Here is a 57,671-nt window from a genome sequence, read left to right on the forward strand (position 1 = left end):
GTATTTCGTAAAAGTGAATACAGAAAAGGGTAGTGCTAATGCGAAGTTTGTGAAAGAATAGTTTCGACAAGCTCAGCTTTGACATTCATATAAATAATAAAAACTCCCGATTCAATTGAATCGGGAGTTTTTTCTTTAAATCGTGTATTGATGTTTAAGTATTTATCATACTTTTACTTCTTTAAATTCTTACAAATGAAAAAACTTTACTTTTTATTCTTTTTGAGTATAGGTGTTTTGGGTAATGCGCAGATTGTTAATATACCTGATGCTAATTTTAAAACGAGATTATTAGCAGCAAGTTCAAGTAATACAATAGCAAAAAACTTGTCGGGATCATATTTTAAAATAGATTCAAATTCTGATGGAATTATCCAAGTTTCAGAGGCAGAACAAGTAAGTTATATTTACTTAAATCAATATAATGGTGCAGGAATTTATTCATTAGTTGGTATTAATGAATTTCCAAATTTAACCTATTTTAGTTGTTCTGATGCGAATTTATATGAATTGGATATTCATGGATTACAATATTTAGAAGTTATTAATGTTATTTATTCTGGAATAGATATTGTTACACTTTATGATTTACCAACATTAAAAACTCTCAGCGTATGGTATAATAATCTAACTGAACTTGATCTTTCTAATTTAAGTAGCTTACTTTCACTTAATTGCTATCAAAACAGTATTACTAGCTTAGACATATCAATGCTTACCAACTTAAATACATTAACTTGTAATAATAACCAATTAGTTAGTCTTAATATGAAGAATGGTAGAAATCAGACTATACAAAATGGGATGCTACAGGGTTATTCTGGATATCCTACATTAAGATTTATTTGCGTTGACGAGTCGGAATTAAGTTATGTTGAAAATATAGTTTCAAATATTGAAGGTAGTGAATTGGTTGTAGTTAATGATTATTGTACTTTTGTTCCTGGTGGTGAATATTTTACAGTTAATGGAAATATAAAATTTGATTCAAACAACAATGGTTGTGATGTTTCAGACATCAATTATCCAAGCTTAAATTTTTCAATTTCTGATGGTACAAATTCAGGTTCATTAATTTCAAATGCATCAGGTAATTATTCAATTCCAGTTCAAGCTGGAAATCATACCATTACTCCAAACTTTGAAAACCCATCGTATTTCAATGTTTCACCAACTAGCTTTTCGATAGATTTTCCAACACAAATAAGCCCTTTTACGCAAGATTTTTGTGTAACAGCTAATGGATTTAAACATGATGTTGAAGTTGTGCTGATTCCAACAGTTCCAGCTCGTCCAGGTTTTGATGCTACTTATAAACTGGTTTATCGTAACAAAGGAAATCAAGTGGAGAATGGAAGTATATCCTTAACTTTTGATGATACAAGATTGGATTATGTTGCTGCAAATCCAGTTTATAATAGTTTTGCGGTAAATAATTTTACTTGGAATTATACCAATTTACAACCTTTTGAATCGAGAGAAATTACTTTGACATTAAATGTAAATTCTCCAATGGAAGTACCAGCAGTTAACAATGGAGACCAATTAGATTTTCTTGCTCAAATTACACCTTTCACAAACGATGAAATGCAATATGATAATATTTCTGCTTTAAAACAAATTGTAGTTGGTTCTTACGATCCAAATGATAAAACTTGTATACAAGGAGAAACAATTGAACCAAGTCAAGTAGGTAATTATATGCATTACATTATCCGTTTTGAAAACACAGGAACTTTCCCTGCAGAAAATATTGTGGTGAAAGACATGATTGATTTGACTAAGTTTGATATTACAACTTTAGTTCCTTTAAAAAGTAGCCATGATTTTTTTACCAGAATTAATGGTAACAAAGTTGAATTCATTTTTGAAAATATCAATTTAGATTTTAATGATGCTACGAACGATGGTTATGTAGTATTCAAAATTAAAACATTACCAACTTTGGTTTTAGGTGATACTTTTACAAACGATGCAAATATCTATTTCGATTATAATTTTCCAATTACTACTAATACGTACACAACAACAGTAGCCGCTTTAAGTAATCAATATTTTGATTTTGGAACTTATTTTACGTTATATCCAAATCCAGCAAAAGATGTTTTGAATATGCAAGCGAAACAAGATGTAGCAATCAATTCTGTTGAAATTTATAATCAATTAGGACAAATTGTAATGGCAACAACCAATGCAATCAATTCAGTTGATGTTGCTAATTTAGCTTCTGGAACCTATTTCGTAAAAGTGAATACAGAAAAGGGTAGTGCTAATGCGAAGTTTGTGAAAGAATAGTTTCGACAAGCTCAGCTTTGACATTCATATAAATAATAAAAACTCCCGATTCAATTGAATCGGGAGTTTTTCTTTAAATTGTGTATTGATGTTTAAGTATTTATCTTACTTTTACTTCTTCAAATTCTTACAAATGAAAAAACTTTACTTTTTATTCTTTTTAACGATTGGTTTATTAGCTAATGCGCAGATTATTAATTTTCCTGACATTTATTTTAAAGCAAAATTATTACAAGCAAGCACAACTAATAATATTGCTTCAAGTCAAGAACCAGTATATGATTTAATATCAGAAACTTGGTCAGTTTCTTCTTATAATAAAATTGATACAAATAATAATGGAGAGATTGAAGTGAGTGAAGCACAATCAATAAAATGGTTAGATATTTCTTTATATTCAATTGATGATATGTCAGGTATTGAATATTTTACAAATCTAATTTATTTGAATTGTTCTGGTAATCAAGTGTCAAGTTTAAATGTTTCAAATTTGACTAATTTAAAAGTATTAAATTGTGGTTCAAATCGATTAATGAATTTAAATATTTCTGGCTTATTTGACTTACAAAATCTAGATTGTAAATATAATAGGTTAACAAGTTTAAACTTTACAGGTTTTAATAATTTGAAAATGCTGAATTGTATTGATAACCAACTAACTTTTTTAAATATTTCAGATTTAGTTAATTTAAAAATTTTAAAATGTTATGATAATCAAATTTCAACTTTAAATGTTTCAAATTCAACAAACTTGTTAGAACTTTATTGTGGTAACAATCAAATGAATAGTTTGAATATTTCTGGATTAATCTTTTTAGTAAAATTAGATTGTTATAATAATTTATTGCCAAGTCTTGATGTTTCAGGATTAATTAATTTGCAGGATTTAAATTGTAGTTTTAATCCATTATCAAGTTTGAATATTTCGAATTTACATGATTTGGAAACACTAAATTGTAGTAATAATGAGTTAACTAATTTAAATGTTTCTGATTTACCTAATTTACAATTTTTACATTGTGGAAGTAATCAATTATCTAGTTTAGATGTTTCAGAGTTGACTAGCTTGCAAACATTAAATTGTAGTTATAATGAATTATTTAATTTAAATGTTACAGGATTAAACAACTTACAATTTTTTGATTGTAATTCTAATATGTTAACAACTCTAAATTTATCAGGATTAAATAATTTACAGACATTAAATTGTGAAATAAATGAATTAATTAGCTTAGATACGTCAGACTTGTCAAATTTGCAGACTTTAATTTGTGACGGTAATCAAATAACAAATTTGTTTATAAAAAATAATAATACTACTTGGGCTCAATTATATTGCCTTAATAATCCAAATTTAGAATACATTTGTATAGATGAAGAGGATTTAAGTTTTTTACAACAAATGATTGATTCAGCAGGATTAACAAATCAAATTCAATTGAATAGTTATTGTTCATTTACGCCAAATGGAATTTTTTACGAGGTTTCAGGAACTACAAAATTTGATTCAAACAACAATAGTTGCGATGTTTCAGATATTAATTATTCTAACTTAAATTTTTCAATTACCGATGGAACCAATACAGGTTCTTTAATTGCAAACCAAACAGGTAATTTTTATATTCCAGTATCAGCAGGAAATCATACCATAACTCCAAACCTTGAGAATCCAAGCTATTTTAATATTTTTCCAACTAGTTTTACAGTAAATTTCCCAACACAAACAAGTCCATTTATGCAAGATTTTTGTGTTACTGCAAATGGAGTAAAATCTGATGTGGAAGTTGTTTTAGTTCTAACTACACCAGCTCGTCCAGGTTTTGATGCTAATTATAAATTGGTTTATCGCAACAAAGGAAATCAAGTTGAAAACGGTTCAGTAAGTTTAACATTTGATGATGCAAGATTAGATTTTGTTTCGTCTAATCCTGTTTATAATAGTTCTGTTACGAATAGTTTTACTTGGAATTATAGTAATTTACAACCTTTCGAAACCAGAGAGATTGGAATTGTTTTCAATGTAAACTCTCCAATGGAAACACCAGCGGTTAACAATGGAGACATTTTGAATTATACAGCTACAATTACAACTGCAAACACTGATGAAACACCATTAGATAACACGTTTATATTAGACCAAACTGTTGTTGGCTCATACGATCCAAATGATAAAACGTGTTTAGAAGGAACAACTATTGAGCCAAGTGAAGTTGGTAACTACGTACATTATGTAATTCGTTTTGAAAATACAGGAACATATCCTGCAGAAAATATTGTGGTTAAAGATATGATTGATTTGGATAAATTTGATATTGCAACTTTAGTTCCATTGAAAAGTAGTCATGATTTTTTCACACGTATAAGTGGAAACAAAGTAGAATTCATTTTTGAAAACATCAATTTAGATTTCAATGATGCTACGAATGATGGTTATGTAGTGTTTAAAATTAAAACGAAACCAACTTTAGTTTTAGGTGATACTTTTACTAATAACGCTAATATCTATTTCGATTATAATTTCCCAATTACAACGAATACGTACATAACAACTGTTGCTGCTTTAAGTACGCAAGATTTTGATTTTGGAACTTATTTTACCTTATATCCAAATCCAGCAAAAGATGTTTTAAATATTCAAGACAAACAAGGCTTAACAATAAATTCCATTGAAGTTTATAATCAATTAGGGCAAATTGTAATGGCGGTAACCAATGCTTTAAATGCAGTTGATGTTGCTAATTTAGCTTCAGGAACGTATTTCGTAAAAATAAATACGGAAAAGGGTAGTACTAATGCGAAGTTTGTGAAGGAATAGCTTCGACGCTCAGCTTGACATATGAATAAATAAAAACACCCGATTCAATTGAATCGGGTGTTTTTATGATTAAACCTGTCAGGTTTTAAATAATATATTTATAAGTAAGCCTATTGTAACCTTTTTTATTATTTTTGCTTCATTAATTTCTTACAAATGAAAAAACTATACTTTTTATTTTTTTTTACGATTGGTTTTTTAGGTAATGCGCAGATTATTAATTTTCCTGATATTGAATTTAAAAACAAACTTCTTAGTGCTAATCCTACAGTTTCTATTGCTAAGGATGTAAATTCAAACAATATTAAAATTGATTCAAATAATAATAATGAAATAGAAGTTTCTGAAGCTTTAGCTGTATATTATCTTGATGTTAATAATATTGGATTAAATCCAACTATAAATTATTATATTACTGATTTGACTGGATTAGAAAATTTTTCAAATCTTGTTAGTTTTATATGTACTTTTAATGAAATTAATAATTTTAATTTTCCATCTCTTTCAAATTTAAAAGTTCTTGAAATTACCAGAAATCCAATTTTAAATCTTAATTTAATACCTCATAATAAATTGGAAAGATTTATTTGTATAGCTATAGGTACACATCAAATTTTAGATTTGTCTCATTGTCCTTTCCTAACTTCATTTTCGTGTTCAGGAAGCAATATTTCAATTGTTAATTTAAAAAATGGAATAATTGAAAATTCACCTTTATTCAACACAAATTTGCAATATTTATGTTTAGATGAAAACCAAGTTGACGATATTAGTTCAAATTTACAACAAAATGGATTAAGTGTAGGTTGTAGTATTAATTCCTATTGTTCCTTCACACCCGGAGGAAAATTTTATGAAATTTCAGGAGCCACAAAATTAGATTCAAACAACAATGGTTGCGATGTTTCAGATATTAATTATTCTAACTTAATTTTTACAATTACCGATGGAACAAATACAGGTTCTTTAATTGCAAATCAAACAGGTAATTATTATATTCCAGTTTCTTCAGGAAACCACACAATTACTCCAAACCTTGAAAATCCAAGTTATTTCAATGTTTCACCAACTAGCTTTTCGGTAGATTTTCCAATACAGGCAAGTCCATTTACGCAAGATTTTTGTATAACAGCTAATGGAGTTAAACATGATGTTGAAGTTGTGCTAATTCCAACTGTTCCAGCTCGTCCTGGTTTTAATGCATCTTACAAATTGGTTTATCGCAATAAAGGTAATCAGATTGAAAATGGTAGTATTTCATTTACTTTTGATGATGCAAAATTAGATTATGTTTCTGCAAACCCAGTTTATAATAGCTCAGCAATAAATAATTTTACTTGGGAGTATACTAATTTAGAACCTTTTGAAGCCAGAGAAATTGCATTAATATTAAACGTAAATTCACCAATGGAAATACCAGCGGTAAATATTGGTGATCAAATAAATTTTCTAGCTGAAATTACTCCTTTTACTAATGATGAGATACAATACGATAATATTTCAGCATTAAAACAAATCGTAGTCGGCTCATACGATCCAAATGATAAGACTTGTTTAGAAGGAATCACTATTACACCAACTGAAGTTGGTAATTATGTACATTATGTCATTCGTTTTGAAAATACATGAACTTTTCCTGCAGAAAATATTGTGGTTAAAGACATGATTGATTTGACTAAGTTTGATATTGCTACGTTAGTTCCTTTAAAAAGTAGCCATGATTTTTATACCAGAATTAATGGAAACAAAGTAGAATTTATCTTTGAAAACATCAATTTAGATTTTAATGATGCCACTAATGATGGTTATGTGGTGTTTAAAATTAAAACATTACCAAGTTTGGTTTTGGGAGATACTTTTACCAATAACGCTAATATTTATTTCGATTATAATTTTCCAATAACAACCAATACGTACACAACAACTGTAGCTGCTTTAAGCACGCAAGATTTTGATTTTGGAGCCTATTTCACACTATATCCAAATCCTGCAAAAGACGTTTTGAATATTCAAACTAAGCAAGATTTAGAAGTAAATTCAATTGAAATTTATAATCAATTGGGACAAATTGTAATGGCAACAACCAATGCAATCAATTCTGTTGATGTTGCTAATTTAGCTTCTGGAACCTATTTCGTAAAAGTGAATACCGAAAAGGGTAGTGCTAATGCGAAGTTTGTGAAAGAATAGTTTTCTAAGATATGTAAAAATAAAAACTCCCGATTCAAATGAATCGGGAGTTTTTTTATACTGTAAACTGAACACTAGCGTAAGCTAGCTCCTAACTGACTTTCGAAATTACCTTGTAACTTACTCATAATTTTATCAATTTGAGTATCGGTTAGCGTTTTAGAATCGTCTTGTAAAATGAAACTTATAGCGTATGACTTTTTACCTTCTGGTAAGTTGTTTCCGGTGTAAACATCGAATAAATTCACGTCTTTTAACAAGCCTTTTTCAGTTTGTTTGGCAATGTTGTAGATTTGTTCGAATGGAACGTTTTCATCTAACAACAAAGCTAAATCTCTACGAACTTCTGGATATTTTGGAATATCGGTAAACTTAATTTTCGTAGAAACGTACTTCTGTATTTTATCCCAAGCAAAATCAGCGTATAACACTTCTTGTTTGATATCGAAATGTTTTAAAACTGATTTTTTAACCGTTCCAAATTCTACAATGACTTCTTTTCCAACAGCCAAAGCTAAGCCTTCTGCGAAAACATCATTTTCAAATGGTAATGAAGTTACTTTTTTGTCTAATCCTAAACGACTTAAAATCGTATTGATATAACCTTTGAACAAGAAGAAATCAGATTTTGATTGTGGGTTAGTCCAACTTTCGTTTTGTCTGTTTCCGGTTACTAATAACGTTAAGTGTTTGTTTTCGTCATGACCGTTAGCTGTTTTGTGGTAACTTTTTCCAAATTCGAAGAATTTTAAATCACTTCTTCTTCTATTGATATTGAAAGAAACCGCTTCTAATCCAGAAAACAATAACGACTGACGCATTGCTGATAAATCGCTACTCAATGGATTTAACATCATTACGTTCAATTCTTCTTTCAAGTTTTCAGAAAGTTTTACGTAATCTGGCGTTGTTAATGAATTCGCCATCATTTCGTTGAAACCTAACGAACACAATTGGTTGGCAATGATATTTTGTACTTTATATTCTTCCGTTCTTGATGAATTAGCTGTAGTAGCATTCACTTTAGAAGGAATTTTGATGTTGTTGTATCCGTAAACACGTAAAATTTCTTCAATAACATCAATTTCTCTAGTAACATCCACACGGTAAGAAGGAATTGTTAATCCTAAACCAGCTTCGGTAATACTATTAACTTTGATATCTAATGAAGCTAAAATCTTCTTAATCGTTTCTGGTTTGATTTCTTCACCAATGATTTTATTCACTTTATTGAAATGAATAAACACGCTGAAATCTTCAATCTTTTTAGGATAAATATCAACAATATCCGAAGTAATTTCCCCACCTGCCACTTCTTGAATTAACAAAGCAGCACGTTTTAAAGCGTATTCGGTAATACTTGGATCGATTCCTCTTTCAAAACGGAAAGAAGCATCGGTACTCAACGTATGTCTTTTCGCAGTCTTTCTAACGGAAACCGGATTGAAATAAGCACTTTCTAAGAAAATAGCTTGTGTTTTTTCAGAAACTCCCGAAGTTTTTCCACCGAAAACACCAGCAATACACATTGGACCACTTTCATCACAAATCATTAAATCTTCTTCGTGAAGTGTACGTTCGATATCATCAAGAGTAACAAATTTAGTTCCTGCTGGAACTGTTTTTACCACTACTTTATTTCCTTTTATTTGAGCGGCATCAAAAGCGTGCAAAGGTTGACCTAATTCGTGTAAAACGTAATTCGTAACGTCAACAATATTATTTTTTGGAGTTAATCCAATAGCTTTTAAACGGTTTTGTAACCAAGTTGGAGATGGTTTAACGGTAATTCCCGAAATAGTAACACCACAATATCTTGGCGCTAATTTTTCGTTTTCAACTTTAACATCGATTTTTAAAGTACGTTTTTCTACTTTAAATTTACTCACCGAAGGAGTCATTAATTCCGAAGTTGTTCCTTTTTGTAATAATCCAGCACGTAAATCACGAGCAACTCCCATGTGCGACATAGCATCAGCTCGGTTAGGTGTTAATCCAATTTCGAATACTTCATCGGTTTCAATTTCGAACACTTTTGAAGCTGGAGTTCCCGGTTTTAAATCTTCGTTCAAAATCATAATTCCATCATGACTTTCGCCTAAGCCTAATTCGTCTTCAGCGCAAATCATTCCGTGACTTTCTTGTCCTCGGATTTTCCCTTTTTTAATTTCGAATGTGTTACCTTCTTTGTCAAATAACTTTGTTCCAATAGTCGCCACAGGAACTTTTTGTCCCGTCGCCACGTTTGGAGCACCACAAACTATTTGAACTGGCGCATTTCCATCACCTAAATCAACCGTTGTAATTTTTAGTTTATCAGCATCAGGATGTTTTTCGCATGTTAACACATGACCAATCACAACGCCTTGTAAACCTCCTTTTAAACTTTCGTATTTGTCAACGCCTTCTACTTCTAAACCTAAGTCGGTAAGAATGTCAGCAATTTCTTCAGATTTTAAATCGGTTTTAATGAATTGTTTTAACCAATTGTAAGATATACGCATTTTGTATCGAATTTTAAACGGCAAAGATACTTTATAAAATTAGAATTTAGAAATTAGAATTTAGAAATTTTGAACAGCCTTTTGGTGATAAGTTTTGTTAAATTGCTGGAAGTTGGATGAGGGAAGCTGGAAGTTTAAAACTTCTCAAAGAACTTATATACTCTATATAGTTATCATTAAGGAAAAATATACTTTGTATTTTTTTAAAACACATAGACACAATAGAAGGAGTGCCTATGTGTTGATATTTTAAGCGTTACACTTGTCATAGTTAACATAGCAAAGTAAATTATTCTTTGTGAAACTTTGCGCTTTACTTCATGAGACTTTGTGCCACCTACTTTTTCAAGAACGAAATCAATCCAGAAAAATACGTTTTCTGATCGTCGTAAAATGCCATGTGACTTCCTTTTGGACAGAATAAATACGAACCATTTGGTAAGATTTTCGAAATTTCTTCCATGTGTTTTGGATCCATGGTATCGTGTTTTGCTCCGATAACTAATGTTGGAATTTTTACATTTTTCAAATCGGCTTTTCTATCCCATTTTTCTAATTTTCCTGAAATACCAAATTCACTTGGACCTTGCATGGTTACATAAAGAGACTGATTCATCTTAGCAAACGAACGATTTACCGGTTCTGGCCAATCTTTTGCAGGGAAACGAAGAATGTGTTTTTCATAGAAATTTGGAAGTAATAATTCCATATATCTTGGATTCGAAAAATCGTTATTGGCTTCTATCTTCATCAATTCTGCCAATACTTCTGGATTCATTTGTTTGCTTAATACTTCATTGGCATATTTATCATATTCTGGGCAACTTGCCATCATGTTTGAAATGATTAAGCCTTTCATGTTGTTTTGATATTTTGTAGCGTATTCCATTGCTAAAATACCGCCCCAAGAATGTCCTAACAAGTAGAAATTGGTGTTGTCTAAGTTTAAAGCTTTACGAACTTGTTCCACTTCTTCCACATATCTTGGCAAATCCCACATTGAAGTATCGTTAGGATTATCTGCATTTCCGCAACCTAATTGATCGTAATAAATGAACTCGATGCCTTCTGCTGGTAGGAAATTTTCGAAACATTCAAAATATTCATGCGTAGCGCCTGGACCACCATTTAAAAGCAATACTTTAATTTTTGGATTGTTGCCAATACGCTTCGTCCAAACATTAAAAGTGCCTTTTGGAGTAGTAATTGGAATGACTTTTACCCCACCATTTTGAATGCTATCAGCAGATTGTGCAAAATACTCGTTTTGAGTAGTTATTGTTTCTTGTTTACAGCTTGTGAATAAAGCTATTGTAAAAAGTAGGAGTGTTGTGCGGAATAGGTTTTTCATGGTTGAATTATTTTATTAAAATCTTAAATTTGTGAATCCAAATAGAATCCTTTAAATCTCTACAACTAACAAATAGATTCAGTGTATCATTTTTAATGTATTCCCTTTCTGGAGTAATTTCTAAAATACTTTCGTTTTTTTCATTTGCTCTTTCAAGAAATCTTAATCCAGGAGCAGAAATACTTAATCTTCTGTTATCTATATTCTCAGTTTTTAACTTAAGTTTTGTTTTCTCATCCCATTTTAAATGAGTTCTTCCATTTTCTAATTCTAAAATTATTTTTTGATTTTCTTTTTGAAATATTAAGTTATTTTTTTTTAACGTATTACAACTCAATACAAACAAAGCGAAGATTAATAGAAATTTATATTTAGTTATTAAATTATTGTTCATTTTATCGAATGTTTAGATTTTCAAGATTTATTTTTTTGATCAAAAATAAAAAATAATATTAAAGGTAATATCAACAAACCTCCAGCTAAAACATTATAAATACTATTTTCATTCACTTTTCTGTAACCTATTTTTCCTCCTAATGTAAAATAAATTATTATCAATCCTAAAAAGGCTGAGATTGTAAATATTTTTAAAAATATTTTTTTTGACATGATAAGATTTATCTTTTATTAAAAACACCAAATTTTCTCCAAACCTTACAAAATCTCTTCCACGTGCTTCTTAATATTGGAAGCTATTTTTGTCATGGGTAAATCGTTGGCGTCGTTGCCAAATGGGTCTTCAATTTCTTCGGCGATTAATTCTAAACTCGCTAAAACATAAAAGATAAAAATCACAACCGGAATTACGTAGTAACCCAAGCTAAATACAAATCCGAAAGGCAATGTCATCACAAAAAAGAAGATAAATTTTTTGATAAACGAACTGTAAGAGTAGGGAATAGGCGTGTTTTTAATACGTTCGCAAGCACCACAAATATCAGTAAACGATTGTAATTCTGAATTGATGATGTAAAATTGGTCACCCGTAATTTTTCCTGATTTGTACAAGTCGTTTGCTTTTTGAAACAACATTTTTGCCACTTGATTTGGGCGATGTTTGTGATGATCCATTTCTAAATCCAAACCTTCAAACAACATTTTGCTCACTTCTTCATTCAATAGATGTTTTGAAAGCACCGAAGCATAAGCAGGAATCACTCTTCGGTAGAAATTTCTATCGTTTTCATCAGATAAATAAGCAGAAAGTTTCAATGCTAAATTTCGACTATTGTTTACTAATGAACCCCATTGTTTTCGACCTTCCCACCAACGGTCATAGGCTGTATTGGTTCGGTAAGCCAATAATAACGACAACACAAAACCTACGGTAGTGTGCATTAGGTTTAGGTTTTTTACATGACTAGTTTCGGAAAGTTTCCAATATTCTAATTCCAAATAAGCGATTCCGTAGGAATAAAATCCAATGAAAAACATCATCGGAATTAATTGACGAAACGTATCCGATTCGTGAAAACGGAAGATAAAAGTAATCCAGTCTTTTGGGTTGTATTGAACCATTTTTTAGTGATTAGTGAAAAGTGATTAGTGAAAAGCGGATTCTCAATTTCACAGTTTCACAATTAAACATTTTAACAAATCTAAAAATATTAATTCAATTTTAGTGTACCGGCTAATTCTTTTAAGTTAATTTCCGAAAGTTTGGTTACATATTGCGCATTCGAATAGCGAACCGAAGCTTCAACAAAATTTTGCTGAGCGGTTCTAAATTCGATAGTAGTTATGGTTCCGATTTTGAATTTCGCTAACGTAATATCTAAGTTTTGTTTGGCGATTTCTAAGTTTTTTTCTTCCACTTTTACCAATTCTAAATTGGTTTGATAACTCGCAAACAAAGAAGATAATTGAGAGCTTAGCGATAACTTTTGCTGTTCTAAAAGGAATCCTGCATTTTCCACTTGATATTTTGCTACTTTTTCGTTTCTGTTTTGAAGAAAGCCATTAAAAATAGGAACTGTAGCTGTTACTCCATACACAAAACCTTGTCCAGATGATTGCGTAATAAATCCTAAAGAAGCTTCTGAACGTGTGAAATTATAACCTGAAGTAATTCGAACCGTTGGATAACGATTACCTTTGACTTGTTTCAAATTCAAATCGGCTACTTTTTTAGACAGAATTTGCGCTTGCAATTGCGGATTTTGTTTTTCGGCTGTCGATTTTAATTCGTTGAAATCTAAATTTTGTTCGAATGTAACTTCGTTAGCCACTTTAAAATCGGTTTGAATATCGCGAACTAATAATTCGTTCAATCTAATTTTACTGATTTTAATGAGTTCTTTTTGTCTTAATTGTAAACTTAAATCGCTGTTTAAATCTACTTGTGCATTCAAAACTTCTAATTTTGAAGCTTTTCCAATACTAAAACGATTTTGAGCAGTAGTTAAACGTTGGTTTGAAATTACAATCGCCGTATCAATCGAAGCTAAGACTTGCTGTTGTTGCACCAAATCGAAATACGTAGTATAAACATCACTAATTCGGGTTAAAATCGCAGTTTGTAATTCGGCTTTTCCTTGTTGTTCTAAAACGTTTAATTGTTCTTTTCGGGCAAACATACTTAAACCATCAAAAATGGTCCAATCTAATCCAATACCATAACTCAAATTCATGTTTTTAGCATTGTCTAATTCTCGTTCTGTTCCATCTGCTTGCGTTTGCTTCGTATCGATTTGACTGTTATTGTTGGTGAAATTTGCATTCAATGAAGGCAACATTCCAGCATTGGCTAAATTGTTATTGGTAGCATCAATTTTGGAATTGTTTTCAGCGATTTTAATATCGTAATTATTTTCCAAGGCAATTTTTACCGCATCTTCAAGTGAAAGCAATTCTTGTGCTTGTGCTGAAAATCCAATGATGAAAAGGAATACTATTTTATATAAATGTTGCATAATATTATTTCTCTAAAGCGTCTAAATTGTCAAATTCTGGTCGGTGTTTTTTAGCTTTCGACCACATTAAATAGATTGCTGGAATTACAAATAAGGTTAAGATTAACGAAAACATCGTCCCACCCACAATTACAACTCCCATTCCCATTCTACTTGCCGAAGCCGCTCCAAGCGATAAAGCAATTGGTAAAGCTCCTAAAGCAATTGCTAAACTGGTCATTAAAATTGGTCGTAAACGTGCTTCCGAAGCTTCTAAAATGGCATCGTATTTCGATTTTCCTTGTTCTCTAAGTTGGTTCGCGAATTCGACTATCAGAATTCCGTTTTTGGTAACGAGTCCAATCAACATGACAGTTCCAATTTGACTAAAAATATTCCATGTTTGCCCAAATAACCAAAGCGAAAATAATGCTCCAGCTACCGCCATTGGTACCGTTAAGATAATAATAAATGGGTCAATGAAACTTTCAAATTGTGCGGCTAAAATCAAATAGATTAATAATAAAGCCAATCCAAAAGCGAAAGAAGTATTTGAACTACTTTCTACGAAGTCACGAGATTCTCCACCCAAATCGGTCGTAAAAGTATCGTCTAACACTTTTTCTTTAATTTCGTCCATGGCATTGATACCGTCAATCATACTTTTTCCGGGTGCTAAACCTGCAGAAACGGTTGCCGACATGTAGCGATTGTTATGAAATAATTGTGGTGGATTACTTTGTTCTTCTACCTCAACTACGTTGTCTAATTGGATTAATTCACCCGCTTTATTCTTGACGAACATCGAAGTTAAATCCAATGGAGCATCGCGGTCTTTCTCATCAAATTGACCAATGACTTGATATTGTTTTCCATTTTGCATGAAATAACCAAAACGTTGTCCGCTTAACGATAATTGCAAGGTTTGCGCCACATCTAAAACCGAAATTCCTAAACTTTCCGCTTTTTCACGATTAATCGTTACGTTGATTTCAGGTTTATTGAATTTTAAATTCACATCTACATTGGAGAAAGTTTCGTTTTTACTTGCTTCTTCCATGAATTGCGGAATCTTTTCTCTTAATTTTTCAAAATTCGGAGCTTGAATAATATACTGAATTGGTAATCCACCACGACGGTTTACCGAAATCGTTGGTTGCTCAGAAACGTTTACTTTGGCTTGCGGATATTTTTTTGTCCATTTGTTCAAGTCATCGACAATTTCTTTTTGCGATTTTTCTCGTTCACTTGGGTCAACCAATGCTAAACGAACTCTTCCCGCATTTACTGATGAAGATAAAAATCCTGGCGAAGTAATTACCAATGCTACTTTCTTTTCTGGAATTGAATCGTTGATTAAATCTGATAATTCTTCCATGAATCGGTCAGTATATTCATAAGTTGAACCTTCAGGAGTTGTTACACTAATCACACCTAAACTTCTATCGTCATATGGAGCTGTTTCTTTTGGAAGTATAGCAAAGAATAACACAATCAATCCGATACAAACTCCGATAATTGGGAAACTCCACCATTTTTTCTTTAAAAATTTAGTCAACGCATTAGCATATCCTGTATTTAAACCCACGAAGAAAGGTTCTGTCGCTTCATAGAATTTCGTTTTCTTTTGTTCGCCACCTTTCATTAAATAAGCATTTAACATAGGTGTTAAGGTCAATGATACGAAGGCAGAAATTAGTACGGCGGCACCAATGACGACACCAAACTCTCGGAACAATCGTCCCACGAAACCTTCTAAGAAAATAATTGGTAAAAATACTGCAGCTAAGGTTACCGAAATTGAAATTACAGCAAAGAAAATCTCATTTGAACCTTTGATTGCGGCTTCGATTGGCGACATCCCTTCTTCAACTTTTTTAAAGATGTTTTCTGTTACTACAATTCCGTCATCTACTACTAATCCTGTCGCTAAAACAATGGCTAAAAGTGTTAATACATTGATGGAAAAGCCACACAAATACATGATAAAAAACGTTGCAATCAACGAAACCGGAATATCAATTAATGGTCGGAATGCAATTGACCAATCTCTGAAAAACAAAAAGATGATGATGATTACTAAAACTACTGATATCGCTAAGGTTTCTGCAACTTCAACTACTGATTTTTTAATAAAAATGGTATTATCTAAAGCAATATCTAATTTGATGTCACTTGGTAAATCTTTCTTTAATTTTTCAACTTCTGCATAAAATTGTTCTGCAATTTCCAAATAATTAGTTCCAGGTTGCGGAATAATGGCCACCGCCACCATCGGATTTCCCGATTCTGTGAACTTAGTTTCTAAATTTTCAGAAGCTAAAACGGCATAACCAATATCGCTCAAACGAACCGTTTTATTCGCATCTGAAACGATGATGATGTCATTGAATTCCTTTTCCGTAGATAAATTTCCAAGGGTTTTTACCATTAATTCGGTATTCGCTCCGGTCAATTTTCCTGAAGGCAATTCTACATTTTGTTTGTCCAAAGCATTTCGAACATCGGCAACCGTGATTCCGTAAGCATTCAATTTGATTGGATCCATCCAAATACGCATCGAATAACGTTTTTGTCCCCAAATTTGTACGCTACTTACACCTGGAATCGTTTGAATTCTTTCAGAAATTACGTTTTCGGCATAATCACTCAATTCTAAAGCATTTCTGGATTGACTTTGAACGGTCATCGAGATAATTGCATCAGAATCAGCATCGGATTTAGCAACTACTGGTGGTGCATCAATATCTTGTGGTAAACTTCTAACGGCTTGTGACACTTTATCACGAACGTCGTTAGCTGCTTCTTCAAGGTTTTTCTCTAATTTGAATTCGACCGTAATATTACTCGAACCTTGATTACTCGAAGAGGTAATGTTTCGAATACCATCAATAGAGTTAATAGCTTTTTCAAGTGGTTCGGTGATTTGTGATTCGATAATTTCGGCATTTGCACCCGTGTAATTTGTTCTAACATTAATCACGGCAGGATCAATCGATGGGAATTCACGAACGCCCAAATAACTGAATCCTAAAATACCAAAAAGTATAATCAACAAATTGATTACAATGGTAAATACGGGTCTTTTTATACTTAAAGTAGATAAACTCATTTGTAAATGGGAAGTTAGAAGTTAGAAGTGGGAAGTTTTTCTTGTTTTACTTTAACTTTAATATCGGCTTCGTCTTTTAAAGCCATAACGCCAGAAGTTAGAATTGTATCGCCAGATTTTATGCCTTGGGTAACAACTACGTTTTTATCCGTTCTGGCAATTGTTTCAATTTTTACTTCTTTTGCTTTTCCGTTATTGGCAATATAAACCACTTTTCCGTCTTGAACTGGAACAACCGCTTCCGAAGGAATTTGAATGGCTCCTTTGATGTTTTTCAACGGAAGTTCTATAGTGGCAAATGTTCCCGCTAATAATTTTCCATTTGGATTTTCGGCAATCGCTCTGATTTTTAGGGTTCGAGTGGAAGTTTCAATTTCAGGTTCGATAGCGTAAATTTTAGCTGTAAATTTTTCAGTATTATTTGGAATCGTAAATTGAATAGGAGTATTGTTTTCAACTTCCGAAGCATATTTTTCAGGAATTGAAAAGCTAATTTTAACTTGATTTGAACTTACTAATTTGGTGATTAGAGTAGTTGGAGTTACGTAAGTTCCGGGAGAAATGTTTCGTAAACCAATTTTTCCCGAAAAAGGTGCTCTTATACTTGTTTTAGCAATTTGTGCTTGAATCAATTGCGTTTGTGCTTTTAGACTTCTGAATTCGGCACTTGCAATCTCATATTCTTCTTGAGAAATTGCTTCTTTTTGTAGCAATAATTTAGCTCTTCTTTCATTTTCTGAAGCTAAACTTTGTCTTGTAGTGGCTTGCGAAAGTTGTGCACGAAGTTCGATATCATTTACTTTTAATAAAACTTGTCCTTTGCTCACATTTGTACCTTCTGCAAAATAAATTTTTTCTACAATTCCAGAAACTTCACTTCTAATTTCCACATTTTCATTGGCTTCAATAGAACCTGAAAGCGAAATCGTGTTGGCAAAGTCTTTTTCAGAAACGATTACAGCATCAACCATCATAGGTGGTTTTTTATCTCCTTTTTTATTGTTTTTTGCAGATTCTTCAGCATTTGAAAAAACTCTATATCCGATTAATCCCAATAAGGCAATAACAAATAATGAAATTGTAATAGTTTTAATTTTCATGGTAACGAAGGCTTTAGTTGCAACAAAGCTAACTTTTACGAACTAATTATGCCAAAATCTTACCATTTATTTAACATAGTTGTAGGTACAAATGTTTCAAAAATTTGAGATTTATTTAAAAAAGGTATCAAATTGATTTCAAAAATTAATTTTTGTTATAATTTTTAATATTTCTCTGATTTAAATAGAATTTAACTAATATAATTCCAAATGGTTTTTTTCTTGCTTAACTCAATAAATGCTTCTCGAAGTTTTGCATGTTCTGGTTTTTCCATTGGAGCATCGTCTTTTAACAGTTTTATAGCATGGTGACGAGCCAATTGTAAAATTTCTTTATCTTTGACCAAATCCGCAATTTGAAGATTTAAAACACCACTTTGTTGTTTACCCATAATATCACCTGGACCACGCAATTTTAAATCGACTTCCGAAATTTCGAAACCATCATTCGTACGAACCATAGTTTCCATTCGGATTTTACTATCGTTACTAAGTTTGTGACTCGTCATTAAAATACAATAACTTTGTTCAGCACCACGACCAACTCGTCCTCTTAATTGGTGTAATTGTGATAATCCAAAACGCTCTGCACTTTCAATAACCATTACAGAAGCGTTGGGAACATTCACACCAACTTCAATCACAGTTGTTGCGACCATAATATTGGTTTTCCCTTCCGAAAATCGTCTCATTTCTTCATCTTTATCGGCTGGTTTCATTTTTCCGTGAACGATAGAGATAGAATATTGCGGTAAAGGAAAATCTCTTGAAATACTTTCGTAACCGTCCATTAAATCCTTGTAATCCATCTTCTCCGATTCCTGAATTAACGGATATACAATATAGACTTGTCGACCTTTGGCAATTTCATCTTTTAAGAATTTCCAAACCTTCAATCGGTTCGAATCATAACGATGTACCGTTTGAATCGGTTTTCTGCCAGGAGGCAACTCATCAATCACTGAAATATCCAAATCGCCATACAAACTCATGGCTAAAGTACGAGGAATTGGAGTGGCGGTCATTACCAAAACATGAGGCGGAACATCATTTTTCTTCCAAAGTTTTGAACGTTGCTCCACACCAAAACGATGTTGTTCATCAATAATTGCTAATCCTAAATTATGGAATTGTACTTTGTCTTCTAATAAAGCATGAGTTCCAATTAAAATATCTAAAGTACCGTTTTCTAAAGCTTCATGAATAATTTTTCGTTCTGCTGTTTTAGTGGAACCTGTTAGAATTTTTATTTTGATGTTTAGTTCTTTAGCTAATTCGCTAATTCCGTTGAAATGTTGGTTAGCTAAAATTTCTGTAGGTGCCATCAAACAACTTTGAAAGCCGTTATCTTTTGCTAAAAGCATACACATTAACGCAACAATTGTTTTTCCAGAACCCACGTCGCCTTGTAATAAACGGTTCATTTGAGCGTTACTTCCTAAATCGTTTCTAATTTCTTTTAAAACGCGTTTTTGTGCATTCGTTAAATCGAAAGGTAAATGATTGTTATAGAAATCCGTAAAGTTTTCACCTACGCGTTCAAAAGGCATTCCTTTGATTTTATGTTTGCGAATGAGGTTCTTCGTAATCAATTGCAATTGAATGAAAAACAACTCTTCAAACTTCAATCGGAATTGTGCTTTTGCCAATAAATCTTGACTCTTTGGAAAATGAATATTGAATAAAGCGGCATTTTTTGGAATCAACTTTAATTCGTCTAAAAGGTAATTCGGTAAGTTTTCTGAAAATAAAGCTTGGGTTTCCACAAACAATTGTTGTATCATTTTATTGATGACTTTGTTTGAAATCCCTTTGTTTCCTAATTTTTCAGTGCTTGGATAAACAGGTTGCATTGCCGAACGAAGGCTAGCTTTGTGTTCTTCTAAAAATTCCATTTCGGGATGCGCCATATTGTAAGTAGCACCAAATTGGGTAACTTTTCCAAAAATCACATACGGTATATTGATTTTGATGCTTTCGCGAATCCATTTTTGCCCTTGAAACCACACGAGTTCCATTTGTCCTGTATCATCCACAAAAGTAGCTACTAATCGCGAACGTCCTTTGCCTTGTTCAACGGTTTTGATATTGATGATTTTACCCACGATTTGAACTTCTGAATTGCTGTTTTGTAGTTCGTTAATTTTATAATAACGCGTTCTATCAATGTAGCGATTGGGAAATAAATTCAGTAAATCGGCATACTTATGAATGCCCAACTCCTTGCGCAATAAATCGCCACGTTGTGGACCAACGCCTTTGAGATATTCAATGGGAGTTTCTAGTAGATTCATTTGAGTATTGAGTTTTTTTTCTTTATTCTTTTCTCTTTGTTCTTCAAAAAACGAAGATAGTTTATAATTTGTTAATTTAGAAATGAGAGAAATTGAAAATGTTTATATTCGTACATTATTAAAATCCATCAAGATGTTTCGTATTCTGTTTTCCTTATTAATTGTAAGTTTTTCATTTGCTCAACAAACTAATAAAGTTGATTTTATCAAGTGTGATGCTTTGGTTTCTCCAAACCATATTGAAAAATCAATTTCAGGAAGTATTACTTATGAGTTTAAAGTAAAAAAAGCAATAGATACCATAAAGATTGATGCTAAAAGTATGGAATTTTCAGAAGTTGCAATCAACGGAAAAGTGGTGAAATTCAAAAACTCAGGAAAAACATTAGATTTATTTGAAGGATATAAAAAAGGAAAAAACATACTGACTTTCAGCTATTCAGCAAAACCGAAACAAACTTTATATTTTACTGGTGATTTTACAAATGGAACTGGTCAAATTTGGACACAAGGACAAGGACGTTATACTAGCCATTGGTTGCCCAGTTTTGATGATGTGAATGAGAAAGTAATTTTTAATATTTCTGTTGAATATAGAAATGATTTCCCAGTGATTTCAAATGGTGCTTTTATCTCAAATAAGTACAATTCGAAAGGGAATTTAATTACTTGGAATTATCAAATGCAAAAACCAATGTCATCTTACCTGGCAATGTTAGCAATTGGAAGTTTTGCAAAACAAACATCAACAACTAAATCAGGAACACCACTAGAATTTTATTTGGATAAAAACGATGTTTCTAAATTTGAACCAACGTATCGCTATTCCAAACAAATGTTTGATTATTTGGAACAAGAAATAGGAGTGAAGTATCCTTGGGGCATTTACCGTCAGGTTCCCGTTCGTGATTTTTTGTATGCGGGAATGGAAAATACGACTTCAACAATTTTTGCACAAGATTTTGTGGTGGATTCAATTGGTTTTAACGATCGAAATTATATTAACGTTAACGCACACGAGTTGGCGCATCAATGGTTTGGTGATTTGATTACGGCACAGTCTGGAAAACACCATTGGTTACAAGAAGGTTTTGCTACCTATTATGCGTTATTAGCAGAGCGTCATTTGTTTGGCGATGATTATTTCTACGAAGAATTAAACGATTATGCCGAACAATTAAAACGTGCTTCCAAAACTGATACGATTCCCGTTATGAATGAAAAGGCGAGTTCGTTATCGTTTTATAAAAAAGGGGCTTGGGCGTTGCATGTGATGCGAGAAGACATTGGAGCAAAGAATTTCCAAAAAGCGGTTAAAAAGTATTTAAAGAAATACCAATACAAAAACGTGAACACCGATGATTTCTTGAAAATTGTAAATCAGGTTTCGGGTTATGATGTGGAAAATTTCAAAAAAGTTTGGTTAGAGAAGTCTGGATTTGAAATGGAAATCGCTCAAAAATATCTTTCTAAAAATAAATTCATTCAAGAGTATTTTACACTAAAGAAAAGTAAAAAATCATTATCAGAACTTACGGAAATTCTAAAATCAGATGCTTATTATCCGATTAAACAATACATCGTATATCAAACTAGAAATATCCCTTTTGAAGAGCGCAAAGTCATTTTAGAAACCGCTTTAGCCACAAATGATATTTTGGTAAGAAGAGCGGTTGCCGAATCAACACCAGTTATACCTGAAGCTTTTAAATTGCAATATGAAACACTACTAAATGATAATTCGTATCAAACGAAAGAAATTGCATTAGTTAATTTATGTGAAAGTTTTCCAGAAGAGGTAGAAAAATACTTGGAACAAACAAAAGGAATTGAAGGTAATAACGATAAAAGTTTAAAATTAACTTGGTTGAAATTAAAAATACTAAAAGGTCAAAATTCAAGATTTGATCAAGAAAATATCATTGATGAATTACTAAAATATGCCTCTGTAGATTTCGAAAGTTCAATTCGTCAAAATGCTTTAGAAACATTGTTAGGAGTTAATTATGAGAATCCTAAAGTAATAGAAGCTTTGTTTTTAGCAACAAATCATCACAAATGGCAGTTTACCAAATTTGGTAGAGATAACGTTCGTTTATTACTAAAAAAACCCGAATACAGAACAATAGTTGAAAAAGTAGCATCAACTTCGGATGCAAAAATGAAAGAGTTGTATTTGAAATTTTTAAATGAGAAATAAAAAAATCCCGAGCTTCAACTCGGGATTTGTATTTAAAAAACTCTTTTTAATTCTTCTTTCAAATAACTAATCGCAATATTACTTGGCGCTTCTGTTTCGGTAAGCTCAATCATAACAGCTTCTCTCAGTTTGTCAGCATCAGCAACATCTTCTCGAAGCGCATTTTTTCGAATCATTTGCACCGTACTGTTTTTTGCTTTTAAAACAATATCCCAAGTTTCAGCTGTTAAGTAAATTTGTTGCGTTAAATTATGCTCAAATTCAGTTTGAATATGGTGCGATAATAAAGTAGCATAGTCGTCTTTGCTTTTTCCTGTAGGAGCCACACGCATTAATAGTTGAGATGGATTGATTCGCTCTAACAACAAAACCATTCGCTCATACGCTTGCAAACGAATAGGTAACGCTTGTTTTTGATTTTCTCTTAGTAATTCAAATTTACGTTTGCTTTCTTCGCTGTTATAAAATTTTTGCATCATTACAAAAGCTACACCACCCGTAATTAAAGCAGGTAAGGTATAAGCAGCAATTTCTAATAATTTATCTTCGATTGTCATTTTTAAGTTGGTTTAATTTCATCGCAAATTAAGATTAAAAAATTTAATTTTCAAATTAGAATTTCAGTTGTTTGTATTAATCTTAATAAGAGTTAATAACTTCTTTTGTATTAACCCTTTTGATGATGTATTTTTGTAAATTAGTTAAAAAGTTATAGTACACTATGAAAGAAATGCAGCGATATATTAGCCAATTAAACGAAGCACAGCAAGCACCTGTTTTGCAGAAAGACGGTCCCATGATTGTTATTGCGGGAGCGGGTTCTGGTAAAACTCGTGTGTTAACGGTTCGTATAGCTAATTTGATGAGTCAAGGAGTTGATGCATTTAATATTTTAGCTTTAACTTTTACCAACAAAGCTGCCCGTGAAATGAAAAAACGTATTGCGGATATTGTTGGAACTAATGAAGCTAAAAACCTTTGGATGGGAACTTTTCACTCGGTATTCGCTAAGATTTTACGAAGTGAAGCTGATAAATTAGGTTATCCATCTAATTTCACGATTTATGATTCTCAAGATTCATTGCGTTGTTTGGGTGGAATTATCAAAGAAATGCAGTTGGATAAAGATATTTACAAACCAAAGCAAATCTTAGGCAGAATTTCATCCTATAAAAACTCTCTAATCACCGTAAAAGCTTATTTCAATAATCCCGAATTACAAGAAGCCGATGCGATGAGTAAAAAACCGCGTATGGGTGAAATTTACCAACAATACGTAGAGCGTTGTTTTAAATCGGGAGCGATGGATTTTGATGATTTATTATTGAAAACCAACGAATTATTGAATCTTTTTCCAGATGTTTTAGCCAAATATCAAGATAGATTCCGTTATATTTTAGTAGATGAGTACCAAGATACGAATCACTCGCAGTATTTAATTGTTCGTGCGTTGTCAGATAGATTTCAAAACATTTGTGTGGTAGGAGATGATGCACAAAGTATTTATGCTTTCCGTGGTGCGAACATTAACAATATTTTGAATTTCCAGAAAGATTACGAAAACGTACAATTGTATCGTTTGGAACAAAATTATCGTTCGTCAAAAAACATTGTAGAAGCTGCGAATAACGTAATTGACAAGAATAAAACCAAGTTAGATAAAATCGTTTGGACATCCAATGATGACGGACCAAAAATAAAAGTCCACCGAAGTTTAACAGATGGTGAAGAGGGACGTTTTGTTGCGGCAACTATTTTCGAACAGAAGATGCAAAACCAAATGCTTAACGGACAATTTGCAATTTTGTATCGTACCAATGCGCAATCTCGCGCTATGGAAGATGCGTTACGTAAACGCGATATCCCTTACCGAATTTATGGTGGTTTGTCTTTCTATCAACGTAAGGAGATCAAAGATGTTTTGGCGTATTTACGTTTGGTAATCAATCCAAAAGACGAAGAAGCCTTAGTTCGTGTGATTAATTACCCCGCAAGAGGTATTGGAGATACTACAGTTGAGAAACTAACGGTTGCGGCCAATCATTACAAGCGTTCTATTTTTGAAGTAATGGAGCACATCGATAAAATTGATTTGAAACTGAATTCAGGAACAAAAGCGAAGTTGAATGATTTTGTGACGATGATTAAAAGTTTTCAAGTCATTAATGAAAATCAAGATGCATTTTTCTTAACCGATCATGTTACGAAGAAAACCGGATTAGTTCAAGAACTTAAGAAAGATGGAACTCCAGAAGGAATTGCCAAAATTGAAAATATAGAAGAGTTACTAAACGGTATAAAAGATTTTACAGAAGGACAAATTGAAATTGACGGGGCAAGAGGTGCGTTAGCCGAATTTATGGAAGACGTAGCTTTAGCAACCGATTTAGATAAAGATACAGGCGATGACGATAGAGTAGCGCTAATGACAATTCACTTAGCGAAAGGATTAGAATTCCCACATGTATTTATTGTGGGATTAGAAGAAGATTTGTTTCCAAGTGCCATGAGTTTGAATACGCGAAGCGAATTAGAAGAAGAACGACGTTTGTTCTACGTTGCCTTAACTCGTGCAGAACATCAAGCGTATTTAACTTATGCGCAATCGCGTTACCGTTGGGGAAAATTAGTAGATAGCGAACCATCGCGTTTTATTGAAGAAATTAACGATGAATATTTAGAATATTTGAATCCAGTAGATTCGGGTTATCGCTACAAACCAGTTATGGATATTGATGTTTTTGGTGATATTGATAAATCGAAATTGCGTTTAGCAAAACCAACCGCAGGAACTCCACCAAAATATTTAACGCGAGATGAACCCGTTTCATCAGCAAATATTAGACGATTAAAACCAGTTTCAAGCAATTCAGGAACTTCAAATGTAGTAGATGCGAATTTAAACGTTGGAAATATCGTAATGCACGAACGCTTTGGAAAAGGACAAATTGTAAATATTGAAGGAATAGGAGCCGATAAAAAAGCAGAAATTCGTTTTGATGTAGGTGGATTAAAGAAGTTGTTGTTGCGATTTGCTAAGTTGGAAGTAATTGGGTAGAAAAGACATAAGTTCAGAGGCTTTAAGAGAATAGAAATTTATGATTCAAAAAAGAAAAAAGTTCGAAACAAAATCAGCCTTTAAAACAAGAGTAAAGAAAAGAGCTAAAAAAGAAGAAACTATATTTTTTGGAATTATAATTACCGCAGTAATTTATTATATCTTTTTTGATAGTTTAAGCTTTGGTGCAGATTACAGATACGATTTATTTGTTTTTTGGTTGCCAACAATGTTAGGCTTTTTTGTAGCGATTAAGTATTCGTTTGTTGCTGAGTATTGGAGTAGTCTCTTAGTAGAAATTATAAAAGAAAACCATTTTTTATTGAAGATATTTTATCCACTATTTTTAGTTATCATAACTTTTATGTATTCTATTATGATGTTTTGGATGCCTTCTAATATAATTTGGGATATTTTTAATAAAATTGAAGCCCAAAATAATAGAATTGAAATTTTTCAGTATCCTATTGAAAAATTTAATGGAGGAAAAACGGAGTCAATTGGTTTTTACTTTAATAAAAGTTGGGAAACTATTCCAGTTCATTATGAAGTTGTAAAACCCTATTTAGATAAAAACCCACATAATTATAAAATAAAATTAGAAGTTAGAAAAGGGCTTTGGAACCATTATGTTTTAGAATCTTGGGATATTGAAGAAGTCAAAAATCACTAAAAATCACCTATCTTTACTCTATATTCTTTTATCATTTTTCTAAAAAAATAAAGTCATGTCAGAAATTATAAAAATATACGAAGATAAACCCAGCGAAGCGGCTATTAAAAAAGTTGTTGCCGTTTTGAAAGACGGCGGTTTAGTCATTTATCCAACCGATACGGTTTATGGTTTAGGTTGTGATATTACCAATTCTCGTGCGCTTGAAAAATTAGCTAAAATCAAAGGAATTAAGTTGGAAAAAGCGAATTTCTCTTTCGTTTGTTCAAGTTTGAGTAATCTTTCTGATTATGTGAAACAAATTGATACATCGACTTTTAAAATTTTAAAACGCGCTTTACCTGGACCATACACATTTATTTTACCAGGAAATAACGATTTACCTAAAGAATTTAGAAAGAAAAAGACCGTCGGAATTCGTGTTCCTGCTAATAATATTGCGTTGCAAATTGTAGAAATGCTTGGAAATCCTATCGTTTCCACATCCATTCATGATGAAGATGAGGTAATTGAATATTCAACCGACCCAGAATTAATCTTCGAAAAATGGAATAACAAAGTCGATTTAGTTATCGATGGTGGCTATGGAGACAATGTAGCTTCTACCATCATAGATTTAACAGGTTATGAACCGGAAGTCATTCGTGAAGGAAAAGGAAGTTTGGATGTACTATAAATAAAAAACGCCTCAATCTCTTGAGGCGTTTTTTATATTTTAAAGGTAAATTATTTCCCTTCTAAGTTTTTCATTTCCTTTTCTAACATATCGTAGAATTGGTCAATTTTCGGCATAATGATAATACGAGTTCTTCTGTTTTTAGCTCTGTTTGCTGGAGAATCGTTTTCCACTAAAGGTATGTACGAACTTCTTCCCGCTGGAATTAATTGTTTTGGACTAACACCTAATTCTTTATGTAAAACTCTTACGATTGAAGTCGCTCTTTTTACTGATAAATCCCAGTTGTCTAATAAAACAGCATTTTTGATTGGCACATTATCCGTATGACCTTCCACCATACATTCGAAGTCTGGTTTACTATTGATTACTTTAGCCACTTTTCCTAAGACACCTTTTGCTTTGTCGCTTACTTCGTAACTTCCCGATTTGAATAATAAATTATCAGCAATCGAAATCATAACTACTCCTTTTTCAACATTGATGTTGATGTCTGGATCGTCGATTCCAACTTCACGTTTTAAACTTGTAACTAAAGCCAATGTAACACTGTCTTTTTTAGTTAAAGCGTCTTGTAAACGTGTTATTTTTAAATCTTTTTCTTTTAAACTTTCTAATGATTTTTCAAGATTTTCAGCCCCTTTTGTAGTTAAAGTGGTTAAATTCCCCATGTTATTGATTAAGTCCGTATTGTTTTTCTTAAGAAAATCAACTTGACTCGCTAACGCTTCTCTTTCCGTTAAACAAGTGTTTAATTTAACCGTTGCGGTGTTTAATAAATCTTGAATCTCTTTGTTTTTAGCCTCTAATTCGGTGAATTTCTTTTTTGAAACACACGAACTTAATGAAATAGCGGCTACTGCGGCGAATAACATTACTCTTCTCATACGATAATTATTTTTTTACAAAATTAAATGGAAATTGTTAAAAAATAGCTTTTTTAAACCTAAACTATTGTTAAAAAAGGTCAGCAAAGACCTTGCCATTCTTGACAAAGTAACGATAAACGATACTGTTTATTTTGTAATAATTAGATTTTTGAGTTGTATTACGTTTCTTATAAAATTGAAATACAAGATGATAAAATGTAAAATGTGCTTCAATAATTGCCCAAAAGTGTTTAAATTTTCCTTTCAAAATAAATTGAATTCCTGCTAACCCGTCTAAACACAAGCGCATAAAAAGGATTGGAAACAATTGATTTTTTGGTAAATTCTTTGTTAACATCAACAATGAATTTCTGAAATTCAAGAAGGTTTTTCTCGGATTCCCTTCGTTTAGAGTGGCTCCACCAACGTGATAAACGATTGATTTTGAAGTGTATTTCGTTTTGTAACCTAAGTTAAATGCTCTCCAACACAAATCAATTTCTTCTTGATGTGCAAAGAAATCATCATCAAAACCATTTAATTTGCGATACACTTCTTTTCTAATAAAAAAACAAGCTCCAGTTGCCCAAAAGATTTCCATTTCATCATCATATTGATTTTTATCTTCTTCAACCGTATCGAAAATTCGTCCACGACAAAATGGATAACCAAATTTATCTATAAAACCACCAGCGCCACCAGCATATTCAAAATGGGTTTTCTTTTTGAAGTCTAATAATTTAGGTTGGATAATTGCAGTTTCGGGTTGCGTTTCATATATATTTAAAATAGGAGCAAGCCAATTTTCGGTAACTTCAATGTCAGAATTTACTAAAGCGTAATATTCTTCTTCAACAAATTTCAATGCTTCATTATAGCCTTTTGCAAAACCAAAATTTCCTGTATTTTGAATGATTTTTACTGAAGGAAATTGGGTTTGAATCACTTCAATAGAAGCATCGGTTGAAGCATTATCAGCCACATAAATCGTAGCTTCATCTGAAAAAGCGACTACCGAAGGTAAAAACTGCTCTAATAATTTAGCTCCGTTCCAATTTAATATGACTACTGCTATTTTTTTCATTGATTTGAATATTCAGGAAGTTCTTTCAAGAAAACATATTTTTCGTTTTCAAAATCCATTTGGCAAAAATAATGATTTAGTCCGTTGGTAACCATTAAATATTTAGCTTTCAAAACTAAATTATAACGCGCAATTTGATCAAATGTTTGTTGGGAAATGGTGACTTCGGGAGCTTTGCATTCAATTAATAAAAATATTTCTCCGTTTGGTTGAAAAACTACTCCATCATATCGTTTGCTTAAATCGTTAATTTTGATTAATTTCTCAACGTTGATGTAAGATTTCGGATAATTTTTATCCTGTAACAAAAACTGAACCACGTGTTGACGCACCCATTCTTCAGGTGTAAGAAGAATAAATTTTTTTCTAATTTCATCAAAAATAGACACTTTATTTTCACTATTTTTGAACCGAAAGGAATACGTTGGAAAATTCAAATTTTGCATAGTTCAAAATTAGTTAAATATTACAAACTGCCAACTATTTACCGAACACTGAATACTAAATTATGGATGAAGTAATTCAAATTACAAAAGATATAAAAGCTGGAAACATCAAACCCATTTATTTTTTTATGGGCGAAGAACCCTATTATATTGATAAATTGACTGATTTTATTGAGCAAAATGTGTTGCAAGAACACGAGCGCGATTTTAATCAATCTATTTTATATGGTCGAGATGTTACTATGGAAGATGTAATAGGAAGTGCCAAACGTTTTCCTATGATGGCTGACCGACAAGTAGTTGTAGTTAGAGAAGCTCAGGAATTATCACGTCACATTGATAAATTAGAAGCGTATGCCGAAAATCCACAGCCTACAACAGTTTTAGTTTTTGCATATAAATACAAAACGTTAGACAAGCGTAAAAGAGTAACCAAACTTTTAGATAAAGTAGGAGTAGTTTACGAAAGTAAAAAAATGTATGAAAACCAGGTTGGCGATTGGATTAAAAGAGTTTTATCCGGGCAAGGATATAGCATTGAACCCAAAGCAGCCGCTATTTTGGTAGAATTTTTAGGAACCGATTTGTCTAAAATCAATAACGAATTAGATAAACTAAAAATTATTTTACCAAAAGGTCACACGTTTACTCCAAAAGACATTGAGGAAAACATTGGATTTAGTAAAGATTACAACAACTTTGAATTGCGAAAGGCTATTGGTGAAAAAGACCAATTGAAAGCCTACAAAATAATAGATCATTTTTCACAAAATCCAAAGGATAATCCGCTAGTTGTTACAACTGGATTGGTGTTTGGTTTCTTTTCTCAATTATTGCAATATCACGGATTAAAAGACAAATCGCAGTTTAATGCAGCTAAAGTTTTAAAAGTGAGTCCTTATTTTGTAAAAGATTACGAAGTGGCTTTCAGAAATTATCCTATGAAAAAAGTAAGTGCTATAGTTGCTGCTTTGCGTGATATCGATGTAAAAAGTAAAGGAGTTGGTGCTTCATCAATGTCACAACATGATTTATTAAAGGAATTATTGATTAAAATTTTCAATTAATTCAAATGATAAAAAGTTTAAAAATTTGTACCTTCGCAATCCTAAAATTTACAAAACTTTAGTTAAAAATACTTAATTATGGGAATGAATAAAAATACAATATTGGCTTGGGCTACTTTCATTATGATTTTAATGGGATTACTTTTAATTGGATTAGGAATTTACCGTTATGCCGATGTTGCTGGTTGGGGATTTGCAGCGGTAGGAGTTGGTTTCTTTGCCATTGCTTGGGTTTTCAACGCTTTAAAAGGAAGAGTTTAACAATACAATTTAAAAAATTAATAAAACAAACATACCATTATGTCAGACGATAAGAAAGTGATTTTCTCAATGCAAAAATTGAGTAAAACCTATCCGGGAGCAGATAAACAAGTACTAAAAAATATATATTTAAGTTTCTTTTATGGAGCAAAAATTGGTATTCTTGGATTAAATGGTTCAGGAAAGTCTTCATTATTAAAAATCATTGCAGGAGTTGATAAAAACTATCAAGGTGATGTAGTTTTTCAACCAGGTTATACTGTTGGATATTTAGAACAAGAACCTCATTTAGATGAAACAAAAACGGTAATTGATATCGTTCGTGAAGGTGCTGCAGAAACGTTTGCTTTATTGGAAGAATTCAATAAAATTAACGACGATTTCGGTTTACCTGAAGTATACGAGAATCCAGAAAGAATGGAAAAACTTATGGATCGTCAGGCTGAATTACAAGATAAAATCGACGCTTCAGGAGCTTGGGAAATTGATAATAAATTGGAAATTGCAATGGATGCGCTTCGTACTCCAGATCCAGAAACACCAATTTCTGTTTTATCAGGTGGAGAAAAACGTCGTGTAGCTTTATGTCGTTTACTTTTACAACAACCTGATGTATTATTATTAGATGAGCCAACGAATCACTTGGATGCAGAATCGGTACTTTGGTTAGAACAACATTTAGCACAATATTCAGGAACAGTAATCGCAGTAACGCATGATAGATATTTCTTAGATAACGTAGCAGGTTGGATTTTAGAGTTGGATAGAGGTGAAGGTATTCCATGGAAAGGAAATTACTCTTCTTGGTTAGAGCAAAAATCTAACCGTATGGCGCAAGAAGAAAAAGTAGCGTCAAAACGTAGAAAAAACTTAGAACGTGAGTTAGATTGGGTACGCCAAGGAGCAAAAGGTCGTCAAACCAAACAAAAAGCACGTTTACAGAACTACGATAAATTATTAAATGAAGACCAAAAAGAACTAGACGAAAAATTAGAAATTTATATTCCTAATGGACCTCGTTTAGGAACCAATGTAATTGAAGCTAAAAATGTTGCTAAAGCATTTGGAGATAAATTACTATATGATGATTTAAATTTCGTTTTACCACAAGCTGGAATTGTTGGAATTATCGGACCAAATGGAGCTGGTAAATCTACAATCTTCAAAATGATTATGGGCGAACAACAAGCGGATGCTGGTACTTTCGAAATTGGTGATACAGTAAAAATTGCATACGTAGATCAATCGCACTCTAATATTGATCCAAACAAAACCCTTTGGGAAAATTTTTGTGATGGTCAAGAATTAATTATGATGGGCGGACGTCAAGTAAACTCTCGTGCTTACTTATCCCGTTTTAATTTTGGTGGTGGTGAACAAAACAAAAAAGTATCTACTTTATCAGGAGGAGAAAGAAATAGATTGCACTTAGCCATGACACTTAAAGAAGAAGGAAACGTATTACTTTTAGATGAGCCTACTAATGATTTAGATGTGAACACATTACGTGCTTTAGAAGAAGGTTTAGAAAATTTTGCTGGTTGTGCCGTAATTATTTCGCATGATAGATGGTTTTTAGATAGAGTTTGTACTCACATTTTAGCTTTTGAAGGTGATTCTCAAGTGTATAGCTTTGAAGGAAGTTTTACAGAATATGAGGAAAACAAGCGCAAACGTTTAGGAAAAGATGTAACACCAACTCGTATTAAATACAAAAAATTAACACGATAAACATTTGTTAAAAAATCCTGATTTTGTCAGGATTTTTTTTTATTTTAGTCTTTCGTAAAATTCAATCCATTTAAAGCAGTTTCATGATAACTTACACGCGTTTTTATTTTGCTTTACTATTCTGTATTACTTCCATATTTGGGATGTCGCAGACTACTAATTCAACAAATAAAGAGGCGAAAGCGTTATTAAAACAAGCAGGACAAAGCTTTCTGAAGTTAGATTCAAAAAAATCGCTCGATTTTGCTCAAAAAGCGTTAGTTATTGCCACAAAAATCGATGATGATTTATTGGCGGCAAAAGCTTACAATATTATTGGTTTAAACTTTGAGGAGTTTACAGATTATAAACAAGCAATTGAATACTACAACAAAGGTCTTGTGTTGGCTAATAAGGTTGATAATGACACTGTGAAAGGTTGGCTCAACAACAATTTAGGTAATTTGTATTGTTACCGAAAAATCGATTTTCATAAAGGAATTAAACATTATAAAGAAGGTTTAAAATATTCTATTCAGCACAATGATCAATACGAAATTATGTTTTCGAAATTGAATATTGGTAGTGCCTATTTTGCAGTTGAAGATTTTAGTAATGGAATCCAATATTTTAATGAAGTTAAGGATTATGTGGATAAAGAAGGTGATAATGAAGCTAAAATGTCATTAAATTCAAATTTTGGAGCCTACTATAATCACCTAAATAACAATCAAAAAGCAGAAGAATATTATTTAAAAGCCGTTCATTTTTGTGAACAAAATGATGTTGAATTAATCAAGTCTAATGCAAGTGATGTTTATAATGACATTTCTAATTTTTATTACAAAATAAAAAACTTTGAAAAGGCTCATTTTTATCTTTTAAAGCACGATGAGTTACAAGACAAAATTTACAATGAAGAACGTTTAAATGATGTAAAAGTAGCCGGTTTACAAATAGAACACGACGAAATTAATAGAGAGATTGATCAAATTAAAAAAGAAAAAGAAATCCAACAAGAAAAATTACAAGCCAATCGTGTTTTTGTTATTCTTTTAGGTGTTATCTTTTTTATATTGTTGCTGTTATTACTTTCCTTAATTCGAAATAATAAAATTAAAGCGAAAGCGAATTCCGATTTAAAAGAAGCAAATCGAGAACTATTGATTGCGAAAGAAAAAGCAGAAGAAGCATCCCAACTAAAAACACAGTTTATTTCCACAATTAGTCACGAATTGAGAACGCCACTTTATGGAGTAGTCGGAATTACAGATATCATTTTAGATGAACACAAAGAACTTACCAATAGTCCGCATTTAAAATCATTAAAATTTTCAGCTAAGTATTTATTGTCTTTGGTAAATGATATTTTGAAAGTGTATAAAATTGAGGAAAATCAAGTGATTTTAGAAGATATGGTTTTCAATCTTCAAGATGAGTTGACCATTATTAAAGATTCGTTACATTTCTTAGCGATTAAAAACAGTAATCAAATTGATATTAATGTTGATGCTAATATTCCAGAAATTTTAGTTGGAGATAAGATTCGTTTATCACAAATCTTCATTAATTTGATTAGTAACTCTTTAAAGTTTACCAATGAAGGAAATGTTACGGTTAAAGCAGATTTAATTGAAAAAATAGGAACCAAGTGTTATTTGAAATTTCAAGTAATTGATAACGGAATTGGAATTGCAAAGCAGGATCAGGAAAAAGTATTTGATAAATTTGTACAAGTATATCGTAAAGAAGACGATTATCAAGGAACTGGTTTAGGACTTACTATCGTTAAAAAAATGGTGGAACTTTTCAACGGAACTATTAATTTAGAAAGCGAAGAGAATGTTGGTACAACAATTACGTTCACTATTCCGTTAGAATCAGATGTAACAAAAGTCAAATCGATTATTAATAATTTAGATGTTGATTTATCAATTAAAAAAGAGTACAAAATATTAGTTGTTGAGGATAATAAAATCAATCAAGTTGTTACCAAGAAATTGTTAGAAAACAATCATTTCAAATGTCAAATAGTTGATGATGGTTATGCTGCTTTAGATTTAATTGATAAAGTTAAGTTTGATGCCATTTTAATGGATATTAATATGCCAATCATTAATGGATTTGACACATCTAAACTAATACGTCAAAAAGGAATAACAATACCAATTATTGCGGTTACAGCTTTCGATAAGCAAGATATAGAAGATAAAATTATAGACGCTCAAATTGATGAAGTTATTGTAAAACCTTTTGAAAGTCACAAACTTTTTGAAACGATAAAACGATTAGTAGATAAATAAAAAAAACGTTGGTTAGTACCAACGTTTTTTGTTTTTCTTAGATGCTTCCGATTTTCTTGAATTGGAATTCGGATTCATTTTATTTTTGTCTTTATTTCTTAAATCTGGTTTTGCATCCGGATTTAATACTTCGTCTTTCCAAGTATAATCGTGATCGGTAACCACTTTAACTTTCATTCGGATTAACTTCTCAATGTCTAACCAATATGGCTTTTCGTCTTTTCCACAAAATGAAATGGCTAAACCAGAATTCCCAGCACGACCAGTACGACCAATTCGGTGTACATACGTTTCGGAAATATTTGGAATATCAAAGTTAATTACAAACGGAAGTTGCTCAATATCAATTCCTCTTGCTGCAATATCTGTGGCAACTAAAATATCAATTTCTTTGTTTTTAAATTGCTCTAATACGCGTTGACGTGCATTTTGCGATTTATCTCCGTGAATAGCTTCTGCTTTTATACTCGCTTTCTTCAACACTTTTACAATATTGTCAGCACCGTGTTTTGTTCTTGTAAACACCAAAGCATTACTCAAACTTTCTTGAATAATCAATTGTTTTAAAAGTAAACGCTTATCATCTTTGTTTACAAAGTACACTTTTTGTGAAACGTTTTCAGCTGTAGATGAAATAGGAGTTACCGAAATGTATTTTGGACGTGTTAAAAAAGTATCAGCTAATTCTCTAATTGCTAATGGCATTGTTGCCGAGAACAACAACGTTTGTCTGTTACTTGGTGTTAATTTGATAATTTTCTTTACATCATTTATGAAACCCATATCTAGCATTTGATCTGCTTCGTCTAAAACCAAATGATGTAAATGATCTAAATCGATAAATCCTTGTTTGTGTAAATCTAAAAGTCTACCTGGAGTTGCGATTAAAACATCGACACCCATTTTTAATTCGTTTACCTGTGGAACTTGATTAACACCACCAAAAATCACTAATGACTTTACATTGGTATATTTTCCATATGTTTTAAAACTTTCGTCAATTTGTATAGCTAATTCTCTTGTAGGCGTTACTACTAAAGTTCTAATGTGTTTTGCTTTTTTAGCCGAACCTACAATTCTGTGAATTAAATTCAGAATCGGAATGGCAAAAGCACCTGTTTTTCCTGTTCCGGTTTGGGCGCAGGCAACTAAATCTTGTCCTAATAAAATTTCAGGAATGGCTTGCTCTTGAATAGGAGTAGGATTAGTGTATCCTTCTTCTTCTAAAGCTTGTTGTATGTTATTGTATAATTTTAAATCGTTAAATGTCATAAATGAATAAATAATTTTCCTATCGAATAATTTCGATAAGAGTACAAAGATAGTGTTATTTTAGGGAAGTTGGTTTTTACCCGATTTTAGCCTTCATAAAATCGGTAATTAATGATGCAATTAATTTACCTGTTAAATGGTTGTTTTTAGAATCGTCAAGCTCTGGAGCACCCTCACAGATATGGAAATAAGAAGCATTTTGATTTTTTCCAAAGTAATACACAAAATGACGTGCTTTATCTACACTAAATCCGCTCAAAGTCATAGCACTTGAAGGAATATTTGGAATCGCATCTAAATCTAATTCCACACCAAAAGGTTCGTTTTTAATAAAGTTAAGCGCGTTTTCTAATTCTGTTTCGAAGTTTTTCTCACGTTTTACATCAACTTCTTCATAAGTAACATATTTTACTCTCGAAGTTAATTCCTTTAAGGTATTAAAAACACTTTTTGAAACGAAGTTTTCGTGTAATCCAAAAACAAAATATTTCTTTAAAAACCCATCTTCAAAAGCATAACTAAATCCGTTGCCTGAATGTCTTCCTTCTAAAATTCTGAAATCGGTATGCGCGTCAAAATTTATGACATTTACGGGTTTTCCTTTTGCTAAAGCTAATCCTTTTATATTTCCATATGCGTTATTATGTCCGCCACCAACAATAATTGGAATTTTACCTGCATTGCAAATTTGGTGCACAATATGCGAAACTTCAATATCTAATTGCTCTACTAATTTAAACAATTCTTTGCGATGTTCTTTGTTGTTGGCATCTAAATTTTGCGCTTTTTCTAGAAGCTCTTCTACATTTAATTTACCTAATACCAGTAAATTACTTCCTTTGCAAAATTTATTGTGTTGAATATTAGCCAAACTTTTCAATGCGCTATCGTAAGCCGAAGCAGCGCCAACTCTTCCTAAATTAGCTTTCACACCAATATCTTCTGGGATTCCAAAAAGTACAAATTTAGCTTCGCTATTTGCTATAAACTCCACAATATCAGCATCTTTTGGTACGGTGATGATTTTTTCTCCAAATTTTACTTCGCCACTTCTGTGGTTGGTTATTTTGGCTAATTCGTTTTGGCTTAAAAGTATAATATTCTCCATAAAATTGATAAATGCAATCAAAAGTACTATTTTTAAATAAAATTCGTTTAAAATTTAGAAAATACTTTAAAAATTGTATTTTTGGAAAAACTTAACAATAACCCAACAAAACCAAAAAATGGAAAACAAATCAAACAATTCTGGATTAAAAGCTGCGGTGGTAGTATTGGCACTACTTTTTTTAGGAAGTGTAGGCTATATTTTTAAACTAACTTCAGATAATAAAGAGACAGTTACCACATTAACAACTGAAAAAAATACGTTATCGGAAGAATTAAAAGCAAAAATTGCTGAATATGACACTATGATTGCTGATAATACAGCATTAAAAGACGAATTGCAAGCAGAACAAGCTAAAATGGTTGCTTTGTTAGAGCAAGTAGAAAAATCGAAAGGTGATGCTGCTGCTATGGCAAAATACAAAAATGAATACTTCCGTTTAAAAAGAGAAATGGATAATTTAGTAGCTGAAAATAAAACGTTGAAAGAACAAAATGTTGCTTTAACTTCTAGTTTAGATAGTACAAATGTAGTTTTATCTGATGCTAAAAAATTCAATGATACTTTGTTAACTCAAAACGAAGGATTAACAAAAACAGTTGAAAAAGGTTCTAAATTAGCGGTTTTAAACTTAAAAGTTTTAGCAGTTAAACAAAAAGGTTCTGGAAAACAAATTGAAACAGATAAAGCAAGTAGAGCTGATGTTTTAAAAGTAAGTTTTTTAATAGCTGAAAATCAAATTGCCAAAACGGGGTCAAGAGAATATTATGTTCAAATTATTGATAGTAAAAGTAATATTTTAGGAGAAAAGAAAACTGTTCCAACAGGAGATAAAACGTTAACTTATAGCTTTATTTCTACTGTAAAATATGAAAACAAAACAGTTCAGGTAAATGAAGAAGTACCAGGTAAAGATTTTGCTAAAGGAACTTACTTTGTAAACGTATTTGATAAAAATGCTGAATTAGTTTCTAAAACAAGTTTCGAATTGAAATAATCGTTTTATAAAATTTTAAAAGTCCAATGAGAGTAATTTCATTGGACTTTTTTTATAGATATTTTGATAAGTAACTTCCTAATCCAACAGCTGTAATAGTCAAGATTATTGAGCTTGCCATATAGATATAAGCTGTAATTTGGTGGTTATTTTGAAGTAAATTGTAGTTTTCTAAAGCAAAGCTTGAAAAAGTAGTAAATCCTCCACAAAATCCAACTATAAGTAAAAATTTCAAAGGATGATTCTCAGGAAAATATTTCCCTAAATAACCGATGAATAATCCGATTAATAAGCTTCCCAAAATATTAACCAAAAAAGTACTAAGCGGAAATGAACCTTGAAAATATTTTGTGGTAGCCCAATGAGTTACATATCGAAAAATACTTCCAATTGCCCCTCCAATTCCTACTAATAATATTGTTTTTAACATATTAAATAAATTGTCCTTCTATCATTACTTTACCAATTAGATTTGTTCCAAAAGCATACGGCAATTGGTAAAAACTCATAATTGGTTTTGTGAAGATAAGATTTGCTTTTTTTCCTTTTGTGATACTTCCGTGAGTTTTTGAAATTCCCATGGCATAAGCTCCATTTATGGTTGCCGCATTAATGGCTTCTTCTGGTGTCATTTTCATTTTAATACAAGCCGTTGCTACAACAAAATTCATATTTCCTGATGGAGTAGTACCAGGATTGTAATCAGTTGCTAAAGCTAATGGTAAGCCTGCATTCATCATTTTTCGCGCAGGTGTGTATGGAATGCTTATAAAATAAGAACAACTTGGCAAAGCTACCGGCATTGTTTTACTGTTTTTTAAAACCTCAATATCTTCATCCGTTACAATTTCTAAGTGGTCAACTGATAATGCACCATTTTCAACACAAGCTTTAATTCCGTCGATAGCGGTGAATTGATTGACGTGAATTTTTGGTTCTAAACCATATTTTCTTCCAGCTTCCATGATTTTTATGGTTTCTTCAACTGAAAAATATCCAGTTTCAAGGAATGCATCAATATAATCGGCTAAATTTTCGGAAGCTATTTTTGGCAACATTTCGTTTATAATCAAATCGATATAAGCAGCATGATTTTCTTTGTATTCCATAGGAAAAGCATGAGCACCAAGAAATGTAGCTTTTATTGCAATTGGATAATTTTCTTTTAAACGTTTGATTACACGCAACATTTTCAATTCGCCTTCTATTGTTAATCCATAACCGGATTTAATTTCTACAGCTCCAGTTCCTTGTTGCATGACTTCTTCTAAACGTATTTTTGATTGCTCGTAAATTTCGTCTTCTAAAGTTTCGTTTAATTTTTTTGCCGAATTCAAAATTCCACCACCACGATTAGCTATTTCTTCATAGGACAAACCATTTATTCTATCTACAAATTCTTGAATTCGGTTTCCTGAGTACACGATGTGTGTGTGACTGTCTACCCATGTTGGTAAAACAACTTGTCCGGTTGCATCAATAATTGTAGCATCTGAAAGTTTTGGGCAATTTTTCATTGGACCAAAATCGGAAATGATATTATTTTCGATTACTAAATAGGCATTGTCAATTTTAGGTAATATAGCCATATCTGAACCCGAAATTTTATCAATTCCAGTTTCTCTGATTTGTAATAGTTCTTTTATATTGATGAATAAGGTTTGCATTGAAAAATAAATTTTCGTAAAAATACTTCTCATTTTTAAAAACTCCTATCTTTATATAAAATTTGTTTGTTTTGAGAAAAATAAAATATAAAAAAGGAAGAAAAGTACAGCCAAGTACATTAGAGTATACTGGTATTCATAAAGATACACCAACCGAAATGCAAATGTTTGTGTATAATACTGAGGAAGTTATTGAATTTCAGCAGTGTGAACCTCATGATTTAGACACAAATATTGATGATTTAAAAGTGAATTGGATTAATATTCATGGATTAAATAATCATGCGTTTATAGAAAAAGTGGGTGCGAAGTTTAATGCCGATCATTTTATAATTGGAGATATTTTAAATACTACTAAGCGAACAAGAGTAGAAGAGTATCACAATATCCTATTTTTTAATGTGAAGTCGTTACTGCCTTTAAAATCTTCTGATAATATTAGTGTTGAGCAAATTAGTTTTTTATTGATGGATAATGTTTTGATATCTTTTCAGGAAAAGAGAAGTGATTTTTTTACCCATATTAGAGAACGAATAAGAACGAATTCGGGTGTTGTTAGAACAAAAAAAGCCGACTATTTGTTGTATTTATTGCTAGATGCGATTATCGAAAATTTTTACATTACAATTGAAAGTGAAGAAAATAAAGTAGACGATTTAATAGATTTATCTAAGGAAAATACAAATCCAGAGGTTTTAGCACTAATAGAAAAACATCGCGATAATTTCAACTTTTTGAAACGTTCTATTATTCCGTTACGCGATTCGTTATATTCGATTAAAAGTATCAAAGATGATAACGTTTTTAATGATATCCAACCTGAAAATTTTACGTTTTTCTCAAGATTGCATCAAAAGTGTTTGGAATTACTAGAACAAATTGATTCAGATTTAATTACATTAGACAGTACATCTAATTACTTTTTTTCGGCACAGAATCATAAAATGAATCAAGTAATGAAAACTTTAACGGTGGTTTCTATGTTCTTTTTACCTTTAACTTTCATCGTAGGTGTTTATGGTCAGAACTTTAGGAATTTACCCGAGTTGGAGTGGGAGTATGGCTATTTTATCATTTGGGGAATTATGTTGAGTGTTGTAGCCATGATGTTTGTTTATTTCAAAGTTAAAAAGTGGTTTTAGCTAAAAATAATTAAGTTTCTATTGTCAAAAATAAATATTACTATTATCTTTGACGTGAATTCATAAATTCCGGAAAATATTATGTTTGAATTTCAACAGTACCTAGGTTTTTTACTTTTCTTAACCATATTAACTATTGGTTTTTGGTTGATGATATTCTTAGTAGGATTTGTTCACTATTGGTTGGGCGGAGCTATCATGGAATTGATTAAAGAGAAAAGAGCTAAAAGACAAGCTGAATTAGAAGGATAATTTTCTTTTAATTTTAAAAATAAAAAGTCCCGATATAATCGGGACTTTTTTTATGGGTAATGGATTTGAAAATTATGGTCTTCCCATAAAATCACCTTCTCCACCATCTTCTCTACGAGGTTGTCTGTCTCTTTCGTTTTTCTGTTTGTTGAAACGGTAAGTGAAAGTCAACATTACTTGTCTTTCTCTCCATTGCATTTCGCTATATGAACTAACTACATTTGGAATTTCAGTTTCCATAATTCTTTTTCTTGAATTGAAAACATCGCTTACGTTTAGAGCAATTGTTCCTTTATCTTTTAAGATATCTTTACTAAATGCTATGTTCATTGAAGCTACACCAAGCGAACGACCTTGTGCATTTGATTGTGGTGCGTTGTAAGTTCCGTTAGTTTGCCAATCAATTTTGTATGGTAATGTAATTTTTGAATTAATTCTAGTAAACCAAGTCAAAGCAACGTTGTCAAAGTTTTGTGTAATAGTATTCCCTAAATAATCAACATAAGAGTAATCTCCTTGAGTTTCATTTCTAAATGCATTGAAGTTTCCGTTTAATCTCCACCATTTGTATGGCGTATAGTTTAAATTGAATTCAAAACCTGCTCTATATTCTTTGGCTAAGTTAATTGGAGTGCTTAAAATTACTGGAACGCCATCAACAAATAATCCCGATTCTTTTCTAATAAATTGAAAAGCGTCATTGGTTATATTTACATAAGCCGAAGTATTGAATGTTAATTTATTCCATTTTTTCAAATAACCTAAATCGATAGCATCTGTTAATGATGGGTCAATATCAGGGTTACCTTGGAAGATATTGATATTACTAGATAACGATGATACAGGGTTTAAGAAACGACCTCTAGGACGGTTAATTCTTTTGCTATAACTTAAACTTACTGAACTAGATTCTGAGAACTCATAGTTTACAGTAGCCGATGGGAATAAATTATTGTGTTTTTTTGTGTTGTAATTATTTAGAGACAATGAATTCACTTCAATATGACTGTCTTCAAAACGTAATCCTAAAAAGTAAGAAAATTTATTGATTTTAGAACCATATTGTGTGTACAAAGCATTTACATTTTCAACGTATTCCAATGTATTTGAAAAATCAGAAACCGGAGTTACAACAAAATCAGTTAAATTCTTTTGAAAACTTCCTCTGTAACCTGCTTCAAAACGACCACTTTTACCAATTGGCAATACATAATCAGTTTGAATTAAATTTCTTTGTTGGTTGTTTTTGTTTGATGTAGCTTCAATTTCTAAAGAACTAGGATCTCCTAAAATTTGATCGGTAATTGTAGCTAATTCATTCTCTCTGTTTTGAGAAACTGCTATATCTACTGTTAATTTGTGGTCTTCTTTTTTGAATTTTTTTATAAAATTTGACGAATATTCAATGCTAAATTCATCACTTTCTTGATCGTTTAAACGATTTCTAACAAATGTTGGATTATTTGAAGCATCAAAATTATTAAAGAATACATTATCAGGATTTTCGCCAGTATTTTCTCTAAATGTTAATGCGTTTGTCCAAGTTAATGATTTTGATAAATTAAGGTCAATACCAAAATTTGCATTATAACCTTTACTTAATCTATCATTAGTTCTTTTTTCTTCAATAAAACGACTTGTTGACCCATCTGGATTAAAATACTCAGCATCAACCATTGAATTTCCAGGATTGTTTCTGTAATTATATCCGAAGTTAGAGAATAGGTTGTAACTATCACTTTTCTTATTCAAATTAATACTTGTACCATATGTCTCAGGATCACCAACATTCACCATAACTGAACCGTTAACACCATTTGCTTTTCCTTTTCTTAAAACTATATTGATGATACCACCACCACCTTCAGCGTCATAACGTGCAGATGGATTTGTAATTACTTCAACTTTTTCAACAGCATCGGCTGGTAACAATTTTAAAGCATCTGCAATATTAATTCCAGCTAATCCAGAAGGTTTTCCGTCGATTAAAATTTTTACACTTTCGTTTCCTCTTAGAGCTACAGTTCCCTCAGCATCAACAGTTACAGATGGTACATTGTCAAGAACATCACTAACAGTTCCTCCTTTAACCATCATGTCTTTTCCTACGTTGTAAACTCTTTTATCAAGTTTAATTTCAACTGTAGATTTTTCAGCAATTACTTCAATTTCATTCAATTGAGCTACATCGGCAGCCATTTGAATTGTACCCAAGTTTGTATCTGCTTTGTATTCTTTTTGTAGAACAGTTACGCTTTTGAACGAAATAAATTCAGCTCTTACGTTGTAATTTCCTGCAACTACTTCAAACTTGAAATTTCCGTTTTCATCGGTTATTCCTCCCGAAAGTTGTTTGGTAATGGCGTTTTCAAAAACAATGGTAGCGTACTCTAAAGGAAGATTAGTTCCTTTTTCAATTACTTTACCTGAAATAGTAATTTTTTTACTATCTGGTCGTTGAGCAAACGTCGTTACACTTACCAATAAAGTTAATACAGCAATAATAATTTTCTTTTTCATAAATATTTTTTTGCAAATAAGACTGCAAAAGTAGCTTTTGGTTTAGCCTTACTTTCCTAAATCTTTGTTAAAAGTGCTAAAGGATTTCGTTAATCTTTTCCTTTGGCCTTGCAATTACTGCTTTATTTCCATTTACGATGATGGGACGTTCAATTAATTTTGGATTTTCAAGCATGGCTTGAACGATTTGAGTATCGCTTAATTCTTTTCCTTTATAGTTTTCTATCCAAATACTTTCTTTGGTTCTAACCAATTCAATAGGACTTATGTTTAGTTTTTTGATTACTTCTTCTAACTCAATTTTTGTAAAAGGTTCGTCAAGATATTTTCGTATTTCAAAAGGTTGATTTAAGTTTTCAATTTCGCACAAACCTTCTCTAGATTTGGTACATCTTGGATTATGGTAAATAGTTATCATATTTTCTTTTTTACAAAGAAATAAAAAATAGTACTTTAGTAGCAAACTTAAGAACCATAAAAATTATGTACATAGAACAATTAAAAAACAAAAAATATAGTTTAGGTAGTTATATTCCGATTCCACTTGGATTTATTTTATTGATGTTTTTCAACTTCCTTATGTCTGATGGAGTTGACACCAATGAAGTTATTCAGCAGACTATTAGTATGATAGGAGTTAATTTAACTTTTGTTGTGTTAGTTGGTCCGTTAGCCTTTGGGTTGTTGTTAGTACTTTTTTGGGTAAAATTTGTTCAAGGACAAACTTTAAGAAGTTTAACTACATCGAGAGCTAAAGTAGATTGGAAACGTATTTTTTTCTCATTTTTCTTATGGGGAACTATCACGACAGCCATGATTTTAGTCCTCTATTACACCCAACCCGAAAATTTTGTTTGGAATTTTAAACCCGAAAAGTTTTTCATTTTTTTAATTCTGGCAATAATTTTAGTGCCAATGCAAACTAGTTTTGAAGAGTATCTTTTTAGAGCGCATATGATGCAAGGAATTGGATTAGCCACTAATAGCAGATTAATTCCTTTGATTGTAACTTCGGTTTTATTTGGATTAATGCATATTGCCAATCCAGAAGTTGGAAAAATTGGTTACATCATTATGGTATATTATATTGGAACTGGTTTTTTCTTGGGAATTATGACCTTAATGGATGAGGGATTGGAATTAGCTTTAGGATTTCACGCTGCAAATAACTTAGTTGGAGCATTGTTATTAACGGCTGATTGGACGGCATTTCAAACTAATTCTATTTTTAAAGATTTATCAGAACCATCAGCTGGATTTGATGTTTTAACACCAGTCTTCGTCATATTTCCTATTTTACTTTTTATTTTTTCTAAGGTGTACAATTGGAAAAATTGGAAAGAAAAGTTAACAGGTAAATTAATTGTAACTAATGAAATAGATACTGTCGCAAATGATTCCAAATTATAAAAACATACACAATCGTTTTAAAATCAATGGTGTTCATTTAGATAAAGAGGCCCTTTTTCAATTGGCTTATAGTTCTATAAAAGAAGGAGAGGTTTATGAAAAAGAGTTGGGTGAATTTTTATTGGATTGGTTAGACGATAAAGAGACCATACAATTAACAACTTCGGGAACTACTGGAACACCTAAAATCATCACAATAAAAAAGGAGGCAATGGTACATTCTGCAATTGCTACCGGAAATTTCTTTGATTTACATCCTCAAGATAAAGCTTTGTTGTGTTTATCAGCAAGTTATATTGCAGGCAAAATGATGATTGTTCGCGCAATGATGCTTGGTTTAGAGTTAGATCTTATAGCTCCGAGTTCGCATTTAGATGACTTATTGTCTCATAAAATTTATGATTTTGTTGCTATTGTACCACTACAAGCTGAAAATAGTTTAGATAAATTAAATCAGTTTAAGAAGATAATTATTGGAGGCGCCAAAGTTTCAGATGATTTAGCTTTGAAAATAAGAGATTTAAATGCAAAAATCTACGAAACTTATGGTATGACAGAAACCATTACACATATTGCAGCTAAAAGAGTAGGAGAAACGTATTTTAATACTTTAGAGCATGTTATAATTACTTCAGATGATAGAAATTGTTTAGTAATTGATGCGCCTAGTATTTCAGATGAAAAAATAGTAACCAATGACATTGTAGAAATTCATAACGAAAAGCAATTCAAATGGTTAGGTCGTTATGATAATGTAATTAATAGTGGAGGAGTCAAATTATTTCCAGAGCAAATTGAAACTAAATTAGTTTCTAAAATTCCTAATCGTTTTTTTATTACAGGTTTACCTGATGCTGTTCTGGGCACAAAAGTAGTTTTGGTAATAGAAGGAAAGGAGCAAAAAATAGCACCTTCTATTTTTGATATACTAGATAAATTTGAGAAACCTAAGGATATTTTATTTCTAACAGAATTTGTAGAAACGGAAACCAAAAAAATTAATCGTAATCAAACACTAGAAAAAATAAAGGTTGTATAAACGGAATTTATAAATTACTCATAAAGATGGATTATGAAGTTATGAAATGAGTAAATTATTTAATAATATCCTTTTATACAACCTTAAAGTAATTATTCCTGCATTTTTAAATAATAATCAACAGAATGTTTTCCGCTGCCAAAGAATATGAAAAATACACTAGTAGCAAATGCTAGCATGGATTGAACAAAATCTGACGGATTAAATTCTCCAATAAAATTTATCATGAAAGCACCAAATAGTATAGGTAATTGTACCCATATCGACCAACGGGTTAAGAAGCCAATGATAATCATTACTCCTCCAGCCATGTGTGCCATTGCAACATAATGAATTAGTAGCATTTCACTACCAAAACTTCCCACAGTATTCAAAATTTCATGTAAGTACTTTTTATCTATCATAAAAGAAACACCTTTTAATAATAAAAAACCTCCTAAGAAAACTCGCAATATATCTATTGGAATACATGTGTTTGCATTAGCCCATTTATTCAACTCTCTAATTCTAGCCATAAATAAACGGATTAAATTTATACACTGCTAATTTACTAAAAATTAACACATTATGATTTTTTTGTAACGTTAATTAAAACATAAATTAATAAAAAAAAGAAGACTAATTGTCTTCTTTAATTTTAACATAAAACTGATTATCATAAATTTGAAAACTCTTTTTGCTAAGTTTTTTTAGTTTAATTTTTTGTTCTTTTAATGTTGGTTTTAGCCTGATTTTTTTGTCTTCAAAACCAATATCAATAGGCATGTTAAAGTCTTCATTTACATTGTCCCATGAATAATATAAATAGTCTCCTTTGATTTTATAGATAAAAATAGGAAGTTGATTGGTATACAAATATTGTCTAAATACAGGTGTTAAATCTGTACCAGAAGCCTTGTTAAAGTAGTCAATAACAGTATCAGAAGTAATAATTTTCTTTTTGAAAGTTTCTGAATAATCATATACCATTTTCCACCATTTTTCATCATCGCCAATAATGTGTCTTAATGTGTTTAATAATAATGAACCTTTGTAATACATATCACCCGAACCTTCATTGTTCACTCCGTATTGTCCAATAATTGGTTTGTCGTTACGTACATTTTTAGCTTGGCCATTAATGTATTTCATAGCATCATCATAGCCTTTTATACACTCAATAAATACTGTTTCAGAGTATGTTGTAAATCCTTCATGAATCCACATATCGGCAATATCCATACTAGTAATGCTGTTTCCAAACCATTCATGACCTGTTTCGTGAATCGTAATATAATCGAAAAACATACCAACGCCAGTTCCCGATAAATCAAATCCCATATAACCCTTTTTGTACTTATTGCCATAAGCAACAGCGCTTTGGTGTTCCATACCTAAATAAGGGGTTTCTACTAATTTGTAGCCATCTTCCCAAAACGGATAGCGACCAAATTTCGACTGAAAACATTCCATCATCGGCTTCACTTCCATAAAATGTTCGCGAGCTTTTGCTTCGTTTTCTCTTAAGACATAATAATCTAAGTCTAAATCAGGCATTTTATCCTGAATGTGAACATAATCGGCAATATTTACCGTTATCGTGTAATTGTTAATAGGATTTTTAACTTCCCAATCCCAACGCGTGTAACCATTTTTCAAATCTTGAGAACCTAAAAAACGACCGTTTGAAACATTCATTAAACCATTTGGAACAGCTACTTTGATTGAAGCTCCATTGTCTGGTTCGTCTGTTTGTGAATCTTTTACCGGATACCACAGACTAGCTCCAGTTCCTTGAACTGCAACGGCTATAAAGTCTTTACCGGCTTTGTCTTTTGAAAATACAAAGCCTCCATCCCAAGGAGCATTTTTGGCAATTCTTGGATTTCCCGAATAGTAAAATTTTAATTTATGATTCGATCTTGAAGCTAACTTTTCTGGAAAATCAATAAAAACGGCATCATTATCGCGTTTGTAATTTAATTTTTTAGCATTCCAAACAATTGAATCCACTTTCATATTTTCAAATAAATCTAATTGAATTTTTTGAGTAGGAATTACAACGTCAAAAGTTATTTCATTAAATCCTTTAATGCTTTTTTGTTCAGGATTTATGGTAATGTTTAAATCATAACGTTTTACATCATATGACGTTCTTTCAATGCGTAGTCCACCTTGTAATGAATCACGACGGGTAAATTGTGCATTAATTTGTTGTATTCCTAATAATGTGAGGATAACTAAAAAACTGTTTTTCATAGGTGTTGATTTCAAAATCTAAATATAAGAGTTTGAATTGAAAAAAATGTTACAAAAACATCAAATTTTAAAATTCTGAAGCTACAGTAATAATAAGCTCTTCTTTTGAAATGGGATGTTCAAAAGTCAAACTTTCTGCATGTAAATGCAAACGATTGGCTTTTTTTCCATATAAATCATCGCCTACAATTGGAGTTTTTAAACCCAATTCATGTGAAGCATGTACTCGTAATTGATGCGTTCTTCCCGTAATAGGATAGAAGTATACCAAAGTTTGGTTATTTCTAACTTCAATTTTCTCCCACTTTGTTTGTGCTGGTTTTCCATGTTCGTAACAAACTAATTGTCGAGGTCGGTCGTCCAAATCTACTCGTAAAGGTAAATCGATAAAGCCTTCATTTTCTTCAAAAATACCATCTAATAAAGCAACATATCGTTTTTTAATAGTTCTTTTAATGAATTGACTTTGCAATTTCGCATAGGTTTCTTCGTCTTTTGCAATTAACATCAATCCCGAAGTCGACATGTCTAAACGATGCACAATTAATGGTCCGGTTGCATTTGGATATAATTCTTTCACTCTTTGGTAAACAGAATCCGATATGATTTTTCCAGGAACAGATAAAAATTCAGCAGGTTTATTAATCACAGCTAAAACCTCATCTTCAAAAACTATTTCAATATTTTTTCCTTCCGCTGGATTTTCTTGAAATGGATTTGCCTCCATATCCAAACCATTTAGCATGTGAGATAATAAAATGGGTTCGCACTTACTTTTACAAGCCGGATAAAATTGTTTGTGCTTACGAATTTCCGATTTTGGCGATTGTCCCCACCAAAATTCAGCCATAGCAATAGGTTTTAAATTATGTTCGAAAGCGTAATGTAATAACTTGGGAGCAGCACATTCTCCAGCTCCAGCAGGCGGATTATTGTTGAAAATTTCACCAATGCTTTTTCGTTCACCAAATTGATTTAAAAACGAATATTCAGCAAACAATTTTTGTTGTAAAGTACCCGATTTTAAACGACGTTCTTCTTTAAGTTGGTTGATTTTGTCTAAAAGTAAATTGACTTCTTTTTGTGCATTTTCGATTTGAAAATTCCAATATTTGGTCATTTTTTTGAGTAAAATGCTCTCTTTTTTACTTTGTTCGGAAAGTTCTAATTCTAATTGTTCAATTTCAGATAAAGTTAAATTGGTGAATGAAATTCGTTTTTCATCGCGTTCAACCTTCAATCTTTTGATTTTATCCTTTTGGTTTTGAATATCGGTTAAAGCTTCAATTTTAGTACCGTCTAATTGATTTTTTTTGCTTTGAAGTTCGTCTGAATTTTCTAAAATTTCGATTTGACGATTGATTGCATTTAAAACTTCTTCTTCTTTTCTAAAAAAACCATCTTCGTGTAACATATCAAAAATCGTTGGCACAAAGTGGGGAAGGTGATTCACACCCGCCAGTTTTCCAGAAAAAGCCCATAAATAGCCTAATTCTCCTTCTTGATTTTTACAAACCAAAACCCCAAACATTTTTCCAATCACTAAACCTTCTTGATTTTCTTGTAAACCAAAGTTATGTTCAAAATCGGTTTGTGTTTCTAAATACGCTTGTAATTCATTTGAAGCAATGATGCTCAACTCATGCGGTTCGTAATAAAAAGGAAACGTGAATTTTTCGGGTAAGGAAATACCTGAAATATTGGTTTTGAAGGGTTGGAAGATTGTTTTTTTCATAAAAAAAAGCCACGAATACACAAATATAAACATTCGTGTATTCGTGGTTATTAAGTTTTTAAATTTTGTTTTTTATACTTGAATCACTCCTAAATTAAATTGTTTTTCAATAGGAGCGTGGTTAGCTGCTTCAATTCCCATAGAAATCCAATTTCTGGTTTCTAATGGATCAATGATAGCATCTGTCCATAGACGAGAAGCTGCGTAGTAAGGCGAAACTTGTTCGTCGTAACGTGCTTTGATTTTGTCGAATAATTCTTTTTCTTTTACTTCATCAATTACTTCTCCTTTTGCTTTTAAAGAAGAAGCTTCAATTTGTGCTAATACTTTTGCCGCTTGTGTTCCTCCCATAACCGCTAATTCAGCACTTGGCCAAGCGAAGATTAATCTTGGGTCATAAGCTTTTCCACACATGGCATAATTTCCTGCTCCATATGAATTTCCAACAATTACAGTAAATTTAGGAACTACTGAATTCGCCATCGCGTTTACCATTTTAGCTCCGTCTTTTATAATTCCGCCATGTTCTGATTTTGATCCTACCATAAATCCAGTAACATCTTGTACGAATACTAAAGGAATTTTCTTTTGGTTACAATTGGCAATAAAACGTGTCGCTTTATCAGCAGAATCTGAATAAATAGCTCCACCAAACTGCATTTCGCCTTTGGCATTTTTCACGATTTTACGTTGGTTAGCAATAATTCCAACTGCCCAACCATCGATGCGAGCGTAGGCTGTGATTAAGGTTTTTCCGTAATCGCCTTTGTATTCGTCAAATTCTGAATTATCTACTAATCGTTTGATGATTTCGTACATATCGTATTGATCAGCTCTTGATTTTGGTAAAATTCCGTAAATATCTTTGGGTTCTAATGCTGGTTTTTCTGCTTTCACACGATTGTATCCTGCTTTATCGAAATCACCAATTTTGCCTACGATACTTTTAATTCTGTTTAAAGCATCTTTATCATCTTTAGCTTTATAATCGGTCACACCTGAAATTTCGCAATGTGTTGTTGCTCCTCCAAGTGTTTCATTATCAATAGTTTCTCCAATAGCAGCTTTTACTAAGTAACTACCAGCTAAGAAAATACTTCCGGTTTTATCTACAATCATGGCTTCATCGCTCATAATTGGTAAATAGGCACCACCAGCGACACAACTTCCCATTACAGCGGCAATTTGGGTAATTCCCATACTGCTCATAATGGCGTTGTTTCTAAAAATACGACCGAAGTGTTCTTTATCTGGAAAAATTTCGTCTTGCATTGGTAAATAAACTCCTGCAGAATCCACTAAATAGATAATAGGTAAGCGGTTTTCCATGGCAATTTCTTGTGCACGAAGGTTCTTTTTTCCGGTAATTGGAAACCAAGCACCCGCTTTTACTGTAGCATCATTAGCCACTACAATACATTGTTTGCCAGAAATAAATCCGATTTTTACAACAACTCCTCCAGAAGGACAACCGCCGTGTTCTTTATACATACCATCTCCAACAAAAGCACCAATTTCAATGCTTTTTGCTTTTTCATCTAAAAGATAATCGATTCGTTCACGTGCTGTCATTTTTCCTTCAGCATGTAATTTTTCGATACGTTTTGGTCCGCCACCTAATTTAACTTGAGCAAATCGGTTTTTTAAATCGGAAAGTAAAAGTTTGTTATGATCTTCGTTTTTATTGAAATTAATGTCCATTTGGGTTTTGTTGTTTTATTGGTTGGCTAAAATACGAAATCCATCTGAAAAATAAATTCTTTAGATGGATTTCAAATAAATTTAACTAATGTTAATTTTTATTGTTGAGAATTTGTATCTCTAGCTTGACTATCTCTTGTGTTTTTTTGTACAGTAATGGCTCCAAAAATGGATAGCAAAAACGAAAAAGCGTAGAACCCTTTTTCACTTGGGAGTAAAGTAGCATTCCATAATCCTACAATTAGTAAAACGATTGATAAAATAGTAGCGAACCAGCAAATTCCGTAATATAAATCGGTCACCGGAATATTTTCTAAACGGTCTCGCACGCTTTTTTGCAAAGAAACCACAGCGAAAAGTCCAAACATTAAAACGGTGAAGTAATATCCTTTTTCATTTAACAGCATAGTTGCTCTGAATAATCCGATTAAATAACCAATCATTCCAGTGCCTAATGCAATCCAAGATGCAGCAATAAAAGCCGCTGAAGGTTTTTGATACATATATTAAAATTTATTGTTGTTATGACTTTATTTTTTGGACTCGTTTACCATTCTTTTTAAAATTGCCCATTGTCTTAAAGCGTCTTTAGCATCAATTGCAGGATAACCTAATAGCGTTTTTCCAGCTTCAACATCTCCAGTTACACCAGAACCTGCACCAATAACAGCACCATCTCCAATGGTGGTGTGGTCTTTAATTGAAGCACTTCCGCCAATAATTACACCATTTCCAAGCGTTACCGAACCTGCTAATCCGCTGTTTCCTGCCATAATACAGAACATTCCTAATTTAGAATTATGTCCGATTTGAACTAGATTGTCAATTTTACAGCCATTTCCTAAAACCGTAGAGCTAAATTTTCCTCTATCAACACAAGTATTTGCACCAATTTCTACATTGTTTCCAATAATTACATTTCCAATTTGAGGAATTTTTACCAATCCTTTTTCAGGATCAGGACGGAAACCAAATCCGTCTGCTCCAATGGTTGCATTTGGATGAATGATACAATCATTTCCAATATGACAACGTTCTCTAACCACAGCTCCTGACCAAATGGTAGTATTTTTACCAATAGTACACTCGTCTAAAACGGTTACATTTGGATACAAAATAGAGTTTTCTCCAATTTTTACATTTGGACCAACATAACAATTTGCCCCAATTTTTGCACCATCACCAATTTGAGCTGTATCGTCAATGCTAGCAGTTGGATGAATATTTGTTTTGAAAACGGGTGGAGGAGGAGCAAAAATCGATAAAACTTGCGACATAGCTAAATCCGCATTTTTTACTTTAATAAAGGCTCTATTTTCTCCTGGTTCGATTGAAATATCTTCATTTACAACTGCAACACAAGCTTTTGAAGAAGCCCAAAACTTTTCGTATTTTTTGTTTCCAATGAACGAAATTTCAGTTTCATTAGCTACTTCTAATTGTTCAGGTGCAGTAATTTTTGTTGTTATTGAACCCACGATTGTTCCTTTTAGAACTTCGTTGATTTCTTCGATTGTAAATTGTTTCATTTTTAAGTTTGATTGGTAAATTTTGTCTAAAATATAAAAAGATTTTAGTTTTTTTAAATATTGTATAAAAAAATCCGAATTTCAATAACTGAAATTCGGATTTATAAGCTTTAGATTTATCTGAATTATTCTTCTTTTTGTCCCATCATCATTAAATAGGCTTTTAAGAAATTATCGATATCACCGTTCATAATTCCTTCAACATCACTCGATTCATATCCAGAACGAACATCTTTAACTAATTTATACGGATGCATTACATAGTTTCTAATTTGTGAACCCCATTCGATTTTCATTTTTCCAGCTTCGATATCGCTTCGTTGTGCTTGTTGTTTTTTAAGCTCAATTTCGTACAACTGTGATTTCAACATTTGCATCGCTCGTTGGCGGTTGTCTTGCTGCGAACGCGTTTCTGAACACTGAATTTGAATTCCTGTAGGTTTGTGAAATAATTGTACTTTGGTTTCTACTTTATTTACATTTTGCCCACCAGCACCACTCGAACGCGAAGTAATGATTTCAATGTCTGCTGGATTGATTTCAATTTCGATAGAATCATCCACCAAAGGATACACATAAACCGAAGCAAATGAAGTATGACGTTTTGCATTACTATCAAAAGGAGAAATACGAACCAAACGATGCACACCGTTTTCACCTTTTAAATAACCAAAAGCAAAATCGCCTTCAAATTCTAAGGTAACCGTTTTAATTCCAGCCACATCGCCTTCTTGAAAGTTTAATTCTCTGATTTTATAGCCTTGTTTTTCGCCCCACATTAAATACATTCGCATTAACATGGAAGCCCAGTCACAACTTTCTGTTCCACCAGCGCCAGCCGTAATTTGCAATACAGCACTCATGCTATCTCCTTCATCGGAAAGCATGTTTCTAAATTCTAAATCTTCAATGTGATTTAAAGTGTGTTGGTAAAGTGTTTCAACTTCTTCTTCTGTGACATCTCCTTCTTTGAAGAAATCCATCATAATCTGAAGTTCTTCAGAGAATTCAATTCCTTTATTGTAATCTTCCACCCATTTCTTTTTAGAACGTAGGTTTCTTACAATGATTTCGGCTTCTTTTGGATTGTTCCAAAAATCGGGAGCGAAGGTTTTTTCTTCCTCGTTAGTTATTTCAATCGTTTTGGCATCAATGTCAAAGATACCTCCTTAACGCACCAAGGCGATCAATAATATCTCTGACTTGTTCTGTATTTATCATAAATATTGTAGTTTTACACAACAAAAATAGCTATTCTTTTTTATTCTATGGAAATAAATTTAGTAAGTGATACCGTAACCAAGCCTTCCGTTGAGATGTTAAACGCTATGTTTAATGCTAAAGTAGGTGATGATGTATATAAACAAGACCCAACAGTCAATGAGTTAGAGGAAACTTTGGCTGATTTATTTGGGATGGAAGCCGCTTTGTTTTTTCCTTCGGGAACGATGGCAAATCAAACAGCGATTAAGTTGCATACTCAGCCTGGTGAACAAGTAATTTGCGATAAATACTCACACATTTATCATTACGAAGGAGGCGGAGCTTCGTTTAATAGTGGCGTTTCATGTTGTTTGGTTGATGGAAATCGCGGTATGATAACGGCGGATTTAGTTAAAAACGGTATTAATGACCCCGAATTTTATCACGCGCCTTTAACTTCGTTAGTGAGTATTGAAAACACAACCAATAAAGGTGGTGGCGCTTGTTATGACTTACAACCTTTACAAGAAATTAAGCAAGTTTGCATCGACCATAATTTGAAATATCATTTAGATGGTGCGCGTTTGTGGAATGCTTTGGTAGCAAAAAAACAACATCCAAAGCAGTTTGGTGAATTGTTTGACACGATTTCGGTTTGTTTATCGAAAGGATTAGGAGCGCCTGTTGGTTCGGTTTTATTAGGAAGTAAAGAAGATATGCATCGTGCTTTGCGCATTAGAAAGATTTTTGGTGGAAATATGCGTCAATCGGGATATTTGGCTGCAGCTGGATTATTTGCATTGCAGAACAACATCAGTCGTTTAGAAATTGATCATAGAAGAGCTAAAGAATTAGGTAGTTTATTAGAAAAAATGCTTTGGGTTGCCAATGTGGAACCTGTGGAAACTAATATTTTGATTTTTGGATTGCAACCATCAGTTGATGAAAAGCTTTTCATGGAAAAATTGAAACAAAAAGGGATTGCGATTAGTTCTATGGGACATGGAAAACTTCGTATTGTAACCCATTTGGATTATAAAGAAGTGATGCACGAATATGTAATGGAAGTATTTTCTAAACTAACTTTTTAATTTTGGAAATAGTAATAATTTCAATCGTAGCCTTTTTAACCGCTATTCTAACCTTTTTCTCGGGTTTTGGATTGGGAACTTTGTTGACTCCGGTTTTTATGCTTTTCTTTCCTATTGATATTGCCATTGGGTTGTGTGGATTGGTTCATTTTGCCAATAATTTATTCAAGTTTTTCTTGGTTGGAAAACATGCGAATAAAGAAGTTTTATTAAAATTCGGAATTCCTGCAATTATTGCTGCTATTGTTGGTTCGGGGTTGTTATTACAAATTTCCGATTTAGAACCTTTGTTTAGTTATTCGCTTTTTGGAAAACAATTAGACGTTTTTCCAGTGAAATTCATCATTGCCATTTTATTAGTGATTTTTGCTCTTTTAGACTTGATTCCGTTTTTAAGTAAATTGGAATTTGGAAAAGATAAATTGCCTTTAGGTGGAATTTTAAGCGGATTTTTCGGTGGACTTTCCGGACATCAAGGTGCTTTGCGAAGTGCGTTTTTGATTAAAGCGGGTTTGTCTAAAGAAAGTTTTATCGCCACAGGAATTGTAGTTTCAATGTTTATCGATTTTACTCGATTGAGTGTTTATGCTTCAAAAATCACCACTTATACTTTGTATGAAAATAAAGTATTGTTGATTTCGGCAACGCTTTGTGCTATTACGGGAGCGTATTTGGGTAACCAACTTTTAAAGAAAGTTACCCTAAAATTTATCCAAGTTTTTGTTGCTGTTTTATTGCTTTTAGTAGCAATTGCTTTAGGAATGGGAATTATTTAAACATATCCATTCCTGGAATGTTTGGCATGCCTTCTTTTGCCACAGCGGCTAACTCCGTTTCATGAACGTTTGTAGCTTTTTCGATAGCTTTATTTAAAACGTTAACTAAATAATCTTCTAACATTTCTTTGTCTTGAAGTAAATCATTACTTACGGTAATGTTTTTGATTTTTCTGTTAGCGGTAAGCGTTACTTCAAGCAAGCCATCAGCGCTTTTTTCATCGATTAAAACAAAGTCTAAACGCTTCTTTGTTTCTTCTACTTTTTGTTGGGTTTCTTTTAGTTTACCCATCATGCCCATAATATCTCCAAACATAATTTTTATTTTTTTATTCCGACAAAAATAGTAAATTAGCAGTTAATAATTATTGTAAAACTTCATGAAAAAAATCACGTATTTCCTTTTAGGTTGTGTTATTTTTGCTCCAGTTCACAGTCAAAATAAAACAAAAAAAATGTCTGATAAATTACAGCCACCAGTTGCTAAGATTGTTCCAAAAACTTTAGAAAAACATGGTGATAAAAGAATTGATAACTACTATTGGTTAAACGAAAGAGAAAACCCAGAAGTTATTGATTACTTAAATAAAGAAAACGAATATTATCAAAAATCAACGGCTCATACTAAACAATTTCAAGACGAATTGTTTTTGGAAATGAAAGGAAGAATTAAAGAAGATGATAGTTCGGTTCCCTATTTATACAATGGTTATTACTATATTACTCGTTTCGAAAAAGGAAAAGATTACCCAATTTATTCTCGTAAAAAAGGAAGTTTAGATGCCAAAGAAGAAATCATGTTTGATTGTAATGAAATGGCAAAAGGACACGCTTATTTCAACTTATCTGGATTAAATGTAAGTGAAGATAATAAATGGGTGGCGTTTGGAGTAGATTTAGTTTCGAGAAGACAATATACGATTCAAATTAAAAACTTAGAAACAGGTGAAATTCTTCCTGTAAAAATAGAAAACACTTCGGGAGGTTCTACTTGGGCTGGCGATAATAAAACATTATTCTACACAAGAAATGATCAACAAACTTTACGTTCCGATAAAATTTACAAACATTCATTAGGAACAGAATCTTCTG

At 31.9% G+C, this 57,671-nt stretch carries 46 protein-coding genes and 1 pseudogene (1 of these 47 only partly in view); 20 read left to right on the forward strand and 27 right to left on the reverse strand.

Features of this window, described 5'->3' with window-relative positions; translation table 11 throughout:
* The first annotated feature begins 195 nt into the window (after nt 1-195).
* The 4 genes and pseudogenes from C8D80_RS01265 to C8D80_RS12895 all read left to right on the forward strand — a co-directional run bounded on the left by C8D80_RS01265 (nt 196) and on the right by C8D80_RS12895 (nt 7,300).
* A complete protein-coding gene (locus tag C8D80_RS01265; RefSeq protein ID WP_133606551.1) occupies nt 196-2,295 on the forward strand; it encodes a T9SS type A sorting domain-containing protein in 2,100 nt (699 codons plus the stop codon).
* Nucleotides 2,296-2,428: 133 nt separating this feature from the next.
* On the forward strand, nt 2,429-5,110 hold the full coding sequence (locus C8D80_RS01270; RefSeq protein ID WP_158633779.1) for a T9SS type A sorting domain-containing protein: 2,682 nt from the start codon (nt 2,429-2,431) through the stop codon (nt 5,108-5,110).
* Nucleotides 5,111-5,266: 156 nt separating this feature from the next.
* Nucleotides 5,267-7,024 (forward strand): annotated as a pseudogene (locus C8D80_RS01275) (DUF7619 domain-containing protein); the annotation flags it as partial.
* Nucleotides 7,010-7,300 (forward strand): T9SS type A sorting domain-containing protein, encoded by a 291-nt coding sequence (locus C8D80_RS12895; RefSeq protein WP_455423377.1) that lies wholly within the window; start codon nt 7,010-7,012, stop codon nt 7,298-7,300. The pseudogene C8D80_RS01275 and the gene C8D80_RS12895, both read left to right, overlap by 15 nt.
* Before the next feature lie 74 nt (nt 7,301-7,374).
* Here the strand turns inward: C8D80_RS12895 and pheT are convergent, their stop codons facing one another.
* The 9 genes from pheT to recG all read right to left on the reverse strand — a co-directional run bounded on the left by pheT (nt 7,375) and on the right by recG (nt 20,552).
* Nucleotides 7,375-9,804: a phenylalanine--tRNA ligase subunit beta gene (pheT, locus tag C8D80_RS01280; protein WP_133606555.1), complete on the reverse strand. Its 2,430-nt coding sequence runs from the start codon at nt 9,802-9,804 to the stop codon at nt 7,375-7,377.
* Nucleotides 9,805-10,141: 337 nt separating this feature from the next.
* Nucleotides 10,142-11,155: a proline iminopeptidase-family hydrolase gene (locus tag C8D80_RS01285; protein WP_133606557.1), complete on the reverse strand. Its 1,014-nt coding sequence runs from the start codon at nt 11,153-11,155 to the stop codon at nt 10,142-10,144.
* Between the two features lie 7 nt (nt 11,156-11,162).
* On the reverse strand, nt 11,163-11,549 hold the full coding sequence (locus tag C8D80_RS01290) for a hypothetical protein (RefSeq protein ID WP_133606559.1): 387 nt from the start codon (nt 11,547-11,549) through the stop codon (nt 11,163-11,165).
* Between the two features lie 20 nt (nt 11,550-11,569).
* Nucleotides 11,570-11,764 carry a hypothetical protein gene (locus C8D80_RS01295; protein WP_133606561.1) on the reverse strand — a complete coding sequence of 65 codons (195 nt, stop codon included), beginning with the start codon at nt 11,762-11,764 and terminating at the stop codon, nt 11,570-11,572.
* A 45-nt stretch (nt 11,765-11,809) separates the two neighbouring features.
* Complete coding sequence (locus tag C8D80_RS01300) at nt 11,810-12,673, reverse strand: bestrophin family protein (RefSeq protein WP_133606563.1); 864 nt, start codon at nt 12,671-12,673, stop codon at nt 11,810-11,812.
* Nucleotides 12,674-12,762: 89 nt separating this feature from the next.
* Nucleotides 12,763-14,067, reverse strand: a complete 1,305-nt coding sequence (locus tag C8D80_RS01305) for a TolC family protein (RefSeq protein ID WP_133606565.1) — start codon at nt 14,065-14,067, stop codon at nt 12,763-12,765.
* Between the two features lie 4 nt (nt 14,068-14,071).
* A complete protein-coding gene (locus tag C8D80_RS01310; RefSeq protein WP_133606567.1) occupies nt 14,072-17,158 on the reverse strand; it encodes an efflux RND transporter permease subunit in 3,087 nt (1,028 codons plus the stop codon).
* A 14-nt stretch (nt 17,159-17,172) separates the two neighbouring features.
* Nucleotides 17,173-18,258, reverse strand: a complete 1,086-nt coding sequence (locus C8D80_RS01315; protein WP_133606569.1) for an efflux RND transporter periplasmic adaptor subunit — start codon at nt 18,256-18,258, stop codon at nt 17,173-17,175.
* Between the two features lie 191 nt (nt 18,259-18,449).
* Nucleotides 18,450-20,552: an ATP-dependent DNA helicase RecG gene (gene recG, locus C8D80_RS01320; RefSeq protein ID WP_133606571.1), complete on the reverse strand. Its 2,103-nt coding sequence runs from the start codon at nt 20,550-20,552 to the stop codon at nt 18,450-18,452.
* Between the two features lie 133 nt (nt 20,553-20,685).
* Here recG and C8D80_RS01325 point away from each other — a divergent pair, with 133 nt between their 5' ends.
* On the forward strand, nt 20,686-22,752 hold the full coding sequence (locus tag C8D80_RS01325) for a M1 family metallopeptidase (protein WP_249038408.1): 2,067 nt from the start codon (nt 20,686-20,688) through the stop codon (nt 22,750-22,752).
* A gap of 32 nt (nt 22,753-22,784) precedes the next feature.
* On the opposite strand, the gene C8D80_RS01330 is transcribed toward C8D80_RS01325, so the two are convergent.
* Nucleotides 22,785-23,309, reverse strand: coding sequence for a DUF7935 family protein (locus tag C8D80_RS01330; protein WP_133606575.1), 525 nt, complete (start codon nt 23,307-23,309; stop codon nt 22,785-22,787).
* Between the two features lie 173 nt (nt 23,310-23,482).
* On the opposite strand from C8D80_RS01330, the gene C8D80_RS01335 reads away from it, so the two are divergent.
* Genes C8D80_RS01335 through C8D80_RS01345 form a run of 3 tightly spaced genes read left to right on the forward strand, consistent with a single transcriptional unit; the run spans nt 23,483 to nt 27,159 of the window.
* Entirely contained in the window at nt 23,483-25,810 is a 2,328-nt protein-coding gene (locus C8D80_RS01335) for an ATP-dependent helicase (protein WP_133607967.1), read from the forward strand.
* Nucleotides 25,811-25,850: 40 nt separating this feature from the next.
* Entirely contained in the window at nt 25,851-26,483 is a 633-nt protein-coding gene (locus C8D80_RS01340) for a hypothetical protein (RefSeq protein ID WP_133606577.1), read from the forward strand.
* A gap of 55 nt (nt 26,484-26,538) precedes the next feature.
* Nucleotides 26,539-27,159 carry an L-threonylcarbamoyladenylate synthase gene (locus tag C8D80_RS01345; RefSeq protein ID WP_133606579.1) on the forward strand — a complete coding sequence of 207 codons (621 nt, stop codon included), beginning with the start codon at nt 26,539-26,541 and terminating at the stop codon, nt 27,157-27,159.
* Nucleotides 27,160-27,209: 50 nt separating this feature from the next.
* Here C8D80_RS01345 and C8D80_RS01350 read toward each other — a convergent pair whose 3' ends face one another.
* The 3 genes from C8D80_RS01350 to C8D80_RS01360 form a co-directional block, all read right to left on the reverse strand.
* Nucleotides 27,210-28,046: an OmpA/MotB family protein gene (locus C8D80_RS01350; protein WP_133606581.1), complete on the reverse strand. Its 837-nt coding sequence runs from the start codon at nt 28,044-28,046 to the stop codon at nt 27,210-27,212.
* A gap of 70 nt (nt 28,047-28,116) precedes the next feature.
* The gene (locus C8D80_RS01355) at nt 28,117-29,112 is read right to left on the reverse strand and encodes a glycosyltransferase family 2 protein (RefSeq protein ID WP_133606583.1); all 996 of its coding nucleotides are present in this window, start codon (nt 29,110-29,112) and stop codon (nt 28,117-28,119) included.
* On the reverse strand, nt 29,109-29,558 hold the full coding sequence (locus C8D80_RS01360; RefSeq protein WP_133606585.1) for a type I restriction enzyme HsdR N-terminal domain-containing protein: 450 nt from the start codon (nt 29,556-29,558) through the stop codon (nt 29,109-29,111). Before C8D80_RS01360 ends, C8D80_RS01355 begins: the two co-directional genes overlap by 4 nt.
* 62 nt (nt 29,559-29,620) lie before the next feature.
* On the opposite strand from C8D80_RS01360, the gene holA reads away from it, so the two are divergent.
* From holA to C8D80_RS01380, 4 genes are all read left to right on the forward strand, one after another.
* Entirely contained in the window at nt 29,621-30,625 is a 1,005-nt protein-coding gene (gene holA / locus C8D80_RS01365; protein ID WP_133606587.1) for a DNA polymerase III subunit delta, read from the forward strand.
* 78 nt (nt 30,626-30,703) lie between these two features.
* The gene (locus tag C8D80_RS01370) at nt 30,704-30,886 is read left to right on the forward strand and encodes a CAL67264 family membrane protein (RefSeq protein ID WP_133606598.1); all 183 of its coding nucleotides are present in this window, start codon (nt 30,704-30,706) and stop codon (nt 30,884-30,886) included.
* A gap of 39 nt (nt 30,887-30,925) precedes the next feature.
* A complete protein-coding gene (gene ettA, locus C8D80_RS01375; RefSeq protein WP_133606600.1) occupies nt 30,926-32,617 on the forward strand; it encodes an energy-dependent translational throttle protein EttA in 1,692 nt (563 codons plus the stop codon).
* Nucleotides 32,618-32,700: 83 nt separating this feature from the next.
* Nucleotides 32,701-34,899 carry an ATP-binding response regulator gene (locus C8D80_RS01380; protein WP_133606602.1) on the forward strand — a complete coding sequence of 733 codons (2,199 nt, stop codon included), beginning with the start codon at nt 32,701-32,703 and terminating at the stop codon, nt 34,897-34,899.
* A 12-nt stretch (nt 34,900-34,911) separates the two neighbouring features.
* Here the strand turns inward: C8D80_RS01380 and C8D80_RS01385 are convergent, their stop codons facing one another.
* Both C8D80_RS01385 and C8D80_RS01390 read right to left on the reverse strand, forming a co-directional pair.
* The gene (locus tag C8D80_RS01385) at nt 34,912-36,171 is read right to left on the reverse strand and encodes a DEAD/DEAH box helicase (protein ID WP_133606604.1); all 1,260 of its coding nucleotides are present in this window, start codon (nt 36,169-36,171) and stop codon (nt 34,912-34,914) included.
* 76 nt (nt 36,172-36,247) lie between these two features.
* The gene (locus tag C8D80_RS01390) at nt 36,248-37,279 is read right to left on the reverse strand and encodes a formimidoylglutamase (protein WP_133606606.1); all 1,032 of its coding nucleotides are present in this window, start codon (nt 37,277-37,279) and stop codon (nt 36,248-36,250) included.
* Between the two features lie 118 nt (nt 37,280-37,397).
* On the opposite strand from C8D80_RS01390, the gene C8D80_RS01395 reads away from it, so the two are divergent.
* The gene (locus C8D80_RS01395) at nt 37,398-38,276 is read left to right on the forward strand and encodes a coiled-coil domain-containing protein (RefSeq protein ID WP_133606609.1); all 879 of its coding nucleotides are present in this window, start codon (nt 37,398-37,400) and stop codon (nt 38,274-38,276) included.
* Between the two features lie 52 nt (nt 38,277-38,328).
* Here the strand turns inward: C8D80_RS01395 and crcB are convergent, their stop codons facing one another.
* Together crcB and hutI are read right to left on the reverse strand one after the other, a co-directional pair.
* Nucleotides 38,329-38,706 carry a fluoride efflux transporter CrcB gene (crcB, locus tag C8D80_RS01400; protein ID WP_133606611.1) on the reverse strand — a complete coding sequence of 126 codons (378 nt, stop codon included), beginning with the start codon at nt 38,704-38,706 and terminating at the stop codon, nt 38,329-38,331.
* A gap of 1 nt (nt 38,707) precedes the next feature.
* Nucleotides 38,708-39,943: an imidazolonepropionase gene (hutI, locus tag C8D80_RS01405; RefSeq protein ID WP_133607969.1), complete on the reverse strand. Its 1,236-nt coding sequence runs from the start codon at nt 39,941-39,943 to the stop codon at nt 38,708-38,710.
* A 71-nt stretch (nt 39,944-40,014) separates the two neighbouring features.
* On the opposite strand from hutI, the gene corA reads away from it, so the two are divergent.
* Together corA and C8D80_RS12735 are read left to right on the forward strand one after the other, a co-directional pair.
* Nucleotides 40,015-41,085, forward strand: coding sequence for a magnesium/cobalt transporter CorA (gene corA, locus C8D80_RS01410; RefSeq protein ID WP_133606613.1), 1,071 nt, complete (start codon nt 40,015-40,017; stop codon nt 41,083-41,085).
* Between the two features lie 81 nt (nt 41,086-41,166).
* On the forward strand, nt 41,167-41,337 hold the full coding sequence (locus C8D80_RS12735; RefSeq protein ID WP_008258162.1) for a hypothetical protein: 171 nt from the start codon (nt 41,167-41,169) through the stop codon (nt 41,335-41,337).
* 72 nt (nt 41,338-41,409) lie between these two features.
* Here C8D80_RS12735 and C8D80_RS01415 read toward each other — a convergent pair whose 3' ends face one another.
* Both C8D80_RS01415 and arsC read right to left on the reverse strand, forming a co-directional pair.
* Nucleotides 41,410-43,857, reverse strand: a complete 2,448-nt coding sequence (locus C8D80_RS01415; protein ID WP_133606615.1) for an outer membrane beta-barrel family protein — start codon at nt 43,855-43,857, stop codon at nt 41,410-41,412.
* A gap of 76 nt (nt 43,858-43,933) precedes the next feature.
* Nucleotides 43,934-44,275, reverse strand: a complete 342-nt coding sequence (gene arsC, locus C8D80_RS01420; RefSeq protein WP_133606617.1) for an arsenate reductase (glutaredoxin) — start codon at nt 44,273-44,275, stop codon at nt 43,934-43,936.
* 65 nt (nt 44,276-44,340) lie between these two features.
* On the opposite strand from arsC, the gene C8D80_RS01425 reads away from it, so the two are divergent.
* Entirely contained in the window at nt 44,341-45,267 is a 927-nt protein-coding gene (locus C8D80_RS01425; protein ID WP_133606619.1) for a CPBP family intramembrane glutamic endopeptidase, read from the forward strand.
* Nucleotides 45,251-46,306 carry an AMP-binding protein gene (locus tag C8D80_RS01430; RefSeq protein ID WP_133606621.1) on the forward strand — a complete coding sequence of 352 codons (1,056 nt, stop codon included), beginning with the start codon at nt 45,251-45,253 and terminating at the stop codon, nt 46,304-46,306. Before C8D80_RS01425 ends, C8D80_RS01430 begins: the two co-directional genes overlap by 17 nt.
* A 92-nt stretch (nt 46,307-46,398) precedes the next feature.
* Here the strand turns inward: C8D80_RS01430 and C8D80_RS01435 are convergent, their stop codons facing one another.
* The 7 genes from C8D80_RS01435 to prfB form a co-directional block, all read right to left on the reverse strand.
* On the reverse strand, nt 46,399-46,821 hold the full coding sequence (locus C8D80_RS01435; RefSeq protein ID WP_133606623.1) for a DoxX family protein: 423 nt from the start codon (nt 46,819-46,821) through the stop codon (nt 46,399-46,401).
* 103 nt (nt 46,822-46,924) lie between these two features.
* Entirely contained in the window at nt 46,925-48,544 is a 1,620-nt protein-coding gene (locus C8D80_RS01440) for a M1 family metallopeptidase (RefSeq protein WP_133606625.1), read from the reverse strand.
* Between the two features lie 67 nt (nt 48,545-48,611).
* Nucleotides 48,612-50,279: an RluA family pseudouridine synthase gene (locus C8D80_RS01445; RefSeq protein ID WP_133606627.1), complete on the reverse strand. Its 1,668-nt coding sequence runs from the start codon at nt 50,277-50,279 to the stop codon at nt 48,612-48,614.
* A gap of 72 nt (nt 50,280-50,351) precedes the next feature.
* On the reverse strand, nt 50,352-51,980 hold the full coding sequence (locus C8D80_RS01450) for an acyl-CoA carboxylase subunit beta (protein ID WP_133606629.1): 1,629 nt from the start codon (nt 51,978-51,980) through the stop codon (nt 50,352-50,354).
* 98 nt (nt 51,981-52,078) lie between these two features.
* A complete protein-coding gene (gene yiaA / locus C8D80_RS01455) occupies nt 52,079-52,483 on the reverse strand; it encodes an inner membrane protein YiaA (RefSeq protein WP_133606631.1) in 405 nt (134 codons plus the stop codon).
* Between the two features lie 27 nt (nt 52,484-52,510).
* Entirely contained in the window at nt 52,511-53,509 is a 999-nt protein-coding gene (lpxD, locus tag C8D80_RS01460; RefSeq protein ID WP_133606633.1) for a UDP-3-O-(3-hydroxymyristoyl)glucosamine N-acyltransferase, read from the reverse strand.
* A 125-nt stretch (nt 53,510-53,634) separates the two neighbouring features.
* Nucleotides 53,635-54,730, reverse strand: a protein-coding gene (prfB, locus tag C8D80_RS01465; protein ID WP_133606635.1) for a peptide chain release factor 2 whose coding sequence is annotated in 2 segments (ribosomal slippage) — nt 53,635-54,666 and nt 54,668-54,730 — 1,095 coding nt in all. Because the reading frame shifts where the segments join, the coding sequence is not laid out codon by codon here.
* A gap of 47 nt (nt 54,731-54,777) precedes the next feature.
* Here prfB and C8D80_RS01470 point away from each other — a divergent pair.
* Together C8D80_RS01470 and C8D80_RS01475 are read left to right on the forward strand one after the other, a co-directional pair.
* Nucleotides 54,778-55,803 (forward strand): threonine aldolase family protein, encoded by a 1,026-nt coding sequence (locus tag C8D80_RS01470; protein ID WP_133606637.1) that lies wholly within the window; start codon nt 54,778-54,780, stop codon nt 55,801-55,803.
* Nucleotides 55,804-55,805: 2 nt separating this feature from the next.
* Complete coding sequence (locus C8D80_RS01475) at nt 55,806-56,579, forward strand: sulfite exporter TauE/SafE family protein (RefSeq protein ID WP_133606639.1); 774 nt, start codon at nt 55,806-55,808, stop codon at nt 56,577-56,579.
* Here the strand turns inward: C8D80_RS01475 and C8D80_RS01480 are convergent.
* Entirely contained in the window at nt 56,572-56,895 is a 324-nt protein-coding gene (locus C8D80_RS01480) for a YbaB/EbfC family nucleoid-associated protein (protein WP_133606641.1), read from the reverse strand. The genes C8D80_RS01475 and C8D80_RS01480 overlap by 8 nt on opposite strands.
* A 64-nt stretch (nt 56,896-56,959) precedes the next feature.
* Here C8D80_RS01480 and C8D80_RS01485 point away from each other — a divergent pair, with 64 nt between their 5' ends.
* A protein-coding gene (locus tag C8D80_RS01485; protein ID WP_162845021.1) for a S9 family peptidase crosses the window boundary here: on the forward strand, nt 56,960-57,671 show its 5' portion. 1,424 nt of this gene lie beyond the right edge of the window; only the first 712 of its 2,136 coding nucleotides appear in the window; its start codon is at nt 56,960-56,962; the stop codon falls past the right edge of the window.

Source organism: Flavobacterium cheniae (genome assembly GCF_004363695.1).
GTDB classification, from domain to species: Bacteria; Bacteroidota; Bacteroidia; order Flavobacteriales; family Flavobacteriaceae; genus Flavobacterium; species Flavobacterium cheniae.

Excerpts from the sequence above, each read along its gene's own strand:
- C8D80_RS01270 (WP_158633779.1), top strand. The coding sequence starts at position 2,429 with ATGAAAAAACTTTACTTTTTATTCTTTTTAACGATTGGTTTATTAGCT.
- C8D80_RS01305 (WP_133606565.1), bottom strand. The coding sequence starts at position 14,067 with ATGCAACATTTATATAAAATAGTATTCCTTTTCATCATTGGATTTTCA.
- C8D80_RS01300 (WP_133606563.1), bottom strand. The coding sequence starts at position 12,673 with ATGGTTCAATACAACCCAAAAGACTGGATTACTTTTATCTTCCGTTTT.
- C8D80_RS01445 (WP_133606627.1), bottom strand. The coding sequence starts at position 50,279 with ATGAAAAAAACAATCTTCCAACCCTTCAAAACCAATATTTCAGGTATT.
- C8D80_RS01450 (WP_133606629.1), bottom strand. The coding sequence starts at position 51,980 with ATGGACATTAATTTCAATAAAAACGAAGATCATAACAAACTTTTACTT.
- C8D80_RS01310 (WP_133606567.1), bottom strand. The coding sequence starts at position 17,158 with ATGAGTTTATCTACTTTAAGTATAAAAAGACCCGTATTTACCATTGTA.
- C8D80_RS01355 (WP_133606583.1), bottom strand. The coding sequence starts at position 29,112 with ATGAAAAAAATAGCAGTAGTCATATTAAATTGGAACGGAGCTAAATTA.
- pheT (WP_133606555.1), bottom strand. The coding sequence starts at position 9,804 with ATGCGTATATCTTACAATTGGTTAAAACAATTCATTAAAACCGATTTA.
- C8D80_RS01345 (WP_133606579.1), top strand. The coding sequence starts at position 26,539 with ATGTCAGAAATTATAAAAATATACGAAGATAAACCCAGCGAAGCGGCT.
- lpxD (WP_133606633.1), bottom strand. The coding sequence starts at position 53,509 with ATGAAACAATTTACAATCGAAGAAATCAACGAAGTTCTAAAAGGAACA.
- C8D80_RS01425 (WP_133606619.1), top strand. The coding sequence starts at position 44,341 with ATGTACATAGAACAATTAAAAAACAAAAAATATAGTTTAGGTAGTTAT.
- C8D80_RS01335 (WP_133607967.1), top strand. The coding sequence starts at position 23,483 with ATGCAGCGATATATTAGCCAATTAAACGAAGCACAGCAAGCACCTGTT.
- C8D80_RS01265 (WP_133606551.1), top strand. The coding sequence starts at position 196 with ATGAAAAAACTTTACTTTTTATTCTTTTTGAGTATAGGTGTTTTGGGT.
- crcB (WP_133606611.1), bottom strand. The coding sequence starts at position 38,706 with ATGTTAAAAACAATATTATTAGTAGGAATTGGAGGGGCAATTGGAAGT.
- C8D80_RS01430 (WP_133606621.1), top strand. The coding sequence starts at position 45,251 with ATGATTCCAAATTATAAAAACATACACAATCGTTTTAAAATCAATGGT.
- C8D80_RS01480 (WP_133606641.1), bottom strand. The coding sequence starts at position 56,895 with ATGTTTGGAGATATTATGGGCATGATGGGTAAACTAAAAGAAACCCAA.
- C8D80_RS01360 (WP_133606585.1), bottom strand. The coding sequence starts at position 29,558 with ATGCAAAATTTGAATTTTCCAACGTATTCCTTTCGGTTCAAAAATAGT.
- C8D80_RS01435 (WP_133606623.1), bottom strand. The coding sequence starts at position 46,821 with ATGGCTAGAATTAGAGAGTTGAATAAATGGGCTAATGCAAACACATGT.
- C8D80_RS01325 (WP_249038408.1), top strand. The coding sequence starts at position 20,686 with ATGTTTCGTATTCTGTTTTCCTTATTAATTGTAAGTTTTTCATTTGCT.
- C8D80_RS12735 (WP_008258162.1), top strand. The coding sequence starts at position 41,167 with ATGTTTGAATTTCAACAGTACCTAGGTTTTTTACTTTTCTTAACCATA.
- C8D80_RS01340 (WP_133606577.1), top strand. The coding sequence starts at position 25,851 with ATGATTCAAAAAAGAAAAAAGTTCGAAACAAAATCAGCCTTTAAAACA.
- C8D80_RS01295 (WP_133606561.1), bottom strand. The coding sequence starts at position 11,764 with ATGTCAAAAAAAATATTTTTAAAAATATTTACAATCTCAGCCTTTTTA.
- holA (WP_133606587.1), top strand. The coding sequence starts at position 29,621 with ATGGATGAAGTAATTCAAATTACAAAAGATATAAAAGCTGGAAACATC.
- arsC (WP_133606617.1), bottom strand. The coding sequence starts at position 44,275 with ATGATAACTATTTACCATAATCCAAGATGTACCAAATCTAGAGAAGGT.
- C8D80_RS01285 (WP_133606557.1), bottom strand. The coding sequence starts at position 11,155 with ATGAAAAACCTATTCCGCACAACACTCCTACTTTTTACAATAGCTTTA.
- C8D80_RS01440 (WP_133606625.1), bottom strand. The coding sequence starts at position 48,544 with ATGAAAAACAGTTTTTTAGTTATCCTCACATTATTAGGAATACAACAA.
- yiaA (WP_133606631.1), bottom strand. The coding sequence starts at position 52,483 with ATGTATCAAAAACCTTCAGCGGCTTTTATTGCTGCATCTTGGATTGCA.
- C8D80_RS01390 (WP_133606606.1), bottom strand. The coding sequence starts at position 37,279 with ATGGAGAATATTATACTTTTAAGCCAAAACGAATTAGCCAAAATAACC.
- C8D80_RS01370 (WP_133606598.1), top strand. The coding sequence starts at position 30,704 with ATGGGAATGAATAAAAATACAATATTGGCTTGGGCTACTTTCATTATG.
- C8D80_RS01395 (WP_133606609.1), top strand. The coding sequence starts at position 37,398 with ATGGAAAACAAATCAAACAATTCTGGATTAAAAGCTGCGGTGGTAGTA.
- C8D80_RS01415 (WP_133606615.1), bottom strand. The coding sequence starts at position 43,857 with ATGAAAAAGAAAATTATTATTGCTGTATTAACTTTATTGGTAAGTGTA.
- hutI (WP_133607969.1), bottom strand. The coding sequence starts at position 39,943 with ATGCAAACCTTATTCATCAATATAAAAGAACTATTACAAATCAGAGAA.
- ettA (WP_133606600.1), top strand. The coding sequence starts at position 30,926 with ATGTCAGACGATAAGAAAGTGATTTTCTCAATGCAAAAATTGAGTAAA.
- C8D80_RS01315 (WP_133606569.1), bottom strand. The coding sequence starts at position 18,258 with ATGAAAATTAAAACTATTACAATTTCATTATTTGTTATTGCCTTATTG.
- C8D80_RS01330 (WP_133606575.1), bottom strand. The coding sequence starts at position 23,309 with ATGACAATCGAAGATAAATTATTAGAAATTGCTGCTTATACCTTACCT.
- C8D80_RS01290 (WP_133606559.1), bottom strand. The coding sequence starts at position 11,549 with ATGAACAATAATTTAATAACTAAATATAAATTTCTATTAATCTTCGCT.
- C8D80_RS01350 (WP_133606581.1), bottom strand. The coding sequence starts at position 28,046 with ATGAGAAGAGTAATGTTATTCGCCGCAGTAGCCGCTATTTCATTAAGT.
- C8D80_RS01380 (WP_133606602.1), top strand. The coding sequence starts at position 32,701 with ATGATAACTTACACGCGTTTTTATTTTGCTTTACTATTCTGTATTACT.
- recG (WP_133606571.1), bottom strand. The coding sequence starts at position 20,552 with ATGAATCTACTAGAAACTCCCATTGAATATCTCAAAGGCGTTGGTCCA.
- C8D80_RS01470 (WP_133606637.1), top strand. The coding sequence starts at position 54,778 with ATGGAAATAAATTTAGTAAGTGATACCGTAACCAAGCCTTCCGTTGAG.
- C8D80_RS01385 (WP_133606604.1), bottom strand. The coding sequence starts at position 36,171 with ATGACATTTAACGATTTAAAATTATACAATAACATACAACAAGCTTTA.